Below are 56405 nucleotides of genomic sequence, written 5' to 3'. Positions count from 1 at the left end.
CCTACCTCAACCAAGATTTGCATAATGGATGGTGCAAACTGTAAACCGATATAACCGACTGCCGCCCACTTAATCATGGAAAGCCCTTTGCTTCGTTGCCCCATAATAATAAGTAGAAAGCCGCCGCCAATCATCAGGAACGTAACAGGATAGGCTACACCTTGCACCAGGCTAATGATGGGATCAAATGCGCTGATAATACGTGCTGTCGTGTCCATTGCTGATACGGGATGCAAACCACCGAACGTCAATGCTGTTCCCAAACCCACGGCATGTAATGCTGGACTTGGTTGTTTTTTCTTGTTCTTATACTCACCGCTCATAAACTCACCGAAGCTGTACGTCACAGTTTTTGCCATTCATTATCTCTCCCTTTTTGTAAATAATATAGGTACAACAAGAAAAGGGGGCTGCGTTTATGCCGTTCGTATTACTTGGGAAAATTCTCGTGGGCTCTGGAACAACATTGCTGGTATTAAAAATTATTGCGGATCTCATTACCCTCACACGTTAAATAAAAGATGACATAGATACTTTTTTCTCTTTTGGCTCTTCTCGTACGATTACGGGAGGAGTTTGTTTTTGTTCTACAGGAGGCGTAAAGGAAGGTTGCGGTGTTGGTTGTAAAGGCGCACACTGCGCTGAACTATGTGCCTGCTCCATATCGCGCTGGATAAGTCGTTTTACGTATTTTGCGAACATACCTTGTTGTTTCGCATGGTGATACAGTTGCATTTCAAAGGAATCCTTTCGGTTAAAAGAAACGTTTTTAAACAAGCGATTTTCATCCTTCATAACCGTACACCGCCTTGGCAATATGATACATACCAACAACTGTTGCGTATTTTGGATGAACAGACATGACTTTGGTACCGACTTTTACAAGAGGATGAATGACTTTACAATCTGGAAACTGCATTTGTAAATATGGTTTCACTTTCTCTGCAGCTCCCCCAACGATTCGATATGAGTCTTGACGATTAAAGCGGTTTAGGGCCGAAATAATACCATAACTCATAGCCTGCATATCCTTTGTCTTGGTGGATTCAGCACCAAACGGTAATGTAAAGCTTTCCTTATCGATGAATTGCCCTTCTCGAATCGTTGCAATATTCACTGTGCCACTGCCCACATCGACGATATGAACAACAGGTAACTCTTCTTGTAAGCTCCAGTACGCTGCAGCTCCTTCTGGTGCTACCTCGGTATTATGAATATAGAATTTCCTCTCTACACCATTTAACACAAGACGGTGTTCTTTCGCCAACATCGCTTTAATCCGTAGTTTCTCCTCTGATTTATGGCTTTCAATTGGTTGCCCTACCACAATATGATTATCGTAATGCTTGCTGTAACGATGTAAAGCGATGAGAATCCTTAACTTGGCATCTTCATGTGCTTTGGAAAGCCCCATAGAGTTGCGTGGGAATTCCGATTCGTACTGTGCCAGTTCACCTGCGAAGAATGGCATTCCATTGTACACACCAATCATTTCATCTTCATATTGAGACTCAAGACGACGATCTCGCGCTTCTCCTAAAAATGAATTGAACGAAAAGACACCCTCTGCCGTTGCTACCTTTACTTCGTTGTTGCCAGCATCAAGCGTAATGATGTTCATTCTATCCCATCCTTTTCACTATTGTGGCACATATGCTACACATCTGTGTGATGGTGTCAAATCCGTGTAGCAACTGTGTATTAAAATGTATGACACACGCTTACACATTTTGCATGTACCACTTAAAAAAGTACGTGCATATCGTCATTTTTTAACAGGATAAGCTATGAAGTTTACCGAAATATAGCTACGAGGTGAAGGAAATGAAGATTATATGTCGTTTGAAGGTTATTTTTGCAGAGAGGAATATTAAGCAGACTGTATTCGCAGAAAAGGTTCAACTCAGCAGAACAACATTAAGCTCTTTAGTGAATAATCAGGCATTACCTAGTCTGACAAATGCTTATATTATTGCAAAAGAGTTAGGGTTACCTGTTGAAGAAATATGGATACCTTTGGTGGAAAATAAAAAAGACCCCGTTACGGAGTCAATAAACGAATGATGTATTGGATATGGACTGCTTCGCGCTTCTTTGCATAGTAGCGCTCTTTTTTTCGGTCACTTTCTTTTTCTGCTTCTATCTTTTCCAGCAGCAGATTCTTCATGTGCGGAAAGAGCTGCGCATCACGAATTTTCTCTGTTTTCCCGTCAATCTTACCGCTTAGCAGCAATTGCGAGGTTTTCTCCTGGATCGTATACTCCACTTCTTTGATTTTATGAAGCGTATCATAATACGCCAATTCTGTTTTACTGATTTCCTGATTCAATTCTGTTAGTCGTTGGATAAGCTCCTGATTGTTCACACACCCACCTCCATCGGCTTTTCGGTGACTCGCTCACCAAAAGCATATGCGCTGTATGGGTTGTCAGTTGCTAGTATTAATAAAAAATATATTAATTCATATGAAAATTTTTCCTTATCATCTGCTATACTTATATCGTAATAAATTCATATCCAAGGGGGATTATCATGGAGGCAATTGGCGTTAATGGGCAGTTAGAGCTAGTAGGTAATAAGATTATCATCAAAAGAAAAGGTGTACTAGCGAAGATGACACAAGGTTTGAAGGGTGACAAGGAAATATTAGTTAAACAAATTTCTTCTATTCAGTTCAAACCAGCAAACCTTTTCACAAATGGGTATATTCAATTTGCTTTTTCTGGAGGTAAAGAAAATAAAGGCGGATTGATGGATGCAACCAAAGATGAGAATACCATTATGTTTAATAAAAAACAGCAACCCCTTTTTGAACAAATAAAAGTAGCCATTGAACAAAAAATAGATGAGTCCCATGCTCCAACAATTGTTCAAAATACGGTTGATGTAGCAGAGCAGATTAAAAAATTGGCTGACTTACGTGATAGCGGTATTTTAACTGATGAAGAGTTTAACAGTAAGAAAAAACAATTATTAGAAATTTGATATCTTTACCCGTATTTAGCTTTCCATACACTTACTATTCAATTACTAGCTATGCTATTGGTTATACATGGTAAATAAAGTAACCCGCTTTCATCAAAAGCGGGTCTTTTATTAGAAACCTGTTCCTGGGTCTTTCATAACATGTAGCCCTCCTGTCCCCGGGTCTGCTATACAGCCAATACCGCCACCTGGATCTATTCTATAGCCAACGCCTGGACCTGGATCATTTATGTATCCTACTCCGCCACCTGGATCTTTAAACATACCTCTCCACCCCTTGCCTAGATATTTGTTTTCAACAATTATGACACCTGCAAACCGCATTAGTTAATAGCCGCCACCTGGATCTTTTTTCATATAAACACCTCCTATATTCATATATTACCAAATAATGAAGTAAATAGGTTAGTTTATTTTTTTAAGAGAATAAGAAATATCCTTAAGGAGACGCTCCCCTTAAGGCTACAAAAAGAATGGATGATGCTAAACATTCAGTAAGTCTTCTACTAATTCTAAAATTTCATACTCACTAAGGTTAGTATAAAGCAGTATAGATCCGTCTACAGAAATCCTGAAAGTAACCGTTTTATCCGGCATATCATAGTTAAGCATTACACCTGTTAACTCTCCCGAAGCTAACATCTGAGTATAATATTGCGTATTATGTACTCTTGTGCCTTTCATGCTTACACCACGTACAGTCTCAATCTGAACATCAAAGCGTGCTCCTCTTACATCTGCAGAAGCTGCAATTATATCTAAAATATCAAAGCGATGCTTCTCATAACTGTAGTTAAAGCGTGTTTCAAAGATTTCTTTTACCTTGAATGAGTCATCTTTTCGACACAATGTTATCAAATTTCCTACGCCATTTGCACGTTGATTTCGCACTTTTATATAGGCTTGATGTAATTCTTGTTTAATAACTTGATCTACTACCTGCCCCCTTACTCTAACTGTCTGGTTATATACTTCATCAGTTATAACTCGAAAGTTCTGATAGCCTGTTGGAGACACTTCGTTTTGAATAATATACGTTTCTAATCTTTCTTCAAAGTTATTAATAAAACGACTTTCTTCAAAGTGCTCCGTACCTAGCTCACGTTCTTGTTCATTGGTAAAAATTTTATCGTATACATTGATGCTAATCAAACAATCACCCCAGTAATAAGACTTTTTTTGCAATTGTCTCTATTTTATCAAAATTCTTTTCATTTATCGATATATATTCCTTAAATACTCTTAATTGATATTTAGCAGCTTCAGGGTCATTCATATCTCTTCTAGTCAGTACAGACAAAGGAAAAACACACTCAAAATGATTGACATGTTCTTCTCCTAGTCTTTGTATCATCAATCCATAGAACGGGTTATTCATTTTTGTAAACTTAACATTCATATTGTATGTTACTTTATCAAACGCTATTTCTCTTTCCAGCCTATTAAAAAACGTACGTAACACCCTTAACTTATAGTTGGCTGTATCCATGGTCACATTAACATTTGCAAAAATTAATTCCACACTTACATAATCAGTTTGACTGAAGTCTAAATCATATTGTACTTGAACAGAAAAATCACCAAACCCATACAGTTTCTTGTTTTTCAAGTTAAACGGACGGTTTATTTCATTAAATTCTTCTTTTATAACACCCTCAAAATCCTTAAAAAATTCAACATCCTTTTTAACTGTATACATACACGTAATATTCCAATTGGTATCGCGCCATTTTGAAAACTTTTTAGCAATAAAAAAATAGTATTTAGGGAACTTAGTGTATAAATACTGATGTAGTCCCACCAAGCCTAGAACCCACGGAAGAGAAAATATCATAAATTTAAATACCTTACCAAGTAAACCGATTTGATGTAAATCCATTTTACCCCTCCTTTTTGATAAACCAATATATAATTACATTATGTAACAGTTTATTATATTTTCTACTGGATTGCATTAAAAAACTACAGCCCTTATAAATAAAAAAAGCCGGTACCAAAAGGCACCGGCTAAGTTGATTATACCAATTCTAGATATTCTCCTTTGTTACCGTACACCCATGCATCGCGGTGATCGTTATTAGCCAGGATGATTTTATGCCAGTCGTCAAGGTTTCCTGTTACATTATACAGCTCTCCTTTGTACGCCTTAGCGATGACTGGGTACTGTGTGCCGTTACCAGCTCTGATGTTGAGTACATCTACCTTCACTCGTACCGTAGCAATAATTCCACTTTCACATGTAGCTGTTGCGACCTCAAGCACTGTATCTGTGCCATAGCCTTTGTAATTAAACTGTAAGTGCGGATGATCAACAAAATCTTTCCAATCACCACCCCACTCAAAGCCAAGTTGTTTTGCGTACGCGATGGCAGATGCATATGGTTCTTGTAAGTATGCACTGCGACTCCATTCATCTTTTCCATTAATAATCGGAACAACATCCAATGCTTGACCTTTCAAGTGATACGACTTTAATGTTTTTGTTGCGCCACGAGCCAGGTAAATCTTTTGCGTTTCCAAAGTACGCAACGTTTCGTAAATTAGAATGTCTGCACGAAGTTCAATACATTTTTCATACCACTTGTATGCAGCTGCTCTTGTGTTAGGTGCCAACTTATCTAAATTGGAGCGGTTACGTTTATCGTATGTCATAACAAACGTCATGTTTTATTCCCCCTTATTTCTTAATAATTTTGGATTGGTCAAAAAGACCTGATGCTGACAAGCCGACCACAATGCCACCTAAAATATTCTCCTGTACACCTGCAGGCAAAAAGAAAACGCCTAGCAATACGCCAAGCGCTACATTTAGTAGTGGAATGTATTTAGCTTGTAACCCTAAACCTTTTACCACCTGAGACAAACCGATAATAACAGCGATGAGATATAAAACCATCTGTTCAAACATCCTTACATGCCCCCTTTTAACACAAATCCAAGACCAGCCATCACCAAACCGCCAATGATAAGACGCAGGATCCATGTTGTATTGTTCTTAATGCCTCGTAAATCTTCTTGGATGCCTTTAATGTCCCTTTCTGCTACCGTCGTCCGTGTGGATAGGTCATTTACACGGTGTTCTAAGCTTTTGATATCCTGTCTCAACACTTGTACTTCTTGCTGCAAACCAGTTGCTTCTGGCATGATTATCGCTCCCTTCTACAAAAAAAAGAGCTATATAAGCTCTGCAGATTGCAATGCCATTTGTTCTGCCTGCCATGCTGCGTACTCAGCTTCAAACGTATTACAACGTTTTTGTTCAATAATCTTCCTAAACGTCAACTTGACGCTGGTTAAAGGGAAGCCGTAGCCCACCATTTTGCACCAGTATTTTTGGTCACGCACATTCCAATATGGATCATAAAACATACTTACATCTAACATTAAACAGTTCCTCCTTCTAATTGTATAATGCGCTGCTCCAACTCTGTAAGTTTTGCTAGTATAAATTCGTCTACAACTTGCATGCCTGCGGTACGTTCGTCCGTTACAGTTAAGTTTTGTAACGTAAAGTCGTCCACGGCTTGTAGCCCGTTAATGGTTTCACTTAAAATGCTTTCTGTTGGCACCACTTTAAATAGTTCGTGCTCTAGCGCGAGGCTCCTTAATGTTTCTACGCTATCCTCTTCTATGCCAGCGATAGAGGGCAAAAGTAAAACCTCCTGTCCCTCGCCAATACCGCAAATACTGCCGTCATGCCAAGTAAACTCGTTTAAATCCGTAATTTGTACATTCAATGCATTTTTAATGTCTAATAAAATGGCACCGTCTTGTATTAAACAAATGCGCATGTTATCCCCCTTATCTATATGTGACTTGTAAACTAGCGCTAGTAGATAAACTCATATAATCAGTGCTACCACCGCTAGGGATATAAACGCCAAACCCTTGCTGCGTACCGTTTGCAATTTGTGTTTGTGTAGCGCTTGTAACGTCAATCACCAACGTTTGCCCCCAACCTAAAACACCACTTGCAACTTCGCCTGTTACCGCAAAGTCACCGTTAGGGTTTGCTGTTTGTGCGTGGCACACAATGTGTGCAGTACGTCCACCACTTGCACCACCACGGCTATCGCGTGTAATGGTAAGTTTAGCACTAACAATGGTTTTACCGGCCAATGTACCGCGAATATTGCCAAATACCCATAGACCTTTACGGTTTCCATAGCCGTAATCGCCTTGTTTGACCTCATTTGCGGTAAAGAATCCCTGGGAACTGTAGTTCCCGCCAAAGGTACTATTCCATACCGTTGTCTGCTCAGGCGGCACTGCAGGTGTAGCCTCCCCTAAGTTCACTGTCCAAACGTCCTGCTTCCAAGTGTTATCAGTGTAGGAATGATAACCTAGCATACCGCTATTTGTACGACTTAAGGTACCGCCCCAACGTGTGCCAAATCCGGATATATGCCCACCTGTGTCTGCTAAAAAAGCTACAGGTGCATTACCGTAGTTGTTATACACATCAACACGACCATAGGTAACGTATATTCCACGATCAGCAACGCCATATACATGCGTTTCACCAACTACGCCACTTGCGCGGTCGTAATAAATACCGTGTTGCGCCTTGTTAAATCCGTATAATTTACATGCGTACAACTCTACATTTGTACATAAAAACACGTCAACAAGCGCTTTACCTACCGTAGTGTTATCGCCCTCAAATATAATATCCTGAAACAGTACACGAGTAGTGCTGCCACTTATACGTGTGTATCCTACAATTGTACTTTTTTGTGCATTATATCCCGCAATCAGTAACTGCCCATTTTGAAAACCGTTTATGTGCATACCACCGTATAGTTTAATGTTACTAATCCAAATCGTAATATTACGCCCGTTTAGGTTTTTAGGTAAGCCGTTGATCACGTTAAATAAGTTCTTTTTAGCAAGCGCCATTGTACTACCATCATTAGCGTCATTACCATTTGTGCCGTCAACATATATCGCAGTGTGACCGCCTTGGTACACGTTAACGACGTTACCTCTAAAGTCATTGCTGGTGATGGTAGGTCCAGATATCCCTTTTTCGTTTACTTGTCCTACAAGCTCCTGTTGCCCGTCACCATCTGTATCTGCGTACACTTCCAACTCACCGTTACCATATGCTTGCCCGAGTTTTAGTTTCCCGCCTTCTGCTTGGTCGAATGATATCTTACCGCTATCCGCTACCGTTACAGAAGGAGAATACATGTAAAGGTCGCTGTTTACCGTGTTGGCATAGTTAAGAACACGTACTAAAATATAGCGCGTGTTAGGTGGTAGCTTCACATGTCTATCTACGTTTTTACCGTTAGGATAGTTGTCTACGTTCGCATCAGGTCCTAATGCATACCCTTCCATATAACGCCATACACCGTTAGTTTGGTCGGTATTCCCCGTGTTACTAAACCAAAAGTACGGGAAACTCGCGCTACCACTTAATGTACGGGTACTTACGTTAAAGTAGTCACATGTAAGCTGTACAAGGTCTTTATCATATGCCACAATACCAAAATAACTACGGCCGCCCTGTCCTGTAGGTTTGTAGAGTGCCACTTTAAACTTATACGCTTTGTTAGGATCTACTAAAAACAAATTTGAGTTAAAAGCTCCGTTGCCTGTGCTGCTCAACTTTGCTACTTTTACAGCAGATGAAACGCCACCGCCTGCCGTAGTTAATGGGTTATCCGCTAACGTAATGGTACCTGCACTCGCAACCCAATCAGTAACCGTTTCGGTCATAGTAGGGTTATTAATTAAATTAAACGCTGTAACCTTTAGTTTGTTAGCGTCAATAGAGCCTGTAGCTACTTTATTACCATCAATAACTGTAGCGCTATTTTCACTTGTAACTACGGCGTTAATTTTACCGCTTGTGTCCGTTAATTCCCCTACAATCTCTTCATTATTAGGTGTCCACGCTGTAGCCTTTGTACCTTGTTCTAACTTTATTTTTGCGACGTAAAATACCCCGAAGGCGTTAGTACCTGTAAAATCGCTACTTGTACGTGCACCAATTAACAAACGTACTGTCGGGCATGTCTCTGTGGCGGTAAAAGTAAGTTCATAACGGTATACAGGTAAAATATGAGGGCTGGTAATACCGCCGTACACCCTTTGTATGTTTACGCTTGTTGTCGGTATGCGTTGGTTAGTGCCTCCATCGTTAATAAGGTACGTATAATTTAGATCGTCAGTAGCATTAGGATGTCTCGCTACCAAAAAGGATAACGTGTACTTTTCGCCACCAATCACAGTAAATTTAAGCCCTGTCGCACTACTTTTAGTACCAAGCCCAAACGTACTATCTTTGGCTAATCCTGCGTTAGAAGCTACTTTTAAAAACGGTAATACCTCACCGCTATTTAATGTAATATTTAACACCGTAGGCGCTTGTGTGTTAGCATTCCACACCTGCCAATCGTTTACGTTAAAACGGCTAAAGTCCCACCCCTTTAACATATTTGCACTACCAATTACCATTTCTACAGGGTTGTAACCATTCTCAAACGTAGTCCCCGCACCAATGCGCACACGGTCTGCGCTTAACAAACCCGTATTAATGTTATCTGCGTTAATGTTAACAATATCAATTTCTACAGCATCAATAGTACCTGCGGTTAGTTTATCGGCACTAACGTTACCTATTTGTGCATTACCGATGGTAGCGTCTGCAATGTACGTACCGTTAATTTTAGTTGTACTAGCGGTAACTTGCGCCGTATAAGCGCTGTACTGCCCTGCTGTGTTAAAACTACGTAATCTAAAGTACCATGTTTCGTTAGGGTTTGCTTTGTGCGTAATACCGCCCGCCTTACCCTTCCAAATTAAGTTGCTAGCTTGCGGTGTAAAGTTGTTAACTTGGGAGCCGTAAACTTCATAACCTGCAAGTCCTAAACGGCTATCAAAATCCCATTTAAGCGCAATAAGCTCAAACAAGCCGTTAGCCGTAAAGTTAGTTGGTGTAGTAGCCGTTACAGGCGCTACGTCACCGTCATCAATTGGGTTAACAACACCGTCCCAAACACCACCCCTATCGTTAATCGTCTGTTCAATCCCTTCAATACGACTAGTAATATCCGTCAACATAGGGATAAAGTTACCTAAAACAAACTCTGTAGCTGCTGGGTCTGTTAGGCTACGGCGTACCTCTATCACGCGTGCTTGTACTCGTAATTCAGGCGTAAAATCCTTATCAATAACAAAAACGTTATCGCCTAACCGCGACTTTTCGTGACTTAACCCTGCCACACGCTCAAGATCAACTGCCTGCACTTCGTACGTTAACCTTGGCTTGTTTACAGTTTGTAAAAAATCCCACGTAGCCTGTAGTAATACGTTAGGATCTTCAATATCGTTAAACTCTACAACACCGTAACGGTGGCGCGTGCCATTCGCCCTGCCGTAAAGAGCAAGAGCATTGGTATCTCCTACCCATTCTTGTCCTGCGGGTTTGTTAGCAGGATTACCAACGGTAGTCCAAACAACGTCTCTAAACGTGGCTTTACGCGTATAGCCGCCTGTAGCCTCAATTGTGCTAGATTTACCCCGCCCATATAAAGCGGTTTTAACATCTGCAAAATCTTCTGTACGTTTAACACTTGTCAGGTCTTTCGTATATTCAAAACGTTTCCCTGTATCAACTCCGCGTCTAGTCAGTAAATCTACGTATCGCCCTGTAATGGATCCAGCCGTGTATGTCAATCTGAAGCGCAGCTCTCCACCATACACACGGACAATCTCACGCAGGTTATTTAAAGCGTTGTTGTAGTAAAAATTCACATTGTTTGTACCTAAACTGTCCACTGTACCAATTTGCCATCGACTCTTCGAAAGTGCATCCGTTACAGCCTGTAATGCTGTACCATTCACTGTTCGTTTATCCTCAACGATATCGTCAAGCAATTCATAGCTTACATGCTCACATGAAGCTGTTTTGGTAAAAGTGTCTCCATCATGAAACTCTTCCGTATTGTAAATCGTAAAAGCTTGCAAGTTACCATCCAAATCAAGAAATCCTGCAATGTTACCTCGTTTTACATAGATGGCATCAGCATGAGTAGCAGGCACAGAAAATGTGAACGTGAAGTCACGATTCAGCTGCTCCACATGTTTATCATCATAAAAAGGCATCATGTTCCCATCATTACTGCTAACAGCAACAAGCTTTTCAGTTAAACCGTCAAATAAAAATAGCTGGTTCACGCTTTTGCCCTCCTACAGCCATTTATCCTTGTATGTCAACGTCATTGTACCTAAAAATGTAGTACAGTTGATTGTGTTTGTTCCAGGATACAATGACCAAAAATCACTACTTAAATCTAATGCAGGCATAATGTTTGTACCGTTTAATGTAATAAATCCCTTTCTACAATCAATTATTAATGTATCTGAGCTTACAAATGCCTTAACTAGCTTAATAACTTCATTTTTTTCTACATGCTTAATACTCAAATTGGTAGTGGCGCCGGTAAAAGTAATTGTAATAACCGGCGAGACATCAGAAGTTCCCGTAACGTTTATAATTTTATTTCCATTACTCGTTAACGTGATGTTAGTAGCTGCACTACTTTCTGCACAAGGATCTGCACAAACAAACCGGATTGTACCATCACCAAAGCGAAATATCTCTTCCCAGTCTGTACCGTCTGTAATAGCGATATAGACTTTGTCTGGCTCATCATCAAATATCAGTGGAGCTTCTAATCTATTGTTGTGTAGCCACTTAGCGATGTTTCGAGCATTTGTACGAAGAGCTGCTTGTGATATAGCTTTTATTTTTATTTTGACTGCAATTTCACGTTTACTTAATGCAGACTTTGCAAAGTATGCACCGTTTCTTCCAGGCGGTTCTACAAAGGTATTTTTAATTGCAGGTAAAGGAGGGCGTGAGACGCTTATCACCTTAATTCCATACGTACTCGCATGTATGCCATTGAATGTAAACATTAACCGCGCCCTCCTGTTCTCTGTGATCTTTGCTGCAGCACATGTAACTTTTGTGCAATACGGTCTATATCCGCTTCTTCTCGTACAACAAGTTGACCAATTTCAAATATATTACGAGTTAAATTTTTTTGTATGGTGCTTGTTTGTGGTCCGGCTGGACTGATAGCTGGTAATGCGAGCATATCCCCTAATAGTCCTTGTACTAAAGGAAGACCTTTTGTAATGCTATCGGAAATTGGGCCGCCGAAATCCAGTTTATCTAAGTCAGAAAGTGGACCGACCTTGGCAGGAGAAAACGGTAAGAAGTTACGAATCTTCCCCGCTACTTTGGAAATCGTGGAGGTGACTTTTCCAATCATGCCTTCAATGCCTTGAATCATCATGTCAATGAAGCCGCGGCCTGCATTATAGAAGCTGTTACCAATACTTGAAAATACACCGCCAAGCGCGTTCCCTAAGCCACGAACTATCCCAAGGAATGCATTCACTCCCATAGTGGCTACATTTTTCATCAAGTCCCAAGCATTCTGCAAAATGCTTTTTACGTTTTCCCAAGCTCCACGCCAATTCCCCGTTAATAAATTAGCGAATAAACCAATGATGCCTAATATGATGCCAATGGCAGCTTGAATGATACCTTTGATATTTCCCCAGACTGCTTGTACCACGCTTTTTAATACTTCAAAAATAAATTTAGCGGTTGCGACCATTCGTTGGATATGAGTAATGACGTAAGATACCACGAATGCCCAAATCGTTTGTGCAATTTGCTTAATTTGCTTGCCGTTTTGATCCCAAAACTCTTTTAGTTTCCCGAATAATTGCTTCCCAAAACTTACAATGGCATTCCAAACAGGCAGAAGTACGTTATTTAAGATGAAATTCCATGTGGCCATCGCCGCAGCTTTAATAACCTCCCAAGCGGTAATAACTGCATTACGGAACCCTTCACTGGTGTTCCATAGATACATGATCGCTGCAACTGCTACGACGATGGTTGCTGCTAAAATCCATATTGTAGCACTTATAGAAGCTAACCCTGTCGTAAGTGCTCCAATTATTGTCCACAGAAAGCCCCATGCAGCTTGAAACCCTGCAACTAATCCAATTCCAATGGCTAGCGGTGATAACAACAGTGTAAGTACAGGAACAAGCATCATAATTGCTTGGATGATTTTTGCCAGTACTGGATGTGCTTCATTGAATTTAATGACTAAATTTGCCACGACAGTAATGAATTCATATACTTTCATCATCACCATCCCAAACACATCAACCATAGGCTGGAATGCTTCGCGTACTGTAGCTTTCATCTCTTCAAATGCTTCTTTATAACCTTTAACAGAGTCCATTGCTGCTTTGTGCAACCCGCCATATACTAAAACACTTGTTGCTAAAGCTGCTAATGCAACCATTTGAAAACGCACAAGACCTTGATTAATCATTCCTTGCATATCACGAAGTTGCTTCATATTAGCGGTAGGACCTAACAATCGTAAGGCTAATACAGAAGCATTACCGTTTAATGCAATTTTATTTAAGGTGTTTGCGACTGCTAAACCCGCTTGATTCACCTTGTAAATCGGGTTGCCCATCCGATCATAATTTTCGGAAATCTTTTGAGCTTGCGTGCTCATGTTCATCATTTGTCCAGCTGTCTGAATCATAGAGGCTTTCGCTAAATTATTATTGGCAATCATCGCATCAGACGCTTTTTTATACTCGGCCCCAAGCTGTTTTACCTGGTCCATAAACTGTGCATTGGTTCCTTGGAATGTGTCCATGGATTGCGCTAATTCCAGCATCTTCACTTCCGTTTGTAAAAGTTGTGTTTTAAATGGCAATAGTGCTTTTTCTGCTTCTTGGAACTTCTGTTTCACTTCATTCAATTTCGTTTGAATTTGTTGTAAGCCTTGTTCAGCACCAGTCCCATCTATTTTGGAATCAATAATGACTCTGCCATCTGACATCGTTTCACCCCCTTGTTTTCAAGAATGCTGCCACGTTATCAAATTTTTTGTCCAATTGTTCTAAGGCTTGCTGTTCATTTATCTCTTGTTCCAGACGATACATACGCTTCATGCGCATGACATGATCGCGGTATTCCTGGTTATGCTTATCTGGTGCTGGCACCTTCATTTGACGATAACTAATTACCTCTTTAAATTTGGACTTTTCATCTAAATGCGTAAGGAGTTGCAGGAATTTTCGCCAATGCAATTTCCCATGTTGCTCAAACAAATCCATTTGATATGCACGTAAAAAGGACGCATAAATAATGCCTGCGTCTTGTTCAAAATCATATACTTTTTGGCTGTCCGCTTCTTCTTGCTGAGTCAAATCCATATCCAGAAATTCTTTAAAAATATATAAAAAAAGAGTGTACAAATCCTTTGTAGAAAGATGTTGTATACTCGAATATTCTATAAGTAACATTTCTAATGCAATCTCAATCTTTTCCCCATCAGAGAACACAGGATCTTTGAATAGTTCAAATACACGTAATACATTATCGAATGATAAATCTACATGCAGTACTTGCCCTTTGTATAAAAAAGAATCATCAAAATCAGATGTAAGAAGAAAAGAGCTCATGCCCTTCCCTTCTTCACATACTTGCTCTTTTTCTCAATGCGGGATTGCTCTGTTTTTTCTTTCATGATATCAGCGATATAGGCTAACAAATCAAACATATTGAGCATAGACCGTCCTGCTTTTTCATACAGTTCTTCAAATGCGTCTTCACCTAATAATTGATTGGCAAAACGTTTTACCAAATCTTTTTGATTGTCTATCACATGTTTTTGTTCTTCATCTGTCAGATGTTCCAAATCTAAAGTTTCTAACTTTTGTGCTTCTGCATAAAACTCTTTAAACCCCTTTTGATACTGTTCGACTTTGTCATCAGAAAAATCAATTCGATACGTTTTACCTGCAATCTCTACCTCTTCATAAGCCTTAGCAAATTCAAATTTACGCATGTTCTCCACCCTTTCTCAATTAAAAAGGAAGTATCCTTTCAGACACTTCCTGCTTCTTATACAGTTCTAAAGTTGGTAATGCTGTTGGCCGCGAGTGCATTACCCGCAACATCCTTAACATTCCTCGTCGCAACAGCAATGTAATCTGTGGCTGCGGTTAAGTTGGCTGTCGGGTCAAAGGTAACTACTGTGTTGCCTGCACTAAGCGCAAGCGTCCCCGCTACAGGCGTGCCATCCGCTTTGGTAACGAAGAAGTTTGCATCTGTTACTAAGCTGCTTTGAATGGCTTCAGAGAATGTCCAAACAATGTTAGAACCTACAGCAAATCCGGTTGCACCATCAATCGGGTTGGTTGTGACTGTAGGAGGTGTACCATCCGCTGCAGCCGGTGTAAATGTCGGTTCACCATTAAAGTGGATCTCAAAGGAGATTTCACCTTTTGCGTTTGCATCCCCGCTTGGTCCTTCAATGTTCGCAATTGTGCAGGCTCCTTCGAATTTACTTCCATCCGGTAATGTCCAGCGAAAATCTGTTTCACGCTCCGAACCTAACTTCGTTAATTTGCTAAAGATATAGTCCTGCGCTGGATTCCCGAATTTACGGTGACCAGTGAACGTTAGAATTAATTGAGCTCCCGTCACTGTAGAAGATGCAAACCCTTTGCCGTCTAAATACGTATCCTGCGCAACTTCTTCATTTGTGTTGGGCTCGAAATTATTTAGTCCTTCCGCAAGACGTGCAAACGTACCAGGCGCTACACCTGGTGTTGTATTCAATTCAAACAAATGAGTAGACTGCAATAACAACCCTTGTGGTGGCATTAAACACCTCTCCTTTCAATTTCCGCTTGGAATAAAGCAGTGTAGACATATTCATCATGTTCCGTTTTCTGCACGAAATTTGGCATGGTATACACGTTACACGATACAAATGAAAAGCTGCCATTCCCACTTACGATAGCCCCATTTCCCAGATTATCTAAGAAAAAGGTGATATCTTGCAGTGTGAAGACAGCCTGCTGTTGATTGTGATCTTTGATAAGGATTTGAAAAGCAAACTGATACGTATTTCCCTTATCCAAATACTTTGTTGAAGGATAAGAAGGTGTTTGCCGGATACAGATAGCAGGAGACTGTGTACTCAATACTCCAACTTGTATAGGAGCGGGTAATGCTATATTTGTTGTGATTTTGTCAATTAACCGCTGAAGTAGATCCACCCAAACACCTCCTATCCCATATTCTGATTCACAGTATGTTGTGCAATCTTTTCCCAATCTGATCCGTGACGCGCTTTGGCTTCTTCAAACCATAACCCTTGTGCATTTGGGTTTTTATCCTGTGAAAAGTTATATTGTGGGTTGTAATAGAGACGTCTGGCATATGGTGTATTCCATTCGATATGCCCTTCTCCCGGCCGACTAAAACGCAAGGAGCTCTGTTCAAGCGCGCCTGTATCTTTTGGGATAAAGTTGTTGCTGTCCTTTAATATTTGCTCATCTAATGCCAATTGAGCTTTATTCAAGGCCTGTTGCGCTTTATCCATCGTTTTTTGGGCATCATACGTAATCTTTACATCGAATTTAATCATACCAATGTAACCTCCCAGTGGTGGGGAGTGGTGCCAAATCCATAGAATTCATCCACATTGGCTACATAGTAAGTTGTACCGTTCAGTACAATCTTGGATTTTTCTTGCCAATTCACTTTTGGATAAGAATGCACGGCATCAAAGAACAAAATAGAAGAATTATTCTCCTGTTCCCGCTCGCTTGTCCCAATCTTACGCCGATAAGAAGGAATGGACTGCACTAAAACGTTATAAAGCATAACAGGAGCCTTATAGGCTTCTCCCCAGGTGCTGTTCCCGTTATATTGATGGTATTCCACAGTGTGAATCAATAATTGTAAGGGAATGGGCCGTGTCATAGCGTATCCACTCCTGTATACAACAATCCCGTTGGTTTCAAGTATTCAATAACCGCTGGATTGGTTCTGCCTGCATTGCCACTTGCTCCTGATCCGCTATACCGAAACTTTCCGATACTCACACTGTTTAATGCATCTCCATTGAATGCTTGTTGACCGTTTAACACGAAATGCTCTGTTTGAACAGCTGTTGCCTTTTTCACTTGTTCCTGTACAAAAGCAGGAAAATCACTCAGTTTATTCGGGCTCATTGCAATTTTATAACCGGTTATTTGGTCTATGACGTCACTAGCTCGCTTTATCAAAACAGCAAGGAGGGTGCTGTCCCCTCCCGCAATACCGCCATATTCATTTTGATAGTAATTGGTATCAATGTATGCCAATTACGCTCACTCCTTAGATTTTGAAGTCTTTGCTGGCGCTTTCTCTTCTACTTCGTAGCCCTCTACAACTTCATAGCCGTTTAGCTCCAATTCTTTTGCAAGAGTATCATCTGCCTCGATATACGCGTTATCTTTCTTCAACAACTTCATATGTCATCCTCCCTTTACGGCTTCGCTACTGTGCCATGAGACACGTATAAACCATCCGCTTTATTTTTCATCACAAACAGGTCGTGGTACATGCGGTTTTGATACAAGTAACCATCCCCTTGTGTATGCTGACCTGGTTGGAACAGATAAATGCTGCTTAGCTTCGCTTTCGCTACGATAGATGGCTTAGCTACCACCAAGAAATTAATAGCAAATGACCCTGTCGCAGAGACAAAGCCTGATGTAAAGTTGAAAGACGTATGGAATCGCCCTGCATCCCAAACCTCTTTAAGCTTCACCCCATCAATGGATGTTACACGTGTGCTAATCGCACCACTATTAGACATAACATCAATTTTGCGTTGGAAGTCTGTAGATTGCTCCAATGCATCCATAGCCGCAGAAGACATATATACGATAATATTAGATGGACCATATTTACGAATTGGTAAGATAGCTGCTTTTAGCTTCCCGTAAATATTTGTTTTATCTACTGCTTCAGCAGCAAAGCGAGTGTCCGCTTTCGCACGAGTTGCCATTTTAGAGAAGCGGTATGCATCCACTTCAGGAATCGCGTTTTCTGTCATGAACACCTTTGTGATGTTTGCGGCAGAAGCGGCTTGATTGGATTCATCTACATCTGCTTGATCCACGAAGAATTCAATGTCACGATCAAAGCCGAGTGTATACGGCTCATTCGTAGTTGTTACATCTCCACGGTTGTAGCCACCGTTACGAGAGTGCGTTTTATAACCAGAAACAGCAACAGTTGGAACTTGGAACGTTTTCGCGTTCAACCAGTTCACGTTGGGTGTTTCAAGCTCCGCTGTTAAAGACTCTTGTTTCAGGACTTGATCAAGCTCCTGACCATACTTTTGTGCATAGTTAATTGCGTTTGGCATAGGTTAGTGCCTCCTTTTATTTTCCTAGTAATGCGCGGACAAACGCATCAGATGTATCTGTTTTCCTCTGGTGCTGTCCACTTGTGAAATGAGGGTTCTGTTCTTCTTGTTGCTGAGTTGTTTTGAAATGTGGGAATTCCTCGACAACCAACGTGATAGCCTGCGCAATGTCTACCTCATCCGTTATCTTGGTTTTCGCCAATGTGATGACTGCATTTAGATTCTTTTCATCCGTAATACCGGCTTTAATAGCTGCATTTTCTGCTTTTAAAGAGAAAATGATATCTTGGCTTTCTTTGACTTGATTTTCGTAGGATGTCAGCTTTTCATTTGCCTTTTCTTGTTCCGTTTTTTGTGACTCTTGCCATTCCCGAAACTTTGTAAGACCGTCTTTTGCGCTTTCAAAGTCTTGAATGCCTAGCTGTTTCAAAAGCTTCTCTTGTGCTTTCTTTGCTTCTTTGGCAGCAATCCCATTTACATCTTCTTGTGTAAAGGTTTTTACCGATTGCGTAGCAGTAGTTTGTTCTCCTCCAACTTGTTGACCTTCAGCTTGTTGGTCAGCTGTTTGTTGTTGCGTTTGTTCCTCCATCGTTTCTACCTCCCAAAAGGGTTTTTGTCCTTTCGTTTTGTTTAACGTCCACTACGAATAACGGACAAAAGAAAAAGAACGCTATACAATGCGTTCTCGATCATATCTACGTGTTCTCTTCGTCTGTTCAATAAATTCCCTCATTGCAGCTTGACGCTGAGCCACTTTCATTTTTGCTTCTTTTACACCTTCTAGATCACCAAGTGCTTGCATGACATTTGCTTCTTTTTTCGCTTTCCGGATTTGTCTCTCTAGGTGCCGTTGTTGTTGACTTTCTTGATACGCTTGCTTATTTTCAGCAGCATCATAGGGTTGATATCGCTTTGTAGATTTCCCTTGAATGTACGGATACACCACATGATGACAGTTAATACCTAAGAGCCCCGCAGCTTCTCCATACGATGTACTAGAGAATGCTGGGTATCGTTTACTCTGACCACTTTTAGAAAAAATACGACCTTGAAACGGTGCGCATCGTGGCCGGGCGCCCATGTGTGAACTAACTTCTACTAAATCCACACCATATTCATCCATACGAGTAAGCTGCATATCGTTTGCAACTTGCTGGCTAAGCGTACGCGTAACCATGTTGACATAAGCTTCCGTGCTCCAGCGCCTACCTGCTTTATCAATCAATGCCGGAATGCCACGCTGAGACCATTCAGAAACCGTCTGTTTTAACGCCTGCTGTGGTGTAATAACGCCACTTAATACCTTACCTACTGTTTTATTCAGAACGTCTATATAGACCTGCTGAGACTGCTGTAGCATAGTTGTATTGATAAGATTAAAAGTGTCTTTCGCTCGCTGTTCATAGGCATTCAGTACACTAATGAGCGCCATGCTGGTGTGTGGCGGTGGAGCTGTCAGTAATGAACTTCCTCCTTGTAACGCCTCTTGGAAAATCGATTCGTGCTGTTCCACCGCGGTAAAGCCTGCTGTTTCCAGCATCTTCTTTAATTCCTCAGCTGTTTTTCCCGAATGTTTGGCAATGATCCTCATTTGTTGTTGCGTTAACGTGTTTAGTTTTTGAAGCTGCACGATACGCCAATGTTGGTATTCTGCGCCATTCTCAGCAAGCAGTAATAAATCTCTATCTTGTTTTAGGATTCGGGCTATGTTGACCAGCAATTCTTCTTCAATCGCATTATAAATATCGACCATAAACATAGAGAGCTGTTGCAATTGGTTAGGAGTAAGAGCCATTATTCGTCCTCTTCTTTCGGCTTGGATGTACCGAATAAATCTACTGCTTCTGGAAGCATGGTTTTGTTCTCTTCTTGAATCTCTTGTAGCATTTTCTGTGCTTGCTCTTCTGTAAGACCATGGATTTTCATGATCGCTAATTTTTTACTCGATAACCCATTGATAACAAGACCAGTCCAATAAGTCGCATTCGTTGTTTTATCTTCTGTGATGGAGTCGTCAAAGGTAACAGTGACTTCATATTCTTTGCTAGGTCTTGGAAAGATGTTATATAAAGCCGCTACTTCAATAACGACATTGATTAACTCTTGAATTCCCGCTTCAATTGTGGTTTCATGGCTAGTTTTGGTACGGAATGTCTTCGAGTTTTCACTGATGACTTCTGTAGCCGTTTTTAATCCTGCGCTATCGAAGGTGAATGTTCCAGCACTAAAGCCGACTTGCATAGCTAAATGCGTCAATAAGGCATTAATAGCAGCAATATGCTCTTCCACCCGCAGCTCCACTTTAATATCCTGGATTTGCTTCATTTCTTCACTGAAGTTAAAAGCTTCGTATACTTCATCATTTGCATCAAAGTACCGCTGCATAGTCCCAGTCTGCGGATCCACTACCGTTTTAATGGCATTAGTCGGAACTAAAATCCGTTTCTTACCCAAACGGAACTCACGCTCAAAGCTATCGAACGCTGTATCAAGTGCTTTTAGCGTATCCAGTGCATTCGCATACAACGAAACACCTAACGGACTGTTTAAGTCGACGTTATTTGCCGTATTTGGCTTGATATAGACGAATAAAGAACGTTTTAGACCGTTTATAGCTACCTCTTCTTGTAACTCTGGAAAATGGCTATGAAGCGATATTTTCACACCTAAACTTTCTTTATTTTGACTCTCATACAATTCATTGCGAATGACGTAGGTTTGCCCTTCCCACACATGCCACTCCAAGTGGGTATATTTCTTATCACTTTTAAAAAACTCATTTACAAAAATACCTTCTGTAACTTCTTTATTGCTCCAAGAGAGGGGGATAAAACAATCAGCTGTGACGTATGACAATTTAATGTCTTTGCCATGAACGAATCCTTTGATAGCTATACCGCCTAAAGCAAACTTATACTCTAGGTACCTTTGAAACTCTCTTTGGAAATTGTTTACCTTAAACACCGTTTCGATATTAGCAGCCAACGTTTCATCAGAAATATTAATGCTACATTTTTCATTGAAAACTAAAGAAGCCATCTCCTGTGAGATGACTTTTGGCATATTTAAGCTGTTCATACGGCGTTCTTTTTTACCATTTACAGTTTGGTATTGGATATCATGAAACTCGCTGTAATAGCCTTGATAAAGTTGTTTCCAGACTTCGATTTGGCGATACTGTTCATCACTTACAGCAATGTCTCGGACCTGCGATACACTCTTAATACCTTTAATCAAATTCATTTTATATAACACCTGCCTTATCTTGGCGATTAGGCTTTTAAGCACCCGCTCACCTCCTTAAATGACATATCGTTTATAGAAATAGTTCACGCCATAGCGAAATTCATCCATTGCATGGTTCCATTCGTCTATTGGCTTCCCACTATCATCGCGGCAGTACATCCCGACCTCTTTCAAGAAATGATAATGGCCATACTGTTCTGTCTCCACTAAGTAAAACTGACCATTAGACAGTGCATTTTGCCCGCGCTCAATACCGACTTCAATGCCTTTTGCATTGCCCTTCACATCATGTGCATTGTTATCTGCTTTACGCGTATCAATCAACAGCAAGTGTAATTCCTCACGTAAGGATTTACACGCGGGATCTACGAATACTTCGGTATATCGCATCTGGAAAGTGGCTACGCACCATTGAACGAACTCTTTGATTTCCTTAGCATAAATGCTCATTGCCTTAGTTTGACCTGTTTCTTTTCCAGAATGATAGTAATGAGCGACACGATTCAGCTTATATTTTAGTTGATCATCTACCTTTTGCCGGGTGACAATATAACACGCGCAGCTGGTCGCGTCGCTTTGCCCGCCATCCGCTGTAAAGTACATTTCCAAGGGTTCTCCCTGCAAAGTAGACACAATGTGCTTGTCCATATCAAACATGGCGTATATAACGCCTTCCGGCATCACTCGTTTGCCATACCAGTCACGCTGCAGTAAATACGGGTTCTTAGCAAGTGTGTCGTAGATCTCTTGCTTTCGTTCAGGTGTGATAATCGGATTATCTTGAATGGTCCAGTGCTTCCATCGCGTCTTTTGCACATTAAACACATTCTCAATAACAGGATGATTTGGAGCCGGCGGATTGAGATCTGCAAGATGATACCGCATCCGCGCCGCAAAGGTGCGACGGAAACACTCCTGAATCATATCCATATGCAATAGATTAATTTCACAAAAGACCACAGAGCCAAGCGACATACCTGTTATTGCTTTTACACTGTCAACCTTACCTCCACCCTTGTAATACACCTTTTTAATACCCTTCGACGTGTGTACTTCTAAATGGTCACCAAGCCTGTCACTTTTCGGTTTAGCTAAGTCACCAAATATGTGCAGCAAGCCTGTTCCATCACCATCAATGAATAAACGATAAGCTTGTTCTTGGTTATAGGCTACAATCAAATGGTTTTCATCTGGTGTGACAGATAAGTAATAAGCATATCGGAAATGTCCAGCTGTTGTTTTTCCCGACCGGGGTGTCCCTTCATTGGCTTCAAGTGTCACATCAAACGGAGCGCGGATAATCTCAAGTTGCTTAGGTGAAAATGTAATGTTAGTCATCGCCTTTCACCGCATTAATTAAAGCATCTAGTAAAGACGTATCTTTTGTTGCACCTTTCAACAACTTAATGCGCTCTTGCACCAATTGTGTATCAGCTTCTAGTTTACGAAGTTCCGAAACTCGTTTTGCACGATCACCGCCCCAATCTGACATACGATTCTTTAGCCAGAAGATAAGAGCGGTTGTATCTGGTGTTACCTCTTTGCATACTCGTTTGACCTCAACACCCATCTCATACGTAACTTCCTCGTATTGATACCCAAGTGCACGTTTGAGCAAAGCATTCTCGACTTCACGGTCTACCACTTCTTTTCCCTTTTTTAAGGCTTGTAAAATCGGCATATGGCTGTTTTTCCAGTTGTATAAGGTTTTAACTGCAATTCCCATATTCTTTGCTATCTGCTCATCCGTAAGTCCGTCACGTGCCCATCCTTCTATGAGTAGCAGACCTTCCTTCGTGAGCCATTCTTGATATTTCCCTTTTGCCATAACACCACCTCACGCTAATTGCTTCATATCATCATCTCGCGCTCCCACCCCTGCGCATCATATGAGATGTGTTTTCCCTTTTAGCCATAAGAAAAAGCACTCCCGAAGGAATGCTCTAATATTACTTAAATAAGTGGAATACCTGTTTAATTTTTGAGTTATACTTAAATACCCAATGCACGTTACAGTCTTGATTGCTATCTAATATAATTTCTGACCCGTTAGATAATTCAATTATTAAAACCGCTGGATCCTGTTCGTATCTATTCGCTTTATAATTCACTTTCCTTATTTCTTGATACTTAATTATCGTTACATCGTATTCTTTATTATCAGCTGTCACGATACAAAGTTTGTCATCTAAGAATACTAATATCTCTGACTTTTTTTGATATTCTTCTCGCGGAAAAATATGCCTTGGATAAACAACTTTTATTTCTTCCTCAGAATATAAATCCTCAATTAACGTAGCTGCAATATAATGACCATTCCCATTCCCTTCAATGGCTATATTCTGAGCAAAACTCAAAATATCTTTCAATTCCAAATATTGCATGGTTTCCCTCCTTATTTTTGTTCTTTTTTACATTTCGACAAAAAGAAGCAACATCCTTCAATCAAAATATAAAAAAGTAGCTACTCAAAATGAGTAGCCAAAAAGGGATACATAGATGAAAAGAATTGCCGAATCATGAAAGCAATTGTTTTCCGTCACCTGCCTGTACCAATTATAGCAAATAGTGTTTATTGACATCAAAAAGTGTAATATGTGTCTATTTTGTCAAAAAGGTAAAGCAATATAAAAATCCGACTCGGTGAGCCGGACCTTCAAATATGCCTTATTTTAATACTCCAATCAATTGTTCGATTCGTGAATCAATGATTTCGTAATAAATCTCTAAGCCCTTACGATTACCGCGTAAAATTCTTGCATGTCTAAGCTTACCTAAGTGCTGACTGATTGTGCTTTGCGGCATATCAAACTCTCCTTGCAGCTGCGTTACATTTGACGGGCCTGATTTAAGTAAGAAGTTTATAAGACCCAGGCGTACTGGATGCGCCAATACCTTTAATAACTCTGCGTTTTGTTCGTACTTTTCTTGCATGTCAATCTCTCCCTTTTTCTTTTTATTTTAATATCCATATAAATCCAATAAATTAAGAAACTGTTAAAATTTTATTATTTGTTATGCTTTTTCCAGTTCCTCTCTGTAAATATCAGTCGCTAAGCTCGTGATAATCTCGCGGCGTATCTCGTTTAACGTTTGGCGGGACACTCCCACATGCTTAGCAATCATGTTCATCTTCACACCATCAAGCATGCATTCCAGCACAGTGAGCTTACGTTCCTCTGTAATTTTCTCTGCTGCTTTATTGATTCGCCCCACCTTTTCTTGAAGCCTCTCTAGGCGCTCCATTTGCCGTTTGTAGCGTTTTTCGTTAACGGATGACCTTTGCCCTTTCCCGTTCGGCATAACAGCCTCTATGCCCCATTTAGCGGTCAATTTATTATGTATCTCAGGGTTGTTGAGGTCCGCTTCTAATTTATCAATCTCTTTTGTCATCCAGCGGTAGTCACGGACGTCTTCTTCAGTACGTTGAATGATGTCCATAATTTGTTCTGGATCGTGCATAGAGAGCTGGCCGTCTTTCTCTTTAAACAGTTTCTCTTCCCACTGCGGACAAGATTGCACTTGCTGAATCTTTTCCTGGTGAACAGAGCAGAAGCTGCTGTCACCCCATTGACTGCCGGGACATTCAATGCAAATATCAGTCTTCAATATTTGAATATCCTTCACAGCTTCTTCACCCCTTTTCATTAGTAAATTTAAAAGCACGGCCTTTTATCATTTATGTTCTAAAGAGCCAAACAAAGCTATATCTATTATCGAGGTGATTAATATGGAAAAGAATTGTTTATTGAAGACGAATGAAAAATATAGCTTTTTTGATCTCTGTCATACAAATGATATGGTTATTTCGGTTACATATCGAGTTGGTAACGACTATAAAAAGTTACAAGGTATTGTATCTGGATACTTTCCCGAAGTTGAACTGGTAGCTATAAAATCTGGCCAGAGTGGGACTGATTATTGCTTTCCAGTAAGAAGTATTGAAGAAATAGTGTTAGAAGGTCCCGGTCATTTAGTCCACAGGTAATGTGGGCTTTTTATCTGTAATTCCACATTTTAAAACATAATATCTAGCAAATCTTGCTGAGCCGCGATGACCGCTAATGCTTTCCGGAACCGAATACTTTCGTTAACTTCCGCTTGCTGCAGATCGAATTGCTGACTTGTCGCGTCTTGCAGCTCTGCTGTTAGGCGATTTATTTCTCCTTGCAGCCTAGCAAGCTCTTTTTCTTTTATACTTAAAGTCTCTGCCAAATCACGCATTTCAATTTCCAGTCGTGTGTTGTCTCTTTGAATCGTGTCGTAATTCGCTCTCCATTGGTCATACTCTTTCCGCAGATTATCAAGAGTTTGTTGCAACTCGCTATTTACTGCTTCGTTTCTAGGTGCTTTCCAACTAACTACATGTTGTTTAATTACATGTTTTGCATCATTTGAATTGATACTAATCTGCATTGTTGCATCTTCAACACTGTTATCAGGCTCCAGTTTCGCCTCTGTCGCATTTTTTTCCTTTTCCGGTATATCTGTTACCTTGCGCGCCCATTTCGCCGTAGTGGGCAATTTACGCTTTTTCAGATGCCCGTGTAAACTTGGTGTCTTGACCTCGAGTATTTTCGCAATGCTCCCTAATTGTTTGCCGGTCTTTAATTCTTCCACCGCTTTTGCACAAATATCATCCCATTCTGCCTCGGTTTTAAAGCTCCCACCTTGTCTAACCATAGCTAACTCCTCCTCTGTCATTTGATACGTTGTAACTTTGCTGTAATCAAACGTATCTCGATTGTCTTTGCCTACCCCAAATCGTGGCAGTCCTCTCCGACGATCTGAGCCACTATAACCACTTGTTCCTGTGCTCATCTCTCTGCTCCCCCTTTAAAGAACAGGCGGCCTTAGCCGCCATACTATTTACTTGTCAGCGTCTTCGTCTTGCTGTTCCTTCCACTCGTTCCATTTCACAGCAAGCGGTGCAACACGCTGGCGGTATTCGCCTACGAAAGTCACAATTTCACTAGAGGATATGCCTAATTCATTTGCAAGCTTGTTGTACGACTCCCCTTCAAGTTTTCGCTTCACGATGTTCGCAAAGTCGTTAGGCAGGTCATCGTAGCTTGGGGCCATACCACTGATAATAAAAGCATCAATGATTTCACGATCCGCTTCTTGTTTTTCTTCTTTTGTTGGTACCTTTGCTTCTGCAACGTCCAATTCCGCTTCTAATTGTTCATGCGAAGGCTTTAACTCCTGCACAACACCTTTATCATCTACTGTGTACTCACGCATTGGCTTGTTTGTTCGGGCGTTAATTGTGATGCTGTAGTTCACTTCAAGTGATTCCAAAGAAACTTCTACCTTGCAGTCAATCATTTCAGACAATGCATCTAACTTGCCATTCAGTGTACCGTTTGTTACTTCCAAAACGATTTCTTGCTTGCCATCCGGCTTTAGGTTCACTTTCTTTAAAACAGGTTTAAATTCAATGTAGCTCATTTCCCCATCCCCCTATAAAATTGTTAGTTGTTTTTCTTCATCAAGCAGCTGGACAGCCACCTCAATACGAGGCTTCTCGCTATACCATTTACTGACACGTAGTTCCACTACTTGACTATCATCTTTCCAAAGAACCTTATTACAGGCGTCTTTAATCCCTTTTACATAGTTATCTACATCTGGCTTAGAAGTCGGCCGTAAGATACCCTGCTCAGCCTGCAGCTTCTTTTTGTTTGAGAAACTTTTTAGCGATGATTTAAACACCTTAACTTCTAATAACAAAGGACCTTCAAGTAACTGCGTTGGCGCATAGTCCTGCGCCACTAATTTCACAATTTGCTTAAAATCCTTGGACTTCTTTGGATCGTACATGCGCACCATGCCATTGATGGTGCTTGCTCTCGGTCTACCCTGTGCAACAGGTTCCCCATACACCGTAAATGCGATCATTGAAATTTCACCTCTTCCCCTTTACGAAGCACTTTCTCCGTGTCTGTATCCTCGATTTGCTTGCATTGTTTACAACATCGGAGTAAATGCCCTTTTAAACTCCCTTTACCTAAGCCGGGTTTAAATGAACCACAACCACAATTCCCGCACCTACCTGTTAGTATCACGGCTGAATCCAACCTAAGCGAATCAACATGTTGCGCCAATCATGTTTTAAACCTGCTTTCTGGCGAAGCTTAATCGCACGTCTCAAGCGTTTTCTCTGCTTTTGTTTATTCATCTCCGTTCCCCCTTATATCCCTAACCCCATCGAGCGGGGCTTAATTTCCCCTAAATCTGCCTGGTCCAAAATTAGGATAATTACGTCATAAGGATTCTTTTTAAGCTCTGTGGCCATCTCTTCAACCGTAGCTCCTCTGTTCCAAAGCCACCGAAACTTGTCCAGGTCATCCTCATACCAGTACCAATGGAGATTTCTATGTTCTAACGGTAGATGTAACTTTCTCCTCTGCTCTTTACTCACAATTGACCACCATATTTCATAAGGCGCTGCTTTGCAATCTCTCGACGATAGCTACTGGCCTTGTTTTCTACGGTCAAACTCGTTTCTACCATGCGGTCATAAGAGCGCTTCCCAACTTGGTCTTGTAAATGCTTAGGCTGTAGGTTACTAGTGAAGAAAGTTGGTTTCTCCTTTCGATACCGCCCATCAATAATGTTGAATAACTTTTCTTCTACCCATTCTGTTGCTTTTTCTGCTCCAATATCGTCCAAGATAAGCAGATCACATTCCAACAATGCCCGCATGATTTGTGCTTCATTTTCTTTGTTGTCGCTGTTGAAAGTACTTCTAATTCGTTGTAAAAGCTCCGGCACACTTTGAAAAACAACGATGTAGCCTTTTGCTGTGAGCGTGTTAGCTACGGCCGCAGCAAGATGGGTTTTTCCATTCCCTGGGTCACCCCAAATCATAAGTGATTCACCTTTCCAAGATTCAAACTCTTGCACATACTGTTTAGCTGCAGATACTGCCTTTGTGCTCCCCTCACGTTCTAAGAAGGCTTCAAATGTTGATCTTTGAAACCGTTCGCCAAGGTTACTAATGCTGAACAGCTTTTCAATCTCTTTTCGCTTTGTATAGTTGTTCGCTTCTCTAAGAAAAGCTTCTTCACGTTCTACTACACAGTGACAAGTCGGTTGTACCTTTCGCTTAATCTTCAACTCTTTCACCTCAACTAAAAACGCTGGTACAAACGTTCCACAGTGCTGACAAGTAGCTCCTTCCGTACCTTCATCACAACCCGATGTATTCAAAATCCGACTCATCACCTGATTGAGAGCCTCCACTATGAACCCCTCCTTTTCGTTTTGATTTTGGTAAATTCTTAGCCATATAGCGATTTAAAATATATTGCGCACAGTAAGCAAATGAATTAATTCGATCCATGCTGTGTTTAGGTGTATAGTGCCGGAAACACTCCTCCAAGTAATAGAGAATGTCTTTTGTCGGTACACCATCATCTATTACTTGCTTAATGACGTTGTAATCATTTGTGGATGGAAATCCTTTTCCTCGTAACTGCATAAATTTATTGGCTATAATCTCGACGGCACCATCGACAGGTTCTTCTTGTTGTTGTTCTTTTTCTTTTTCTTGTTGTTGTTCTTTTTCTTGTTGTTGTTCTTGGGGGGAAGTCGTACCCCGTATCGTTGGCGAATCGTAATACGTATCGTCGGACGTGTCGTTACCCGATACGTCAACGAGATGTTGCAAGTAAATAGAGTGAATTTTCTCGTTGGAAATCCGTTCTGCTACTAATGCAATCAGTGACTTGTCTTTAATCTCATTCAGCTCTTTCCTAACACAATCTTCAATTGGCTTTCCGCCCTTATTAAAGTTGTATTTACCCCAGTTCAACAACGCAATCTCACGCGTTTGAGGATTATATTTGATGACCTTGTGATGACTTTCAAATCTTTCAATTAAGCTATCTATCGCTTGGGGAGAATAGCCAATTTCATATGCCATTGTTTTTTTAGTTAATGGATATACACCTATCTGCTTTGTTTGTGGGTTTGTCATCAAGTAAACGTAAAACAGTTTATCTTCGGGAGTCATTTCTTCCAGCACCTTTGGATCTTGCCAGAAAGAAGTGTAAATTTGTCTGAACGTGGCCATGCTGCTTCCTCCTTGCATAAAATGTTTATATTTGGAATAACCTGTATTATCTAATATTTTTTAAGTGCTCCTCCCTGGGCCGGGAGGAGTCTTTTTATTTAAACTAGTGAATCAGGAATATCTCCATTAGATTCTTCAGGCTCCGTTTCAATCACGTTTCCCATATTAATCTCAACTGCATCTGCCTCAATGTACTCCGGATCTGCTGTGATATCTTTGCGAACAACCTCATCTTGCTGCGCTTGTGCTTGTACCTCGATAGAAATCGGTAAGTATTTAAACATGGCGCGTACAACAGTTTTCTTAGCCATCTCTTCATAATCTGTCTTCCATGGTCCAAAATCTTTTGACTTAGAGCGACCACGACGCTTTTCAATCTCCGACTTTGGCATGAATTCCATTTGGTAACCACCGTCCTTAAAATGAGCAACAGCGTAGGCTCCAATAAATTCACCACGTTCTCCGAAGGATGGCTTATGTGTTAGTTGTGGGTGTAGTCCCAATTCATATTCAAAATCATCATTTTGATAAACAGCATGAGCATAAATACTTTGGATGTGACCAGATCGACGTGCAAGGTCAATCATCCCTTTATAGCCAATGATGAACTGTACATCTGTTGTGCCTGCTTTATTGTTTTTGAATGGTAACAAGTAGCAATGACCTAGCAGACCTGGCTCTAACCCTAATTGCACTGCTTGCATAACTGCTCCCATCAAAGACGGTACCGTCGCTTCAAGAAGCTTTGGGTTTGTACGAATGGTTGTTAACGCGATACGACTCATGCGTTCCATATCCATGTGCTTTGGTAGAACTTCTGCGAAACGCGGTGCCATCTTCTTCATATACGCCTCGATGGTGTCTGCTACTGGTGCTGGTTTATTACTTGTGCGGCTTGCTAATTGGTTCTTCAACTTGTCGTTAGTTGCCATTGGTTGAATCCTCCCTTTATTTAATTGCGAAGCGGCGAGAAGAACTTTCCTTCACATACTTTGCATAGATTTCTGGCATTTCTTGTTGAAGCTTCTTACTGTCGATACGCTTAGATGTAACGGACTTCCATGTAATGGTGTACTTCTCAGTACCACCAGCTTCATTTTCACCAAGCATCGCTTTCAGTTTGTTCTCATACTCTGCTTTCTGTTTTTCTAAGGCTTTAAGTTCTGCCTCCACCTGGTTCCGGGCCTCAATCAACAACTCAGCTTGTTGACCAAGACTTACAAAACTGTCTTTCAAGGCATCTGGATACATTTGTTTAAGCAATTCACCTGATGCTTCTGTACCATCAAACATTGGAGGCTCTTGTTTCTCCACGTGCTCTTGCCAAAAGTCTTTTTCAATAGTGGTGATGTAATGAATGATATCCTCGTCACGCTCCACTTTTTTGTACACGAACTTGTTCCCACCAATCAGGACAGCAATCCACCATGCTTCATAGCCAGTCACCGCCATATAGTGCTGACACTGCAAAAGATAAGCTGCAGGGATTTCATCGCCCTCCCATTCCTTCTTGTTGTATTCAGAGGTGGTTTTGCACTCGAGACCAACTCTTTCCCCTACAATGAGCCTGTCCACGTTAGCGAGCATCCAAGGATACTCAGGATGTTGCAGAATAGCATTACGGCGTTGGACTTTTAAACCAGTTCGTAAGCTGAATTCCTTTGCCACTATGTCTTCCAAGATGTTGCCAAAATACGCAGCATCACTTTGTACATCTTCTTTTTGTAACAAGCCTGTTTTTTCAAGATACACTTGCACTGGTGATTTCCATTTACTTAATCCTGCAAGAGCAGCTACATCTGAGCCCCCAATCCCTTTGGACCGCATTGCTAACCACGTTTCACGATCCATATTAAGCGTGTTTACCAAAACTTTTGCTTGCATGGTTTTTCCTCTCTTTCTGTGGTAAACTGATTCCGAAATCTTTTTCACTAGAACCCACCCCAATGGGTTCTTTTTTATTCTCCTGCCACTCTCACAAGGGCAATTTCTAAAACCCGATGTGTGCATTCTTCGCAAATCAAGATAGTCCCCATCTGGTAATACTTCATGCCGTGATAAATCTCACCATCGCAGATTGTGCAGTAATCATTGAAGTCTTTCTTACAGCTGTCATACTCGTTATGAAGTGTCATGCCGTTCTCAATCATTTGTATCACTCTCCTTAGCCTTACTAGATCCTCGTTTAAACATGGATTCCAACAAATTCACAAACACCTCTAGTTCTTCATCTGTTTTTTTCGAGATGTGTCGACCATGACCAGGCACAGTCCGAAAACGACTTAATCGTTTTAGCAATTCTTTTCGTTTAGGTGTCTCTTGCACTTATCTCACCTCCCTTCAAGTGCTATGAGCTGCAGATACTCTTGCTCACCGCGCATCTGCGCTTCTCTGATGACATGCGCTACGCTATGTAAACCCCGGTTTGCTAAATCTTGTAGCAAAGCTGATACCTTTTGTTGCTCAGCTTGTTTCTGAACAAACTTTTCTTTTAGCTCAAACAATTCAATTTCAGCCCTTAGCTGTTCAAGTTTCCAAAACCTAAATTGTTCGTCAGCTTCCTGTGGGTTGGCTAGGTTCATCGTGCTCAGCAACCAGTTGTTGCAATGTGCGATATAGCTTTGTAGTGATAGTGCGCACTCAAGGTCAGTAGACGCTACTTGCTGACTGAGCGTATAACGTTTGATTGTGCTAATCATGCACTTTCCTCCTTTATACGGCTGTAATCAATACCGTACCGAATCGCCATTTCTTTCACGACCGCTAAGTAAATCTCAAGCAGGCGTTTGTCATCATCAATGACATCCAATTTGGAAACCTTATCGACTTTTGATTTGGCCACACCTTCCAGCGCCATTTTCTTTTTCTTGTTTGTGACGCGGATGCCAAGATTTGCATTGGCTCGTTGTTCCAGTAGTTCATAGCTTTCGTTTCGAATATTGCCGTATTGGTCAAATCCACCTGTTTTAAATGCGATTTTATTCAGGATTGCTGTGGTATCTTTCCTCCAATCTGTGGAGTTAAGGGCGACGATTTCGCTTATACCTTCGACCTTGCGTTCAGTCTCTTCTACTTTTTGTGTGAGTTGTTGTACTTTACGTTCTTGCTCAACCATTTGTTGTGCATATAACAGAAGCATCTCCGCCTGTGTTTGTGGTTGCTGTTTAGCTTGCTTTTCAATTTTGATAAAGTACTTCCGAACCACGCGGCCAGTTTCATTGTTTTGGACCATAGCAATTTCTTTTGCAGTATCCATCGTGAGTAGATATTCTGTTGATGGTCTGCCAGTGGTTTTACTCAAAAATGAGTAAAAGTCTTCACCCTCTGTAAACCCATAATTACTAATCATCCGAGTAATCCAATCGTTAAAACGAGTGCTGACCATTAGTTGCTCATGCAATTCCCGAGCATCCACGAGCTTTTCTCCATTCTCATTTTCATAAACCGGAAGCATTTCATTTGCTACTACCTTGAGTGAATTCATCATTCGTTTCCCTCCTCGTTTTCAGCGATTAATTTAGCGGAGCAAACTTTGCAATAGATGGATGTAGAAGCAAGGCACCCTTCTCTTAGTACATTGATTAATGTCTCTGTATCCACCTGGTGTTCAACTCTGCAATCCGCACACCGTGTGAAAATTTCATCCTCATACAGATCAATCGTGATTTCGACTTGCGTATTGATTTGCGCTTTTACATAAAACATTGGTTTATCACCCCCTTTCTATCTCTTCCTCAACTTCAACTTCCTGTTTTCTTCTTCTAAGCGATCGTGATCGTCAATTAACACCTTGATTGCTTCCATAACAAATGCCATAATCCCAACCCCCATCACTAACAGCACCATAAGTATCAATAGGTTAGTGGTACTCTCTATCACCATGTCCTTCACCCTTTCTGGCACGTTGCCGCATCCATTGGTGTAGTTCTTGATGTAACACCATCCATTTGTTACCTACTTTTAAACACGGAAAGTCTGGTGTCCGAACTAATTCATACATGGTGTTCATGCCAGCTCCAAGTATCGAACCTGCTTCTTCTAATGTCAGCGTTGGCTTTTGATTGGACATACTAGCTTGTTCAAGCAGCTGGACAAGAGGCTGGATAGCTTCACTTACTGCGTTTCGTACTTTTTCTTCAATAATTTGGTCAATGTTCACACTATCACCCCAACTTTTTGTTGTGTTAATCCCCAAAAAAAATATATTCAGGGCTTTTGTCGAATACTTTTGATATAGCCAGTGCAATTTCTAAGCTCGGAGTACGAACTCCTTGTTCAATCATGCCATAATAGCTTTCTGTTATAGAGATCCCATATTGAGATTCAAGACGATATACTACGTCTTTTTGAAACAAATTTGCATCTTTTCTAAGTTGGATTAACTTGAAGCGCTTTTTAATCATTCTCCTTTCAACACCTCCCAACTTTTTGTTGTCTTAATATTACCCAACTTTTTGTTGTTTGTAAATACATTTTAACAACTTTTTATTGTTTTTATTCGTTTTATTTTCAGATACCCAACTGGAAGTTGTATAATAGTTGGAAGAACAGTATTGCACGGAAAGGAGTTATTATGGAACTTAAAGATCGTTTAAGGGAATTGAGAAAGAAACACAAACTCACGCAAAAAGATGTTGCTGACTTCTTAGGGATTTCAGAAAGTGGCTACGGTTACTACGAACAAGGACGTAATGAGCCTCCTCTTGAAAGTATCAAGAGGTTGGCAAAAAAATATGACGTACCTGTTAACTATATAATTGCAGGAGACGACGAGAATAAACCTTACGACTCCCTAGCCGAAATCACAGCCTACATAGAAAAACTAGGAATCACCAGCATGAGCTTCTTTGACATAGATAAATGGAAAAACCTATCACCTGAGGACGTGGAGGAATTGAAGAAGCACTTTGATTATGTGCTGCATAAGGCGATGGAGAGGAAAAGAAAACAGGAAAAATAAAGGGGGAATGATTGATGTGTAATTTTGAAACTGACAAAAATGGACATTTAATTAAATGCCTGCATTGTAGGGAAACAAATCGTTTTATAGATGATGTGGATATGACACATTGCATACACTGTGGTTATCCTTTAGTTAACAATTGCACTAACTATGGACATTGTGGAAGAAAAATTCCACCTGAAGCAGCTTATTGCCCCTATTGTGGAAGTGAATCACACTTTTTAAAAGCAGATTTGGTAAGTTCTAAAAGAAGAACCCCCGGCATGATTGATATATCTGATGATGATTTACCTTTTTAATATATGTACCTACTATATATTGATGATGCTGGAACTAACACTTTAAAAAAAGATAAAGAACCAAGTACTGACGGGGGAAATACTCTTTATTTTGTTCTAGGTGGTGTATTATTAAAGCCTACAAGCCTAGAGTCTTTAGAAAATAAGTTCCATGATATTAAAGCCAAATACTTCAAAGATGTTTTTATGGAAATAAAGTATAGTTTAAAAAAACAATCATTCAAACCTGAACATAAAGAAAACATTTCTTTATACCGTAATGAAATATATAATTGTCTCGCCGAAAGTGATTGTATACTATTTGCTTGCGGGCAAAACAAATATGTTACTTATACTAATAATGTAGCTAAGGACAAACATTCCATTTACAAGCTAAACTTCCAACACTTGCTGTATCTTATTAATTCTTTTCTCTTTGTAAATAAAATTCATGAGCCAATCATTGTGTTCATAGATACAAAAGATAAACATCAAGATGAAGTAATTTTCAAAGCTTATAAAGAGGCTCTTTCGGATAATACTGTGTTCCGCAACTTTGATACAACTGTTTTTTCTCCAACCATAAACGTTGTAGTATCTAGATATACAATAGGGGCTCAACTTGCAGATATAGTAGCTGGAGCAATGTGGAGATCACTGGAAAGTAAAGACAGAACTTTCTCTAAGATTTTACAGAAGCGTTTTTATGCTACGGAAACAGGAGACATTATAGGATATGGCTATTCAAATTGTAATGAATGGAAAAAATAAAAAAGGGCCTCAGGCGACATTTATGTCTATCTGCACCCCAGAGGGGAGCACCCGGCCCAGTAATACTATTTCTATTCTCAGTATATGTTATGCACATAAAATTATCAATGTCATTCTATAATTCTTTATAAGCTCAATCAATTCTTTTTAGCCAAACATCAATATTTTCCAAAAGCCCCTTTTCGGGGTTTTATTTTTATATTAAAATAAGAACATACGTTCTAATTTATATAAAAGGAGTGATGTTCTTGCACTTATACTTCCCTACTACTCCACTGGAGGACTGGATAACAGCCTTCTATAAACGTATTGGAGTAAAACAACCTAAAGACTTAAATATTGATTACATCGCAGATCAGTGTAATGTCCTATTGCTTCGCGAACGGACAGAGTCCTATCGCATTGATAACGACTTTATCCAAATCATTGTACTTGATGAGCGACTTTCTCCACAAAAGCAGCGTGAAGTGTTCTTTCATGAGTTATGCCACATGCTACGGCATTATGGCAACCAAGGTATTATGCCAGAATCCTTCCGCCAGCTACAAGAATGGGATGCGGTACGTTTTACCAAGTGCGCAGCTATTCCAATACATATGCTACAATATATTCGTCTTGAAAATAATCGAGACATCATTGCTGATATGTCCGAAATGTTTAAAGTAACTCCAAGGCTGTGTAAAGAGCGACTAAATCAAATTCGCAATAGAATGGCAATAAAGGAGTATACAGCATGAAAGGACATTTATATAAACGAGGAAAAACATGGACGTATGTCGTTGATATTGGATATGACGAAGTGACTGGTAAACGTAAACAAAAAAACAAAGGTGGTTTTAAGCGCCAGAAAGATGCGCAGGCTGCTTTGAACAAAGTCTTAACAGAAATAGAAGAAGGCTCCTATTTGGAGCCTTCAAAAGAAAAACTGAGTGCTTTCATCGACTTATGGTTAGAAGGTAAGAAGATGAATTTAAAAGAGAGCTCCTACGAACTCTATAGACGTTATGCACAAACCTATATTACACCAAAAATAGGCGCAGTGACATTAGAAAAATTAAAGCCATCTCACATCCAAAAACTTTATAACGAGATGGCGCAAACTCATTCTCCTGCAACCGTGAACAAAGTACACAAGATACTAAAAGGCGTGCTAGACCAAGCGGTTAATTTTAAATATCTCAGAGATAATCCAGCTTTACGTGTAGAAAAACCAAAAGAGGAAAAGCGTTCCGTAACAGTATGGGACGAAAAACAGGTACAACACTTTTTAGATATAGTTAAGAAGAGTAGATACTATATCGTATTTTTATTAGCTGTAACAACTGGCATGCGTCGCAGTGAAATATTAGGACTTCGTTGGCAGGATATCGACTTTGATCAAGGGACAATATCAATTCGCCAAACACTGTCAGCACAAAATAAGCTGCTGGCTACTGCAAAAACAGCATCCTCTCAGCGATCTATTGATTTGGACGCCAATACTCTTATTGCCTTGAAAGAGCATCGTGTTCGAGTCTTGAAAGAGAAAATGCGTCAAGGGTCTGCATATTACGATTTAGATTTAGTTTGTTGCACAACAACTGGTAAAATACTGCATAATGAAAGCCTTTGGAGTTTATGGTCTGCATATGTGAAGGAGTCCAAGTTACCTCGCATTCGCTTTCATGATTTAAGGCACACACATGCTACTCTTATGCTGAGAGCTGGTGTACACCCAAAAGTAGTAGCCGAACGGCTAGGACATACAAATGTGAGCATTACACTTAACACTTATTCACATGTGGTGAAAGGGATGCAAAAAGAAGCAGCTCAAAAAGTAAGTGATTTATTGTTCAGAAACATCCCATAAATTTTATGTGGTCACTATGTTAGCATTTCGTTAGCAAACATAAAAAAGACGGCTTCTCTTTAACAAAGAAACCGCATGATATCAAGGTTTTTTACCTTCTAGCTTTAGATATTAATGAACCAGAGTGGTTTATGAAGCATGTTCATATGACACCTGAGGAGTCTGTACGTGCTTACAAAGACCTTGGGGCAACTTACTTTATTCCCATGCATTATGGTGCATTTGCGCTTGCTGACGAAACACCGCAAGAGGCTTTAGAACGACTAACTACTGCTTGGGAAAGCCACCAGTTACCCCCTAAATATTTGCACGTCTTGTTACACGGTCAAACACTGTGCTATAACGAGATTAAAGATCACACAAAATTTGCTTTACACGTATAACAATACGCCCCTCCTGAACATTCTATATAGAAAAAGCTTCTGGAGGGATTTTATGTCGTATCTACAAAAACGTTTTATGTACAGCACAGCCGCTTTTCTTACACTCGTTATTTATTATCTTATTAGTTAAGAACACCTGATCTTGCGATCGTTAGCTTGAGTTTAATATTAAATTTTGCTTTTGGATATAAATCGCTGTACCATTGCTTCTCACCTAAAGTCAAGTGCCGTACGGAAGCATCATAAACAGCTCCAAACCCTATTGGATCTACTTTCATTTTTTGCACCTTTTCAATTTCCTTTAAAAAATGTTGCTTCATTTTTTTGCTAAGCTCTTTTTCAAATACTTTATATACACCGGGCTTACCAAGGTCAATAGGCTGACTTAAAGCAGCTATATTTGCAGTCATTTTGACATCCACATCAAAAATCGGATTGTTTTGTTGTACTAATTTCAATTTTGGCTTTACTTTTATCTGTTGCAAGTTAACCAGTAAAGGAAAGTCGTCTCCTTTCTCACCATAAAATTTTTGAAATGGCTCAGCGGGCAATTTCACATCAATAGAACCAAATCCTTTGTATCCTTCTCTTAACGCTTTTATATAAAATGTTTCTGCTGCTGTAATAGATCCCATTAATTTCCCTCGATACATCAATGCCGAACCGTCAATTAACACAAAATCCTTTCTTTTTTCTAAAAGTGGCAAAACGGGATCTCTCCCCACCTGATAATAATCCCGCAAAAATTCTTGCACTGTACAAGAAATAACACCGTCATCTTCAATGTTTTGTTGAATCATTTTGTATAAATACGTACCCATATTTTTAGAATGCTCTTGATCTTGTGGCTGATATAAAATATCTTTAGCTGTTGTTTTGCTGATTGCAAGATACATGTTAGTTTGCGTAGCTGCATCACGTTTTAAAGTTTCTACTTGCCGTACAATCTCCCTCTTCTCTGCATATTCCTTTCCATATATAGCCACACGAAGCTGCCCGGTCACAAGCCGATCACTAGTCTCTAAATTCATATATTTAAATAAACCTTTGCTTGTATCAGCCATACTTGTTAACTGCTGCGCTACATCTTCTGGTTTAGAGCCAAAATGATGTAAAACAATCGTTCCGCGCACTTTGTCATTCTCTTCCCTATCAAGGCCAATTGCAGTAGCCAATCCTAAGGTTTCTAACGCTCGTTTTTTGATTACACACCCCGAAAGAAAGATCGTGCAGCAAGCTAAAACAATAATCAATCTTTTCAAATTGCCTTCCTCCTTCTAATGGTCTGTATAAGCAATGTTGCAATGAATAATACAACTGGATATATAAACGAAGCAATAAAGGTTACCGTATTAAAAAATTCTGTATAATCTCCAATTTGAGCTCGTGATTTAAAGAAAAGCGTAATGAAAAACATAATAATGCTGAGTGTATATAAAGCTGTTGTTTGCTTTATCCTAAAAGTTTCTTTAAGTCCTTTTGTTACTACCCATGCTAAAGTACTCATATTCGGCAATAACACGAGCATCATCATACAAATAAGGACTACTTCAAATTGCTCTAAAAAGGGAAAATTAACAGATTTAAAAAGATTTAATGTTGGCCAAATTGTTTTTAGTAAACTCTCATCTGAATAGAAGCCAATAGTAACTATAATAGTGTACAAATAAACCATATTTGTGAAAAGGATAGCGAACTGCGCATATCGATGAACAGTTTGCTTTGTTCCTACATACGGATAGAGAAAATACAACAGTTCAAATCCTGTGAGGGAAAATGACATTTCATACGCACCCTGTAATAGATTGTTCGGACTAGCTTCAAAAACCGGTAGAAAATGCAACCAATCAAAATACTGTAACGTTTGTAAAGCTACTAAGAAAAGCCAAAACGTAAGTAAAAAGGTGGTGAGACTAATACCGATGACAACTCGTATACCGCCCTTGACTGTATAAATAGTTAAAATAAGCATAACCACTGAAATAAACCATATCGGCATATCCTGCATTAAATATTCGCCCACAAAAGCGTAATAATTGATAATGTATGTAATGCCGTAGCCAAATAAATAAAGAATATACAAGAAATTAAGTGCATTTCCTAGCCACTTTCCAAATAAATCAACGTGAATTTCGAACAACCCCTTGCCTTGAAAGCGCTTTAGGGTTTGTACAATAACAAACACGACTACATGTGCCACTAAGCCAGCTACTATAACGGCTATCCATGCATCTTGCTTCGCATATTGAAAGATAAGACGTGAAAACCCTGTAATGCCAACACCAATCTGCAAGGTATGAATCACGATAACCAAAAGACCACTCGGAAACATTAAATGTTTTGGAATTGTTTTTTCCATGTTATTCCCTACTCATCAATATCTTTTTTCTGTTTCTTTCGATTTTCTTTCAATTGTACTTTGTCTTGGGGATTATTATAACTGGACCGCTCTGTGCTGTATAAATGCGGAATTCGAATAATGCTCTTTGTCATATCTCGAAAGCGCCATGGATAAATCGGCGCGAGGTACGGCCGATTTAAACTGGTCACCTTTAATAAGTGAATAAGCAAAAAGGTAAGACCAAACGTAAGGCCTATTCCCCCTGCAATCCCAGCTAAAATAATAAGCGGAAATCGGATTACTCGAATTACTGTACCCATCACATAATTTGGTGATGTAAATGAAGCCAGTGCACTAAGAGCTACCGCAATAATGAGAATATTACTTGTCAGCCCCGCTTGCACTGCCGCTTGTCCAATCACTATACCACCTACGATACCAATGGTTTGACCTACTTTTGTTGGCAAGCGTGCACCCGCCTCCCTAAGGAGTTCAATGGCACCCTCTAATATAAGTGCCTCCATCACAGGCGGAAAAGGAACGTTAGCACGTGATTGCCCTAGTGAAACTAACAATGCAGAAGGAATAACTTCATAGTGATAGGTTAAGGCTGCGACATATACAGGTGTAAATGCCATGGAAATGAATACTGCAACGAAGCGCAGTAGCCGGAAAAACGTGCTTACGTTCCAGCGAAAATATAGGTCTTCTGTCGATTCAAAAAAACTAAAGAATGTTACTGGTCCCAATACAGCCATCGGGCTTCCGTTCACTAGCACGCCAATCCGCCCTCCCAAAACAGAATACGCAAAGCGCTGTGGTTGTTCTGTCATAATAAACTGCGGAAACAATGAGTATACATTTTCTTCAATCAGCTGAATCAGGACTGAGCTGTCTAATATATCATCAATGTCGATCCTTTGAATTCGTTCCCGAAACGTTTTTACATTTTCTTCATCTGCAATGCCTTTCATATATATAATCCGAATCTCTTTTGGAGCGCGCCTCCCCAGCGTGTAAGATTCCATTACCAGATTTTCATCTTTAATTAATTGTCTTAGCACTTGTGTATTCGTTTCCAATGATTCTGTAAACTCAAGCTTCGGCCCTAAAACATTTGCTTCGTTCATAGATTGAAATAACGGTCGATATTGCGGTTGCGACAAATTAAACAGCAAACCATCTTGTTCGTCTTGAATATGAATAAAAATCCAACCATCCATTAAATTACTACAAATTTCTGTAATTTGATGACTTTCTTGTATACGACTGATTGGAATGTTACTCTTTAACTCTTCATTTGTAAGATGTTGTACCGACAACTTCATAATATTAGCTAGTACATCTTCATGAAGTGCCTGTTCGTTAATTGCACCCTTCATGAAAAATATGGTAACAAGACGACTCTCTTTGTAAAGGCTGCGAGTTTGCAGATCTGGATTTTCATTCATTGCCTTTTTAATTTGCTTGCTCAACTCTCCATTGTCTATTTCTACCTGCTCTTCATTGCTATTTCTATTTATAGAGTGTTTCGCCCGTTCTGTTTTCCCATGATCTATCACATAACCTTGCGTAGATTTTACTTCAAACATTTCTACCTGATTATGCTTTTGTGATGGTTTTTGCTTTTTGCGTCGCTTTCGAAAAAACATAATCAATCCCTCTTTTGTTTTTTCTTATATTTCCCACACTTTGCCTTGTTAACCATTTTTGGCAAAAAAAAAGAGAGGTTTCCCTCCCTTACTCAGCAAAATAGGTAAAGCCGATTGCTCCTACACCTGTATGTGTACTAATAACCGGTGTTGTATAAAAGATTTGTGTATTCTGAAATCCTGTTACTTTCTCAATTGCCTCTTTTAAGCTTTGTGCAAGTGGTAAAGCTTCCGCATGTGGAATACTTACCGCCTTAATCGTTTTACCAGCTGTATCTTCTGCTAATATTTTCACCAACGTTTTTACCACTTGTCCATGACTACGTACTTTTGTAACAGGCGTGTACACACCATCCGCTAAATTTGCAATTGGTTTAATATTTAACAATGAACCAAGAAAAGCCTTCCCTCTTCCGATACGCCCGCCTTTAACTAGATTCTCAAGTGTATCAACTACAACATATAAATGTGAATTCTGGCGTACTTCTTCCACACGCTCTAAAATTTCTTCAAGTGTTTTACCTTGTTGAATCATTTTAGCTGCTTCAATCACCTGATACCCCATCGCATGCGTCATAAATGTGGAGTCAATCACGGTAACTTTTGTATCTGTCATCGCAGCTGCGCTTGTCGCTGTATTAAAAGTTCCACTCATACCACTCGTCATATGGATTGCCAATACTTCACTACCATCCTCACCCAAACGATCGTACAATTCTACAAATGCGCCGACAGCAGGCTGGGAACTTTTTGGCAACTCCTTTGATACTTGCATCTTTTCAATGAATTGCTGCGGTGTCAAGTCAACACGGTCTAAGTATGTCTCATTATCTATAGTAATGGATAAAGGAATCACATGGATATCATATTGTTTAATTACATCATCAGATAAATCTACTGTAGAATCTGTCACAAGCTTAATTTTTGTCATTATTCTTCGTTCCTTTCCGGTACACTCTTCTTGTTATTATACTAGTATTTGCACCGCTTTCAACAATTACTTACCAAATTCCTCAAAATATACTTATCCATTTATGAACTAAATTACCTTTTATAAAATAGACGAAAAAGAAACAGAATTGTACAATTCTGTTTCTTTTTCGTCTATGCATTTTTCTCTAGAGTATTCACATCATATACATGTGAATATTCCGACCATTTCATCGAATTACGCAAGTACTCGCGAAACGAATAACTAAAATTTGGATTTTTTTGTTTTTGAATTTTAGAGATAAATAATTGAAGACGCGCATTGATCTGAAATGCAAAAGGATGTTGTGATTCTAAGACGGGGATTTCTACAATTTTAACACACATGCCTGTCAGGTGAGTGAAATAGAAACTTTTCATAATCACGATATCAATCCTCTTTTTTGTGGAGTTATATTTAGTATAAACAAAGACAAGTAAAAAGTTTGTCTAAATTTAGCAGTACATTATTTTTTCTATCCACTATATTGTATGCGTTTTCATAGATAGTATAACAAAAAAAGTGGGAAATGCCTACTACTTAGGCATTTCCCACTATATCTTGTGCTTCTCTTCTCACTTTCCGTCTATATACATACGCTGACAACGCTATACTTAACTCGTAGATAAGCAATAAAGGTATTGAAACAAGAAAATCCGATAAAAAATCAGGTGGCGTAATGCATACCGCGATGACAATTAAAACAAAGTATGCATACTTTCTAATTTTCTGTAATGCAATTGGATTTAATAAACCAATGCTTGTCAAAAACATTGCTACCGCTGGTAACTCAAATAACACTGCAAACGGCATAGTCATATTCATGACAAATTCAAAATACTTTTCAGTTGTAAACATCTCTTGAAACATATCGGTTCCTAAGCTAAGTAAAAAAGAAAATACAGTTGGCATAATAATGAAGTAGCCAAAACAAAGGCCTCCCACAAAAAGAATAAATAACGCAGGTATGTAAAGAAGCGTCATTTTTTGCTCATGTGGCAATAATGCCGGTTTTACAAATAACCATACTTGTACTGCGGCAATCGGAATAGTACATATAACAGCAAATACAGCAGAAATTATAAAATAAATCCATAAAATATCACCTGGTCCCAGCACAACGAGCTGAACCTCCAAATCTTTCACCAAAAATTTATATATATCTTTTGTATATATAAATCCAACTGTCATAAATACTATAAAAGTTAGCGCTGTAATAATTAAACGCTTTCTTAATTCACTTAAGTGTTCTACAACACTCATTTCTTCCTGCATCTGTCTCACCTGCTCATTTCTGAAAAAAGGATGCAAGAGAACGTCTCCCACATCCCTTTACCGCATCATTGTTTTTCTTTTGCTTCTATTGCGTCTTCTCGTAAGTCTTTTGTTGAACGCTTAAACTCCTTCAAAGTTTCACCGAAAGCCCTTCCAATCTCCGGCAGCTTTTTCGGCCCAAATACAATTAATGCAATTAGCAAGATTAAGATCAGGCCTGGAAATCCGATATTTGGCATAATTATCCCCCTTAAATTGGCTGCCTTCTCAGACAAACCCCTTCTTACTCTTTTATTTTGGCAAAAAAGCATGCACTCGTCAATGAATTGTAATGTTTTCTCACAAAAATTTGAAAATTATTGTTCAAACGTTCCTCTCACGATGGCTTGACCATCAGATACCATCATATTTCCTTTAGCAAACACAGTGTGTATCCTTAGCGTATTCTTCTCTAAAAGTACAAGGTCTGCATCCTTTCCTTTTGCAATTGTACCTTTTTGCGATAACTTTAATACAGTTGCCGGTGTGGATGTAATCGTCTGTAGCGCTACTTCAAGAGGAAGCTTCTCCTCTAATACAGCCTCTCTAACCGCTTCAAATAATGAGGCTACGCGTCCAACCTGCAATCCTAAAAATTCACCATCACTGTTAAAAGAGGGCAAACTCGCTTGTGCATCTGAAGAAAAGGTAATCGCTCCAATTGGTACACCCGCTTCTAGCATCAACTTAAGGCCTCGAGAACACTTTACTTCCCCCTCCTCTAGAAACTGCGGAATTGTACTTGTTGTGAAGTCTACATACCCACCGCGCAGTGCATAGTGAATGCCGGCTTGAAATAACTCTTCATTCCTATTAATATGTGTAGGATGAAATTGCCTTATGGGAATGGATGTTTGCTCTACAATCGTTTCTAGCAATTGGAGCTTGTCTTTCCCATCACCAACATGTATCTCAAGTATGCCAGCTTTTCCAGACAAAATACCGCCATTACGAGCAGCAACAGCCACCTTAATTAACTCTTCGACAGTCGGCTGGGAAGAACGGTGATCTGCAATTGCAATTTCACCAACCCCAATAATCTTATCAATTAGGATAATATCGTTTTGGATTTTATCAGTTAATGTTTGCACAGGAATATGATAGGAGCCGGTGTGAATATAACATGTAACACCTTCTTCTTCTAAAGCTCTAGCTTTGGCTAATAAACTTTCCATAGAACGTGTTGTTCCGTCTGTTCCTAAAACTCCGACCAAGGTAGTGACTCCTGCGGTTGTCACATCGGTTAGCATGATTTCCGGAGTTCTTGTTTTAAAACCGCCCTCACCGCCTCCGCCAATAATGTGCACATGAGAATCAATAAATCCTGGTACAATTAACTTGTTTGTTGCATCAATGACGCGCATAGGCGCAAAGTTATCCGGTATGGATATTTTGTCCGCAATATAGCAGATTTGATCTCCCGCCAACAATACATCTTTTTTTCCTATGTAATGAGGCGCATACACTTCTCCATTTTGTAAGAGCGTCAACATGTTCTCAACCTCTTTCCAGTCAATGATATATGATACTCATATTAGGTCACAACACCTTGTGTTTCAAGAATATTTTCCATTCGTTTATATATGAATACAGAAAACAACCAATATTTTTAGAAAAGACGACGTACGACTACGGTGAGTACCTAAAAGAAGGGTGCATTGAGTTAGAACCATACACATTCGTCCTTGTGTGTTCGTGTACGGTTGCTTTTATGCTAGGTGTACGGTTTTCTACATATAATAAGGCTCTTTTCTAAAAGATTGTTGTTTTTAGATAGGTTTCTTTGTTTCAGGTTGTTTGGAGCGGAAGGTGCGAGACTCCTGCGAGAGCAGCGGGTCAGGTGAGACCCCACAGGCTGTAAGCCGAGGAGGCTCACCTGACCCGCGGAAAGCGAGCAACCCCGAGCCACTATTTGTTATATAGTAACAAAGTTTGCGAAAACAGCCTATAATAAAAAAGCCGACAATGTCGACTTTTTTATAGTTTAGACGCAATAACATGTTGTGTATATGCTGCTAGCTCTTTTAAATCCATATCTTTATACTGTTCTTCATAAATCGGTTCTGAAATAGTCAAAGTAACGTGAGCAGGTTTAATCTTATTATGATTTGCTTCCAATATGTTATATGTTCCATTCACCGTTACAGGTAAAATAGGTACACCTGACTTCACAGCCAAATGAAAACTTCCTGTTTTAAATTCTCCCATTTCCTTTCCTTTACTTCTTGTCCCTTCAGGAAAGATAACCAGCGAATGGCCATTTTTTAATAACTCAATACCATCTTTAATTGCCTGCAATGACTGACGTCGATCACTTCGATCCATAAATACAGAATTCATTAGTTCCATCCAAGTAGACACAATTGGCAATTTCTTAATTTCCACTTTAGAAATGAATCCAATTGGTTTGTTTAGATACCCCATTAATACTGGAATATCAAAGTTGCTTTGATGATTACATACAACAAGAACTGCGCGGTCAGGCACGTGTTCCAGTCCTTTTACCTCTACAGTAGAACCGGAGGCCTTTATCATTCCTTTACCAAACGAATCCGGTGTTTTATGTACAAGACGATCTTTCTCTTCCGGTGATAATGTTGGGGCTAGCTTTTTCATGCGAGATAAGCGTGGCAGCGTTCCCAATACTAATAATACGATATAAATTACAGCAAACACAGTTCTTACCATTCATAAGTCCTCCTCATATCCATTCGTCTTCATTATACAAGACAATAGAAGGAAAAAGAAGAATAAGAAAAAAGAAACATGTCCTTTTAGATTATAAAAGCGGCTCTTAGCATACAACAGCAATTCAAATGAGGTAATAACCTGACTCAAAAAACAAGTTGTTTAAGTATGCTTTGCACGCTTAACCTGTACAGCATCTCTATAGCAAAGAGGAGGTGCCTATGATCATAGGCACCTCCTCTTTTTTCATTAGCTCTGTGAAAGTTATTTGTTGATTTCAACTGCAGGGTCTCTCTTCTTACCTACAATCAGAGATTCACTCCGATCGACAAGTTCCCATTATCAACTTTAAGCTGTAACATCGCCTTTCATTAAAATTTCGTTGCAGCTTCTTTTGCTGCTGCAATTGCAGCTTCTTTAATTTCCACAGCTTTATCTGGTGCTGCTCCCATTCCTTCTACAGGTAGATATGCTGTATCTGTTACCCCAAAGAATGCAAGTGCAGCTTGTAAGTGGTTACGTCCAAAGTCCATGCTTGCTGCTGGTCCTTCAGAGTAAATACCGCCTGTTGCTTGAATGTGCAACGCTTTTTTACCTTCTAATAGACCCACTGGGCCATTTTCTGTGTATTTGAATGTTTTACCTGCAACAGCCAAGTTATCAATATAAGCTTTTACAACTGGCGGATAGCTAAAGTTCCACATTGGTGTTGCAAAAACATAACGATCTGCAGACATAAATTGTTCTAGGTTCGCATTCATTGCCGCAATTTTTTGTTGTTGTGATTCTGTTAAATCTGTAAATGCTACACCTGCAGCTAATTTACCCCAAGCGTCCATTACTTCACCATCAATCATTGGTACATTTGTCTGGAACAAATCTACTGCAATCACTTCATCTTGTGGATTTTTTGCTTGATACGCTTCAATAAACGCATCTCCTACTGCTTTGCTGAATGATACCTCTGCTGTATTTGGATTAGCTGTAATGTACAATACTTTTTTCATGATTCTTTCTCTCCTTTATGGCTTGATTTAAATTATTTTTAATTAAAGATAGTTTATAAAAAAATTACTTACTTACATTACATAAGTAAGTATATAAAAGTTGAATCAACCTGTCAACAATCTTCTTTTAATTTTTATTACACATATATGACAAATTGTTTTTGCGACACTATTTTCCGACAATTTACATCTTTCTTCACACTCAGAATCTTTTGTTGTATTACAGTTATGTATCTTTACTAACAACAACATAACAGTTTGGTGACTTCACTTGTTCCTTTATGTTACAACGCATATCATTAGAATACGTTAAAGCCCGTAAATTTAAATAAAAGGTGATGCTAATTGCGTATTGTAAAACGATTTATGTCGATTCAGATGATTCCGCCGCTTCTAGTGGCAGCGGGGTTCGGAGGAACAACAGTAAGCGTTCATAATCAATATCAGAAAGCAAAGCAGCAGCACCAAGAAGTGCAAACAGACATGCAAACAAAGAACGAAGCACTCCAAATGAAAGTGAAAGAATTGGAGCAACAAACGCAACAAATGCAAGGGACAGTGCAGCAGAAGGATGCACAGTTGCAGCAAATGCAACAAAAATTGCAGGAAACTGAACAAAAGATGACCGAAGCTGGTGCTGCAGTTCCTTCACGAAGCAATGACGAGGTTGCAGCAGCTCGCACAATTCAAGTAAGAGCAACTGCCTATTCAGCAGATCCTGCTGAAAACGGCGGTACTTACAACGGAAAAGTCTTAACCAAAACGGGATTCAGTTTAACAGACAATCCCACCGCAAAAGTAATCGCGGTAGACCCAAGGGTTATTCCACTTGGAAGCACCGTTTGGGTTGAGGGCTATGGATATGCAAAAGCACTGGATACGGGCAGTGCAATTAAGGGAAATAAAATCGATGTATTCATACATGATAAAAATAAGGGGCGTCAATGGGGCGTACGAACAGTCGAAGTACGTATTATAAAAGAAGGGCCTTAAACGTTCTACTTGCAGTCTATACTTTGCTTATGAAAAGATTTGCTAATCTTTTCGAACAAAAAAACACACGCAGCATCATGCTGCGTGTGTTTTTTTATTTTTCATTATCGAACACGCGTTTCACTTTTGCAACTACATAGTTACTACCACCACGCGTTTTTACGTCTTCAATCATAACAACGACAACTTTTTTCTCATCATACGCAACAAACCAGCCATTCTCTTGTCCTTCCGTTCTCTTTGCCTTCTTTAATTCAGCTGTACCTGTTTTACCCGCAAGCCGTGCCCCATCTATTTTAGCAGCTCGGCCTATCCCCTCAGGGTCGTCAATCACTCGGATTAAGCTGTTGTGAACAAGCATAGCGGTTGCTTCACTCATGATCTTATCTTTCCAAACCATTCCCTCGTTTTCTCCTTTTTGTAAAGAGGGGGCTGGAATAGATCCTCTCGTTATGAACGGTGCATATGATAGTGCAACATGCAGCGGTGTCATTAAAACCTCCCCTTGGCCGTAAGCTGTATCAGCAAGTTGGATATCATTTTTAATATCTGTCACTGCCAACTTTGATTCCTGGAACGGATAAGCAAGTGGTAATTTTTCTCCAAATCCAAATTTCTTTGCTTCTTCACTGAACGTTTCTGTTCCAACCTTCAGTGCCTCTTGTGCAAAATAAATGTTATCAGAGTATACCAAAGCGGTTTCTAAATCAATGGGACTTGCTTCCTTTACCCTTGTGACAAAATAATTACCCCAAGATCCATCCTTCGCCCACTGTAAACCAGTAATTTGCTTTTCTTCCTTCGGATTTAACGTACCCGTGTTCATACCAATAACAGCCGTAATTGGTTTGAATACTGAACCTGGTGTGTATGCTTGCGTAAATCGGTTTAAGAGTGGTTGTTTTAAATTATCGTTAAGTACATTCCAATCCGCCGCTTTCATTCCTTGCACAAAATCGTTCGGATTAAAAGCAGGCGTGCTGACAAGCGCAAGTATTTCGCCTGTCTGAGGATTAATGGCACTTGCCGTTCCTGCATTATCTTTCAGCTCTGTATATAGCGCTTGCTGCATAGCTGTATCAATGGTTACAGTAACGGTTTCTCCATCTTTCGCAGGTTTATCTGCTAGCACCTCTTTTTCTTTTTTATTACGATCTACAATGTAAATGCGAGCACCCTTCTGCCCCTTTAATTTGTCTTCATATACCTGTTCAAGACCTCTTTTGCCTATCTTATCGCCAGGTTGATATCCTTTTGTTTTTTGCAACTCTTCCGCTGTAATTTCTCCGATGTAACCTGTTACGTGTGCGGCAGCTTCTTTTAATGGATACACTCGCATTTTTTTGTCCGTTATCTTTACACCAGGTAAACGCAGAAGTTCTGCGTGACTGGCTTCATCAGATAAGATTGTAAGCGGAACAAGCAAATGTGGTTTTACCCATTTTTCGCTCAGCTTTTTATCAATTTCATCGACACTCATCTCTAGCAATTGAGAGAGTCGTTGCTTTGTGGCACTATGATTTTCACCCATTTTCTCCAGCACAAGACCAATTTCGTATACAGTTCCTTCGCCGGCAAGTATGTTACCTTTTGGATCTACAATGTCACCACGCTTTGGTATATACGGTTTAACCTGCACCCTATCATCTTCTTTCATAGCAGGAAAAATCAGTGCAGGCGTCCACGCTATTCGCCAGACTTCTGTCTTGTCCTCCTTCTCTTTCACTAGCTCCACATTACTTTTGAATGAAATTTCTCCCGCTAGCGTTTTTAATTGTGCTTTATAAGGTAAAGCGGTTTTTTCTTTGTTTTTTTTGTCTTCTTTTGTAGATACAGCTTTCACTTGTACTTCACTTACTTCCATATCTTTATAAATATCATTATAATGAGAAGTGAATTCTTCTTTTGTTATTTGACTTTTTGCATCCTCAGAAAGCTGTTCGTACATCTCACTGAAATTTTGCTTATTCCACGCCTTTATGTACTTATCCATCACTTCTTCCGGCTGCGGTTCTTTATTGCATGCAACCATAAGTAAACACAATAAGATCAGACTACCTATTTTTTTCATACATATCCCCCCTATATCTTCCATTATAATACAGGATTGTTGCACGCATAAAAAAAGAACCAAATTATTGGTTCTTTTTTTCATAAATCGAAAAATAATATGCATATGGATTTTTTTCGTCACATATTCCGGGCTCTCGAGATATTTCTTGCCATTCATCAATACAAGGGAACCAAGCGTCTCCTGAGAATTCATCTTCAATATGTGTAATATATAGACGGTTTCCTACAGCCAATGCCTCTTTATACAGTTCGGCTCCGCCGATAACAAAGGCCTCTTTATCAGAAGAAGCAAACCGCGTCAGCAATTCGTCTAAAGAATGCACAACAACACATCCTTCAGCTTTGTATGCAGGATTACGAGTTACAATTATATTTTCCCGCCCTGGTAATGGTCTACCTATTGATTCATATGTTTTACGTCCCATAATAACGGGATGTCCCATTGTAACACTTTTAAAATAAGCCAAATCCGCAGGCAATCGCCATGGCAGTTCATTATTTGTTCCAATTAAGCGATTGCGATCCATCGCTGCAATGAGTGAAATCATATACAACCCCCCTTTTCTACATTGTAGCATAAGAGGGCCTTCGTTTACCTCTCTACCTTATAATGTAACTCCACAATTTCCTTATACGTCGTCACATTTTGAAGTTGTAAATTTGTTTTTTCATAGCCGCCATGAAATAAAGGAATACCTTTTCCAAGTAAAATGGGAATATACGTAATACGTAATTCATCTACCGTGTTTGATTTCATAAAAGCGTTTAACACACCTGCACCTCCGACCAACCAAATACGCCGATCTCCCTGTAAGCGATCTAAGAACGTTTTAGGGTCACTGTTAATAAATTCGACATGTTCATCTTTTCCTGTTTTCGTACGTGAAAATACATAGGAAGGTTTACCTTCATACGGAAACGGAATATCAAATCCTAGGATTTGTTCATATGTCGCATTTCCCATTACAATCGTATCAACTGTCTCGTAAAAAACACTGTATCCGTTGTCGCCTTCGCCTTTTTGTCCTGCCTCTTCTAACCATTCGATACCACCAAACTCATCAGCGATATATCCATCCACACTAACTGCAATATATAATACGACTTTTTTCTCTTCCATTACAATTCCTCCTTGTGCTTGTGGTAAGATAATCTTACTATCTAATTACGACAAAACATGTCATATTTATGACATAAAATATAGACAATCATAAAAACATTTTTTGAAGGGGGAGAACGTACCATATGTAGCGGTTCTCAAAACTTAAGAAGTGTAAAACCATAGGTACTAACAGAACTGTATTACTTGTATGTATATAAAGGAGCTAGCGTATATGTCTAAAGTAAAGCGACTGCTTGATATGATGACCTATATTAATCTAAAACGAACGTTTACAGCTCGCGAGATTGCGGATGAGTTTGGGGTGTCTGTCCGTACCGTACAACGTGATTTATTAGAGCTTAGCCATTGGGGTGTTCCATTGTACGCGGAGCAAGGACCACACGGTGGTTATACCGTACTAAAAAATAGCTTGCTTCCTCCTATTCTTTTTACTGAAGAAGAAGCGATTTCTATGTATTTTGCTTATGAATCTTTGCTTCACTATAATTCTTTACCATTTAATACAGAAATAAAAGCAGCTCTTCACAAATTTTATATGCATTTGCCACCCGATGCGAAAGAGAAATTAAAAATGCTACGTGATTATATTTCGTTCTGGACACCCCTGCGCCATATACATGCGCCGTTACTCAAAGATTTGCTTGACTCAGCTATAGCTGGGGCTAAGTTGCGTATACGCTATAATGCCAAACGCGGTATGTCTTCACGACTTATTAGGCCAATCGGCGTATATGCCAACAATGGTTTATGGTACTGTCCTGCCTATCTATACGAAAAAGACAGTATTTCGTTGTTTCGTATAGATCGAATTTTTGATATAGAAATCATAGAGGAAGACCCAGGAACTTATATGACACTCAGAGAATGGCTATCGAATGAAGAAACAAAAGAACCGATAAAACTTAAAGTGCGCCTTACAAGAGAAGGTGTTCGGCAATGTCTAACAAATCCCTGGCTTGAGCAATATGTAGCATCAGATAACGAAGCAGGGTATATTGAGATGATGATTGAAACAAGTGAAATCCATTTTACAGGGGACTTCTTTTTTTCACTAGGTAGCGATGCTATAGTGGAAGAGCCTGCTGAAATGGTATCTTATATATGTGAAAAGGCACAAAGTATATTGAAGCTGTACCAAAATGAAAACAAATAAAACGCACGGATAAAATCTGTGCGTTTTATTTAAAAGTCAGTACTTGGCGCGTTTCAGCCTATTTGCTGACATTATTGACTCGCTTTTCTTAGACTATCTAAATGATAGTGGCTTTTACGCCAAATATACCTACCGAATTATAGAACAAGTTCATAGCCAAGAAGGATTGTAGAGCTTCATAAACCTTTATACTGCAACCGGTGCTTTGATAGACGGATGCGATTCATACCCTTCCACTACAATATCATCCATCTCAAAGTCAAATACAGAGCGTTTATCCGGATTTAATTTTAACGTTGGTAAGGGTTTAGGTTCGCGCTGCAGCTGCGTCTCTATCTGTTCAATGTGATTGGTATAAATATGCGCGTCACCAAGAGTATGAATAAATTCCCCTACCTCAAGTCCGCATTCATGTGCAATCAGATGGGTAAGCAAAGCATAGCTAGCAATGTTAAACGGAATGCCAAGAAAAATGTCTGCACTTCTTTGATAGAGCTGACAAGATAACTTGCCCTCTAATACGTAAAATTGAAACAATGTATGACAAGGTGGAAGTGCCATGGTTGGCACATCTTCCGGATTCCAAGCAGACACAATAAGTCTTCTCGAGTCAGGATTGACTTTAATTGTTGCAATGACATCTTTTAGCTGATCAATGGTGTCACCGGTGGACGTTGTCCAAGCGCGCCATTGCTTGCCATATACATCTCCGAGCTCCCCATACTTTTTAGCAAAAGCATCATCTGTTAAAATGCTCTCTTTAAAAAACACCATTTGCTTTTCATATTGTGCAGCAAAAACTTCATCTGTCTGTGCACGAAGTCCAAAATTTGTCATATCAGGACCTGTATAATCAGAGCTTTCCACCCATCTCTTAAAAGCCCACTCATTCCATATATTATTGTTGTGCTGCAGTAAATAGCGGATATTTGTATCACCCTTTATAAACCAAAGCAGTTCACTTGCAATCAATCGAAATGGAATACGTTTCGTTGTTAATAAAGGAAAGCCCTCGTTCAAATCAAAGCGCATTTGATATCCGAATAAAGAGCGAGTTCCCGTTCCCGTACGATCTTCTTTATTCGTTCCATGCTTTAAAACATACTCACATAAATCTAAATATGTACGTTCGTTTTTACTCATGTTTCTTTCCTCCTCTTCTCAAGATGAAGTGCCATCCAAATATCGTCGGCATATGTACCGTCTTCAAAACGCACTTGTTTACGTTGGCGACCTTCTTCCTGAAAACCAAGCTTGTGATATACGTGCAGTGCCCGTTCATTGTTAGATAGTACGCCTAGGCATATTTTTTCTAATCCTTCTTGTACCAATGCCCACGCAATAAGATGACCAAGCATACTTGTTCCTATGCCAACGCCGCGATGCTCCTTCTGAATCGCCATACCGAATGACCCCGTATGATTGAGGCGTTGCATCGGATTTCGTTTGAATTCCAAAAATCCTACCACTTCTTCATTTACTTCGGCAACTAATATCAAATTCCCCTTTGTTTTTGATTCCTCAATTTTTTGTTTCTCTCGTTGTACATCTTTTGGTATTTCTTCCGGCGCGGATACAAAAAAGAAGGTTGTTGTAATAATTTCTTGTTTAATTGCTACAATTTGCATAGCATCATGTATAAGTGCTTCTCGAATTATCATATCCGCCCCCTAGTTCAATGATTTCTCCCTATTTTATCATCTTAGCTTCTGTTTGTTTATTACATCTTTAAGAAATTTTCGCTTTGATACAAACCTGAAATGTCATAAAATTTAGAAAAATGGGTATTCTAATAGTAAAAGGAGTGATTATAATGAGTATTGATACACTATTTTTTATTACTAGCTTTGCGGTGTTAGCTTTTTTCGTATATGAAAGCATTACTGATTAAAAGGGAGTTGCTGTCAATTCCCTTTTTGTTTACTTGCAAAAAATACATATGGAATACATAAGACTACGAGAAGAATAACTAACGCAAGAGCTACCCATATATATGCAACAGCAACAATCGCAATCATGTATAACATAAGTGCTGGCACTAATACAAGCAGACGTGGTTCACCCATTAGTAGAACTTCTCCTTCAGCGCAATATAAACGAATTATTGGCTTATCCTTAAATACTTTCCATTGTTCTCCTGATTGCTTAAATAACGCAAAAGACGCAAACGCTATTATAATAGAAGCAATCCACCAAGGCGTTATCCATAGAGATAATGCACTATATGACATGGTCATGAAATAAAATTGGCGATTTGTATCTGTACGCACATACTCTTTACAAAATAACTCAGCAATCACCCACTCTTTTTTGCGGGTTTTTAATAGCCTCTTAGACTGCGGAAAAATACGCGGCTTCTTAGTTTCAACTGGTTTTGGAACATGTCCACCACCAATCATCACAGTAGACGTCCATTTCATCGCTTCTTTTTGCTCCCGCTCTACCTCTCTTAAAAAAGCAAAGCGATAACGCAGTTTTAATTGTAAACATCTCCAGATGATAATGAGTAGTATGCTATAAAACAAAAGAAACACAGGTTTATGTAATAGAAGCCATACGCCACCACTTGTTAACAAAATGATGACCACTCGTGTTACAAATCCGTAAAGCAAGCGTTCCCACCATAGATCCGAGTAGATAAGATCTTGTAGACAACGCTGTACTATTACCATATACACCATAAAAAACCACACCCCCACCACCTGCTGTACACTAAGTTCATAGCCATTTTGCAGTAATGGCAGTCCATACAACGTTAAAACGGTCATCCAAATACCCACTGTTAAAAATGTGTACCCTATCCCCTTTTTGACTACTGATTGCAAATGAGGCGACTGTATTAAAAATAGACTGTCCGCCGCTTCTAAAAAGGAGCGAACACCGCCGAGAGATAACAGTGATAATACTGGCACACATAGAATTGGAAGTGGAATTGTGTGAACCCATGTTGGTGTTTGATCCCATAATGATGCATGATAAATACCAACAAACACTAACACCGGAACTACAAAATACAAAGCAATCGTCCAGTCCACCACTGAACGAAGTACCCTCCACTTTTGCCTCCACTCGTATAACAATCGCTGATAAAAAAGATTACGCATAGTTCCTCCTCACAATGCTATCAAAGCATTCTAATAAGGATTCTCCCGGTTGATCTGCTGCCTGTTGAATTGCGGTTATGTCACCGCTTGCAAGCAATGTACCTTTGGAAACCAATAAAAAGCGTTCGCAGATTCGTTCTGCTGTATCAAGTACATG

The 56405-nt window shown here is 39.7% G+C and carries 72 protein-coding genes (2 of these 72 cut by a window edge); 10 read left to right on the top strand and 62 right to left on the bottom strand.

From position 1 onward, the window contains the following. From MUG87_RS01870 to MUG87_RS01860, 3 genes are all read right to left on the bottom strand, one after another. Positions 1-359, bottom strand: partial view of a hypothetical protein gene (locus MUG87_RS01870; protein WP_247085017.1) — the 5' portion only. It extends 22 nt beyond the left edge of the window; 359 of the gene's 381 nt are visible here — the first part of the coding sequence; its start codon is at positions 357-359; the stop codon falls past the left edge of the window. 151 nt (positions 360-510) lie between these two features. Further along, complete coding sequence (locus tag MUG87_RS01865; protein WP_247085015.1) at positions 511-795, bottom strand: hypothetical protein; 285 nt, start codon at positions 793-795, stop codon at positions 511-513. Continuing rightward, complete coding sequence (locus tag MUG87_RS01860; protein ID WP_247085013.1) at positions 785-1621, bottom strand: ParM/StbA family protein; 837 nt, start codon at positions 1619-1621, stop codon at positions 785-787. Before MUG87_RS01860 ends, MUG87_RS01865 begins: the two co-directional genes overlap by 11 nt. A gap of 203 nt (positions 1622-1824) precedes the next feature. Here MUG87_RS01860 and MUG87_RS01855 point away from each other — a divergent pair, with 203 nt between their 5' ends. After that, positions 1825-2064, top strand: coding sequence for a helix-turn-helix transcriptional regulator (locus MUG87_RS01855; RefSeq protein WP_247085011.1), 240 nt, complete (start codon positions 1825-1827; stop codon positions 2062-2064). Here the strand turns inward: MUG87_RS01855 and MUG87_RS01850 are convergent. Beyond that, positions 2042-2365: a hypothetical protein gene (locus MUG87_RS01850; protein ID WP_247085009.1), complete on the bottom strand. Its 324-nt coding sequence runs from the start codon at positions 2363-2365 to the stop codon at positions 2042-2044. The two genes, MUG87_RS01855 and MUG87_RS01850, sit on opposite strands and share 23 nt — an antisense overlap. A 167-nt stretch (positions 2366-2532) precedes the next feature. Between MUG87_RS01850 and MUG87_RS01845 the strand changes: the two genes are divergently transcribed. After that, positions 2533-2985, top strand: coding sequence for a DUF4429 domain-containing protein (locus tag MUG87_RS01845; protein ID WP_247085007.1), 453 nt, complete (start codon positions 2533-2535; stop codon positions 2983-2985). A 111-nt stretch (positions 2986-3096) separates the two neighbouring features. Here the strand turns inward: MUG87_RS01845 and MUG87_RS01840 are convergent, their stop codons facing one another. The 41 genes from MUG87_RS01840 to MUG87_RS01640 form a co-directional block, all read right to left on the bottom strand. Beyond that, positions 3097-3249, bottom strand: coding sequence for a hypothetical protein (locus MUG87_RS01840; RefSeq protein WP_247085005.1), 153 nt, complete (start codon positions 3247-3249; stop codon positions 3097-3099). 219 nt (positions 3250-3468) lie between these two features. After that, a complete protein-coding gene (locus MUG87_RS01835) occupies positions 3469-4137 on the bottom strand; it encodes a hypothetical protein (RefSeq protein ID WP_247085003.1) in 669 nt (222 codons plus the stop codon). Between the two features lie 4 nt (positions 4138-4141). Further along, positions 4142-4864 (bottom strand): hypothetical protein, encoded by a 723-nt coding sequence (locus tag MUG87_RS01830; protein WP_247085001.1) that lies wholly within the window; start codon positions 4862-4864, stop codon positions 4142-4144. Positions 4865-5001: 137 nt separating this feature from the next. Then, positions 5002-5649, bottom strand: a complete 648-nt coding sequence (locus tag MUG87_RS01825; RefSeq protein WP_247084999.1) for a M15 family metallopeptidase — start codon at positions 5647-5649, stop codon at positions 5002-5004. Between the two features lie 13 nt (positions 5650-5662). Beyond that, a complete protein-coding gene (locus MUG87_RS01820) occupies positions 5663-5893 on the bottom strand; it encodes a holin (RefSeq protein WP_247084997.1) in 231 nt (76 codons plus the stop codon). Between the two features lie 2 nt (positions 5894-5895). Beyond that, complete coding sequence (locus MUG87_RS01815; RefSeq protein WP_247084995.1) at positions 5896-6129, bottom strand: hemolysin XhlA family protein; 234 nt, start codon at positions 6127-6129, stop codon at positions 5896-5898. Positions 6130-6159: 30 nt separating this feature from the next. Further along, entirely contained in the window at positions 6160-6369 is a 210-nt protein-coding gene (locus tag MUG87_RS01810; protein ID WP_247084993.1) for a hypothetical protein, read from the bottom strand. Continuing rightward, positions 6369-6776 carry a hypothetical protein gene (locus tag MUG87_RS01805; RefSeq protein WP_247084991.1) on the bottom strand — a complete coding sequence of 136 codons (408 nt, stop codon included), beginning with the start codon at positions 6774-6776 and terminating at the stop codon, positions 6369-6371. Before MUG87_RS01805 ends, MUG87_RS01810 begins: the two co-directional genes overlap by 1 nt. Before the next feature lie 10 nt (positions 6777-6786). Beyond that, positions 6787-11172: a phage tail protein gene (locus MUG87_RS01800; protein ID WP_247084989.1), complete on the bottom strand. Its 4386-nt coding sequence runs from the start codon at positions 11170-11172 to the stop codon at positions 6787-6789. Positions 11173-11184: 12 nt separating this feature from the next. After that, complete coding sequence (locus tag MUG87_RS01795) at positions 11185-11916, bottom strand: distal tail protein Dit (RefSeq protein WP_247084988.1); 732 nt, start codon at positions 11914-11916, stop codon at positions 11185-11187. Then, complete coding sequence (locus tag MUG87_RS01790) at positions 11916-13886, bottom strand: phage tail protein (protein WP_247084987.1); 1971 nt, start codon at positions 13884-13886, stop codon at positions 11916-11918. Before MUG87_RS01790 ends, MUG87_RS01795 begins: the two co-directional genes overlap by 1 nt. Positions 13887-13890: 4 nt before the next feature. After that, positions 13891-14511 (bottom strand): Gp15 family bacteriophage protein, encoded by a 621-nt coding sequence (locus MUG87_RS01785; protein ID WP_247084986.1) that lies wholly within the window; start codon positions 14509-14511, stop codon positions 13891-13893. Further along, complete coding sequence (locus MUG87_RS01780; RefSeq protein ID WP_247084985.1) at positions 14508-14897, bottom strand: hypothetical protein; 390 nt, start codon at positions 14895-14897, stop codon at positions 14508-14510. The genes MUG87_RS01785 and MUG87_RS01780 overlap by 4 nt, the downstream gene beginning before the upstream one ends. Positions 14898-14953: 56 nt before the next feature. Next, on the bottom strand, positions 14954-15718 hold the full coding sequence (locus MUG87_RS01775; RefSeq protein ID WP_164464206.1) for a phage tail tube protein: 765 nt from the start codon (positions 15716-15718) through the stop codon (positions 14954-14956). Continuing rightward, positions 15718-16116, bottom strand: coding sequence for a minor capsid protein (locus tag MUG87_RS01770; RefSeq protein ID WP_247084983.1), 399 nt, complete (start codon positions 16114-16116; stop codon positions 15718-15720). The genes MUG87_RS01775 and MUG87_RS01770 overlap by 1 nt, the downstream gene beginning before the upstream one ends. An 11-nt stretch (positions 16117-16127) precedes the next feature. Next, on the bottom strand, positions 16128-16487 hold the full coding sequence (locus tag MUG87_RS01765; RefSeq protein WP_247084981.1) for a minor capsid protein: 360 nt from the start codon (positions 16485-16487) through the stop codon (positions 16128-16130). Next, positions 16484-16825 (bottom strand): putative minor capsid protein, encoded by a 342-nt coding sequence (locus MUG87_RS01760; RefSeq protein ID WP_247084979.1) that lies wholly within the window; start codon positions 16823-16825, stop codon positions 16484-16486. The genes MUG87_RS01765 and MUG87_RS01760 overlap by 4 nt, the downstream gene beginning before the upstream one ends. Next, positions 16822-17208 (bottom strand): head-tail connector protein, encoded by a 387-nt coding sequence (locus MUG87_RS01755; RefSeq protein ID WP_124563754.1) that lies wholly within the window; start codon positions 17206-17208, stop codon positions 16822-16824. Before MUG87_RS01755 ends, MUG87_RS01760 begins: the two co-directional genes overlap by 4 nt. Before the next feature lie 6 nt (positions 17209-17214). Beyond that, complete coding sequence (locus MUG87_RS01750) at positions 17215-17358, bottom strand: hypothetical protein (protein WP_247084977.1); 144 nt, start codon at positions 17356-17358, stop codon at positions 17215-17217. A 14-nt stretch (positions 17359-17372) separates the two neighbouring features. Further along, positions 17373-18260 (bottom strand): hypothetical protein, encoded by an 888-nt coding sequence (locus MUG87_RS01745; RefSeq protein WP_247084975.1) that lies wholly within the window; start codon positions 18258-18260, stop codon positions 17373-17375. Between the two features lie 16 nt (positions 18261-18276). Next, positions 18277-18849 (bottom strand): hypothetical protein, encoded by a 573-nt coding sequence (locus MUG87_RS01740; protein ID WP_247084973.1) that lies wholly within the window; start codon positions 18847-18849, stop codon positions 18277-18279. A gap of 81 nt (positions 18850-18930) precedes the next feature. Beyond that, a complete protein-coding gene (locus MUG87_RS01735) occupies positions 18931-20055 on the bottom strand; it encodes a phage minor capsid protein (RefSeq protein ID WP_247084971.1) in 1125 nt (374 codons plus the stop codon). After that, the gene (locus MUG87_RS01730) at positions 20055-21548 is read right to left on the bottom strand and encodes a phage portal protein (protein WP_247084969.1); all 1494 of its coding nucleotides are present in this window, start codon (positions 21546-21548) and stop codon (positions 20055-20057) included. Before MUG87_RS01730 ends, MUG87_RS01735 begins: the two co-directional genes overlap by 1 nt. A gap of 12 nt (positions 21549-21560) precedes the next feature. After that, on the bottom strand, positions 21561-22844 hold the full coding sequence (locus MUG87_RS01725; RefSeq protein WP_247084967.1) for a PBSX family phage terminase large subunit: 1284 nt from the start codon (positions 22842-22844) through the stop codon (positions 21561-21563). Continuing rightward, positions 22837-23334 carry a hypothetical protein gene (locus MUG87_RS01720; protein WP_245999825.1) on the bottom strand — a complete coding sequence of 166 codons (498 nt, stop codon included), beginning with the start codon at positions 23332-23334 and terminating at the stop codon, positions 22837-22839. The genes MUG87_RS01725 and MUG87_RS01720 overlap by 8 nt, the downstream gene beginning before the upstream one ends. A gap of 121 nt (positions 23335-23455) precedes the next feature. Continuing rightward, complete coding sequence (locus MUG87_RS01715; protein ID WP_247084965.1) at positions 23456-23890, bottom strand: DUF3908 family protein; 435 nt, start codon at positions 23888-23890, stop codon at positions 23456-23458. Positions 23891-24173: 283 nt separating this feature from the next. Next, the gene (locus tag MUG87_RS01710) at positions 24174-24440 is read right to left on the bottom strand and encodes an ArsR/SmtB family transcription factor (RefSeq protein ID WP_247084963.1); all 267 of its coding nucleotides are present in this window, start codon (positions 24438-24440) and stop codon (positions 24174-24176) included. Positions 24441-24521: 81 nt separating this feature from the next. Continuing rightward, positions 24522-25115 carry a hypothetical protein gene (locus tag MUG87_RS01705; protein ID WP_247084961.1) on the bottom strand — a complete coding sequence of 198 codons (594 nt, stop codon included), beginning with the start codon at positions 25113-25115 and terminating at the stop codon, positions 24522-24524. A gap of 408 nt (positions 25116-25523) precedes the next feature. Beyond that, positions 25524-26327, bottom strand: a complete 804-nt coding sequence (locus tag MUG87_RS01700) for a coiled-coil domain-containing protein (RefSeq protein WP_247084959.1) — start codon at positions 26325-26327, stop codon at positions 25524-25526. Between the two features lie 48 nt (positions 26328-26375). Then, positions 26376-26957: a 2-methylcitrate dehydratase gene (locus MUG87_RS01695; protein WP_247084957.1), complete on the bottom strand. Its 582-nt coding sequence runs from the start codon at positions 26955-26957 to the stop codon at positions 26376-26378. Positions 26958-26969: 12 nt separating this feature from the next. After that, positions 26970-27407, bottom strand: coding sequence for a RusA family crossover junction endodeoxyribonuclease (locus MUG87_RS01690; RefSeq protein ID WP_124563743.1), 438 nt, complete (start codon positions 27405-27407; stop codon positions 26970-26972). 519 nt (positions 27408-27926) lie between these two features. Then, the gene (locus MUG87_RS01685) at positions 27927-28733 is read right to left on the bottom strand and encodes an ATP-binding protein (RefSeq protein ID WP_247084955.1); all 807 of its coding nucleotides are present in this window, start codon (positions 28731-28733) and stop codon (positions 27927-27929) included. Continuing rightward, positions 28702-29586, bottom strand: coding sequence for a hypothetical protein (locus MUG87_RS01680; RefSeq protein WP_247084953.1), 885 nt, complete (start codon positions 29584-29586; stop codon positions 28702-28704). Before MUG87_RS01680 ends, MUG87_RS01685 begins: the two co-directional genes overlap by 32 nt. 98 nt (positions 29587-29684) lie before the next feature. Continuing rightward, complete coding sequence (gene recT / locus MUG87_RS01675) at positions 29685-30518, bottom strand: recombination protein RecT (RefSeq protein ID WP_247084951.1); 834 nt, start codon at positions 30516-30518, stop codon at positions 29685-29687. Positions 30519-30534: 16 nt separating this feature from the next. Continuing rightward, the gene (locus MUG87_RS01670; protein ID WP_247084949.1) at positions 30535-31470 is read right to left on the bottom strand and encodes a YqaJ viral recombinase family nuclease; all 936 of its coding nucleotides are present in this window, start codon (positions 31468-31470) and stop codon (positions 30535-30537) included. Positions 31471-31544: 74 nt separating this feature from the next. Then, positions 31545-31736 (bottom strand): hypothetical protein, encoded by a 192-nt coding sequence (locus MUG87_RS01665; protein WP_247084947.1) that lies wholly within the window; start codon positions 31734-31736, stop codon positions 31545-31547. After that, positions 31729-31911 (bottom strand): hypothetical protein, encoded by a 183-nt coding sequence (locus MUG87_RS01660; protein ID WP_247084945.1) that lies wholly within the window; start codon positions 31909-31911, stop codon positions 31729-31731. Before MUG87_RS01660 ends, MUG87_RS01665 begins: the two co-directional genes overlap by 8 nt. Positions 31912-31916: 5 nt before the next feature. After that, a complete protein-coding gene (locus MUG87_RS01655; protein ID WP_247084943.1) occupies positions 31917-32285 on the bottom strand; it encodes a hypothetical protein in 369 nt (122 codons plus the stop codon). Further along, complete coding sequence (locus MUG87_RS01650; protein ID WP_247087430.1) at positions 32282-33070, bottom strand: antA/AntB antirepressor family protein; 789 nt, start codon at positions 33068-33070, stop codon at positions 32282-32284. Before MUG87_RS01650 ends, MUG87_RS01655 begins: the two co-directional genes overlap by 4 nt. Positions 33071-33445: 375 nt before the next feature. Next, positions 33446-33745, bottom strand: coding sequence for a helix-turn-helix domain-containing protein (locus MUG87_RS01645; RefSeq protein WP_247084941.1), 300 nt, complete (start codon positions 33743-33745; stop codon positions 33446-33448). Between the two features lie 25 nt (positions 33746-33770). Continuing rightward, positions 33771-33989, bottom strand: a complete 219-nt coding sequence (locus MUG87_RS01640; RefSeq protein WP_247084939.1) for a helix-turn-helix transcriptional regulator — start codon at positions 33987-33989, stop codon at positions 33771-33773. Between the two features lie 170 nt (positions 33990-34159). Here MUG87_RS01640 and MUG87_RS01635 point away from each other — a divergent pair, with 170 nt between their 5' ends. The 6 genes from MUG87_RS01635 (at position 34160) to MUG87_RS01610 (ending at position 37830) form a co-directional block, all read left to right on the top strand. After that, the gene (locus MUG87_RS01635) at positions 34160-34546 is read left to right on the top strand and encodes a helix-turn-helix domain-containing protein (protein WP_247084937.1); all 387 of its coding nucleotides are present in this window, start codon (positions 34160-34162) and stop codon (positions 34544-34546) included. A gap of 14 nt (positions 34547-34560) precedes the next feature. Then, the gene (locus MUG87_RS01630) at positions 34561-34848 is read left to right on the top strand and encodes a zinc-ribbon domain-containing protein (RefSeq protein WP_247084935.1); all 288 of its coding nucleotides are present in this window, start codon (positions 34561-34563) and stop codon (positions 34846-34848) included. Between the two features lie 3 nt (positions 34849-34851). After that, complete coding sequence (locus MUG87_RS01625) at positions 34852-35598, top strand: DUF3800 domain-containing protein (protein ID WP_247084933.1); 747 nt, start codon at positions 34852-34854, stop codon at positions 35596-35598. A 242-nt stretch (positions 35599-35840) separates the two neighbouring features. Further along, entirely contained in the window at positions 35841-36335 is a 495-nt protein-coding gene (locus tag MUG87_RS01620) for an ImmA/IrrE family metallo-endopeptidase (RefSeq protein WP_247084931.1), read from the top strand. Then, positions 36332-37447, top strand: a complete 1116-nt coding sequence (locus MUG87_RS01615; protein WP_247084929.1) for a site-specific integrase — start codon at positions 36332-36334, stop codon at positions 37445-37447. The genes MUG87_RS01620 and MUG87_RS01615 overlap by 4 nt, the downstream gene beginning before the upstream one ends. Before the next feature lie 80 nt (positions 37448-37527). Continuing rightward, positions 37528-37830, top strand: coding sequence for an MBL fold metallo-hydrolase (locus MUG87_RS01610; protein WP_281503690.1), 303 nt, complete (start codon positions 37528-37530; stop codon positions 37828-37830). A gap of 122 nt (positions 37831-37952) precedes the next feature. Here MUG87_RS01610 and MUG87_RS01605 read toward each other — a convergent pair whose 3' ends face one another. The 10 genes from MUG87_RS01605 to MUG87_RS01560 all read right to left on the bottom strand — a co-directional run bounded on the left by MUG87_RS01605 (position 37953) and on the right by MUG87_RS01560 (position 47802). After that, the gene (locus MUG87_RS01605; RefSeq protein WP_247084927.1) at positions 37953-39092 is read right to left on the bottom strand and encodes a Ger(x)C family spore germination protein; all 1140 of its coding nucleotides are present in this window, start codon (positions 39090-39092) and stop codon (positions 37953-37955) included. Beyond that, on the bottom strand, positions 39089-40189 hold the full coding sequence (locus MUG87_RS01600) for a GerAB/ArcD/ProY family transporter (protein WP_247084925.1): 1101 nt from the start codon (positions 40187-40189) through the stop codon (positions 39089-39091). The genes MUG87_RS01605 and MUG87_RS01600 overlap by 4 nt, the downstream gene beginning before the upstream one ends. A gap of 8 nt (positions 40190-40197) precedes the next feature. Further along, complete coding sequence (locus tag MUG87_RS01595; RefSeq protein WP_247084923.1) at positions 40198-41823, bottom strand: spore germination protein; 1626 nt, start codon at positions 41821-41823, stop codon at positions 40198-40200. An 88-nt stretch (positions 41824-41911) separates the two neighbouring features. Next, complete coding sequence (locus tag MUG87_RS01590; RefSeq protein ID WP_247084921.1) at positions 41912-42754, bottom strand: DegV family protein; 843 nt, start codon at positions 42752-42754, stop codon at positions 41912-41914. Positions 42755-42927: 173 nt separating this feature from the next. After that, entirely contained in the window at positions 42928-43179 is a 252-nt protein-coding gene (locus MUG87_RS01585; protein WP_247084919.1) for a DUF2535 family protein, read from the bottom strand. Positions 43180-43333: 154 nt separating this feature from the next. Further along, the gene (gene tatC / locus MUG87_RS01580) at positions 43334-44068 is read right to left on the bottom strand and encodes a twin-arginine translocase subunit TatC (protein WP_247084917.1); all 735 of its coding nucleotides are present in this window, start codon (positions 44066-44068) and stop codon (positions 43334-43336) included. A 65-nt stretch (positions 44069-44133) separates the two neighbouring features. Beyond that, positions 44134-44310 (bottom strand): twin-arginine translocase TatA/TatE family subunit, encoded by a 177-nt coding sequence (locus MUG87_RS01575; protein ID WP_247087428.1) that lies wholly within the window; start codon positions 44308-44310, stop codon positions 44134-44136. A gap of 114 nt (positions 44311-44424) precedes the next feature. Further along, complete coding sequence (iadA, locus tag MUG87_RS01570) at positions 44425-45600, bottom strand: beta-aspartyl-peptidase (protein ID WP_247084915.1); 1176 nt, start codon at positions 45598-45600, stop codon at positions 44425-44427. A gap of 484 nt (positions 45601-46084) precedes the next feature. Beyond that, the gene (locus MUG87_RS01565) at positions 46085-46795 is read right to left on the bottom strand and encodes a lysophospholipid acyltransferase family protein (RefSeq protein ID WP_247084913.1); all 711 of its coding nucleotides are present in this window, start codon (positions 46793-46795) and stop codon (positions 46085-46087) included. A gap of 371 nt (positions 46796-47166) precedes the next feature. After that, positions 47167-47802 carry an FMN-dependent NADH-azoreductase gene (locus tag MUG87_RS01560; RefSeq protein WP_247084911.1) on the bottom strand — a complete coding sequence of 212 codons (636 nt, stop codon included), beginning with the start codon at positions 47800-47802 and terminating at the stop codon, positions 47167-47169. A gap of 345 nt (positions 47803-48147) precedes the next feature. Between MUG87_RS01560 and MUG87_RS01555 the strand changes: the two genes are divergently transcribed. Further along, on the top strand, positions 48148-48795 hold the full coding sequence (locus MUG87_RS01555) for a 3D domain-containing protein (RefSeq protein ID WP_247084909.1): 648 nt from the start codon (positions 48148-48150) through the stop codon (positions 48793-48795). A 94-nt stretch (positions 48796-48889) separates the two neighbouring features. Here the strand turns inward: MUG87_RS01555 and MUG87_RS01550 are convergent, their stop codons facing one another. The 3 genes from MUG87_RS01550 to MUG87_RS01540 all read right to left on the bottom strand — a co-directional run bounded on the left by MUG87_RS01550 (position 48890) and on the right by MUG87_RS01540 (position 51988). Further along, positions 48890-50866, bottom strand: coding sequence for a penicillin-binding transpeptidase domain-containing protein (locus MUG87_RS01550; protein ID WP_247084907.1), 1977 nt, complete (start codon positions 50864-50866; stop codon positions 48890-48892). A 64-nt stretch (positions 50867-50930) separates the two neighbouring features. Next, positions 50931-51416 carry a dihydrofolate reductase gene (locus MUG87_RS01545; RefSeq protein WP_247084905.1) on the bottom strand — a complete coding sequence of 162 codons (486 nt, stop codon included), beginning with the start codon at positions 51414-51416 and terminating at the stop codon, positions 50931-50933. A gap of 44 nt (positions 51417-51460) precedes the next feature. Continuing rightward, complete coding sequence (locus MUG87_RS01540) at positions 51461-51988, bottom strand: dihydrofolate reductase family protein (protein ID WP_247084903.1); 528 nt, start codon at positions 51986-51988, stop codon at positions 51461-51463. A gap of 214 nt (positions 51989-52202) precedes the next feature. Between MUG87_RS01540 and MUG87_RS01535 the strand changes: the two genes are divergently transcribed. Continuing rightward, positions 52203-53144: a helix-turn-helix transcriptional regulator gene (locus MUG87_RS01535; RefSeq protein ID WP_247084901.1), complete on the top strand. Its 942-nt coding sequence runs from the start codon at positions 52203-52205 to the stop codon at positions 53142-53144. 186 nt (positions 53145-53330) lie between these two features. Here the strand turns inward: MUG87_RS01535 and MUG87_RS01530 are convergent, their stop codons facing one another. The 4 genes from MUG87_RS01530 to MUG87_RS01515 form a co-directional block, all read right to left on the bottom strand. Beyond that, positions 53331-54287, bottom strand: coding sequence for a thymidylate synthase (locus tag MUG87_RS01530; protein WP_247084899.1), 957 nt, complete (start codon positions 54285-54287; stop codon positions 53331-53333). Next, positions 54284-54802, bottom strand: coding sequence for a GNAT family N-acetyltransferase (locus MUG87_RS01525; RefSeq protein WP_247087426.1), 519 nt, complete (start codon positions 54800-54802; stop codon positions 54284-54286). The genes MUG87_RS01530 and MUG87_RS01525 overlap by 4 nt, the downstream gene beginning before the upstream one ends. A gap of 246 nt (positions 54803-55048) precedes the next feature. Beyond that, positions 55049-56248: an ABC transporter permease gene (locus MUG87_RS01520; protein WP_247084897.1), complete on the bottom strand. Its 1200-nt coding sequence runs from the start codon at positions 56246-56248 to the stop codon at positions 55049-55051. Beyond that, positions 56241-56405 carry the final stretch of an ABC transporter ATP-binding protein gene (locus MUG87_RS01515; protein WP_247084895.1) on the bottom strand. Its footprint extends 528 nt past the window's final position, so 165 of the gene's 693 nt are visible here — the last part of the coding sequence; the start codon falls outside the window, past its right edge; the stop codon is at positions 56241-56243. Before MUG87_RS01515 ends, MUG87_RS01520 begins: the two co-directional genes overlap by 8 nt.

It is taken from the genome of Ectobacillus sp. JY-23 (assembly GCF_023022965.1).
Classification (GTDB): Bacteria; Bacillota; Bacilli; order Bacillales; family Bacillaceae_G; genus Ectobacillus.
The sequence above is the reverse complement of the archived record's forward strand: the minus strand, read 5'-3'. Positions and strand labels throughout refer to the sequence as shown.

Excerpts from the sequence above, each read along its gene's own strand:
- MUG87_RS01540 (WP_247084903.1), bottom strand. The coding sequence starts at position 51,988 with ATGGAAGAGAAAAAAGTCGTATTATATATTGCAGTTAGTGTGGATGGA.
- MUG87_RS01790 (WP_247084987.1), bottom strand. The coding sequence starts at position 13,886 with ATGTCAGATGGCAGAGTCATTATTGATTCCAAAATAGATGGGACTGGT.
- MUG87_RS01815 (WP_247084995.1), bottom strand. The coding sequence starts at position 6,129 with ATGCCAGAAGCAACTGGTTTGCAGCAAGAAGTACAAGTGTTGAGACAG.
- MUG87_RS01595 (WP_247084923.1), bottom strand. The coding sequence starts at position 41,823 with ATGTTTTTTCGAAAGCGACGCAAAAAGCAAAAACCATCACAAAAGCAT.
- MUG87_RS01780 (WP_247084985.1), bottom strand. The coding sequence starts at position 14,897 with ATGCGTAAATTTGAATTTGCTAAGGCTTATGAAGAGGTAGAGATTGCA.
- MUG87_RS01600 (WP_247084925.1), bottom strand. The coding sequence starts at position 40,189 with ATGGAAAAAACAATTCCAAAACATTTAATGTTTCCGAGTGGTCTTTTG.
- tatC (WP_247084917.1), bottom strand. The coding sequence starts at position 44,068 with ATGCAGGAAGAAATGAGTGTTGTAGAACACTTAAGTGAATTAAGAAAG.
- MUG87_RS01765 (WP_247084981.1), bottom strand. The coding sequence starts at position 16,487 with ATGATTAAATTCGATGTAAAGATTACGTATGATGCCCAAAAAACGATG.
- MUG87_RS01715 (WP_247084965.1), bottom strand. The coding sequence starts at position 23,890 with ATGCAATATTTGGAATTGAAAGATATTTTGAGTTTTGCTCAGAATATA.
- recT (WP_247084951.1), bottom strand. The coding sequence starts at position 30,518 with ATGGCAACTAACGACAAGTTGAAGAACCAATTAGCAAGCCGCACAAGT.
- MUG87_RS01690 (WP_124563743.1), bottom strand. The coding sequence starts at position 27,407 with ATGATCGCATTTACGGTGTATGGGGAACCTGTTGCACAGGGTAGACCG.
- MUG87_RS01845 (WP_247085007.1), top strand. The coding sequence starts at position 2,533 with ATGGAGGCAATTGGCGTTAATGGGCAGTTAGAGCTAGTAGGTAATAAG.
- MUG87_RS01535 (WP_247084901.1), top strand. The coding sequence starts at position 52,203 with ATGTCTAAAGTAAAGCGACTGCTTGATATGATGACCTATATTAATCTA.
- MUG87_RS01720 (WP_245999825.1), bottom strand. The coding sequence starts at position 23,334 with ATGGCAAAAGGGAAATATCAAGAATGGCTCACGAAGGAAGGTCTGCTA.
- MUG87_RS01520 (WP_247084897.1), bottom strand. The coding sequence starts at position 56,248 with ATGCGTAATCTTTTTTATCAGCGATTGTTATACGAGTGGAGGCAAAAG.
- MUG87_RS01825 (WP_247084999.1), bottom strand. The coding sequence starts at position 5,649 with ATGACGTTTGTTATGACATACGATAAACGTAACCGCTCCAATTTAGAT.
- MUG87_RS01665 (WP_247084947.1), bottom strand. The coding sequence starts at position 31,736 with ATGATTGAGAACGGCATGACACTTCATAACGAGTATGACAGCTGTAAG.
- MUG87_RS01830 (WP_247085001.1), bottom strand. The coding sequence starts at position 4,864 with ATGGATTTACATCAAATCGGTTTACTTGGTAAGGTATTTAAATTTATG.
- MUG87_RS01655 (WP_247084943.1), bottom strand. The coding sequence starts at position 32,285 with ATGATTAGCACAATCAAACGTTATACGCTCAGTCAGCAAGTAGCGTCT.
- MUG87_RS01625 (WP_247084933.1), top strand. The coding sequence starts at position 34,852 with ATGTACCTACTATATATTGATGATGCTGGAACTAACACTTTAAAAAAA.
- MUG87_RS01840 (WP_247085005.1), bottom strand. The coding sequence starts at position 3,249 with ATGTTTAAAGATCCAGGTGGCGGAGTAGGATACATAAATGATCCAGGT.
- MUG87_RS01695 (WP_247084957.1), bottom strand. The coding sequence starts at position 26,957 with ATGAGCTACATTGAATTTAAACCTGTTTTAAAGAAAGTGAACCTAAAG.
- MUG87_RS01630 (WP_247084935.1), top strand. The coding sequence starts at position 34,561 with ATGTGTAATTTTGAAACTGACAAAAATGGACATTTAATTAAATGCCTG.
- MUG87_RS01775 (WP_164464206.1), bottom strand. The coding sequence starts at position 15,718 with ATGCCACCACAAGGGTTGTTATTGCAGTCTACTCATTTGTTTGAATTG.
- MUG87_RS01740 (WP_247084973.1), bottom strand. The coding sequence starts at position 18,849 with ATGGAGGAACAAACGCAACAACAAACAGCTGACCAACAAGCTGAAGGT.
- MUG87_RS01700 (WP_247084959.1), bottom strand. The coding sequence starts at position 26,327 with ATGAGCACAGGAACAAGTGGTTATAGTGGCTCAGATCGTCGGAGAGGA.
- MUG87_RS01725 (WP_247084967.1), bottom strand. The coding sequence starts at position 22,844 with ATGACTAACATTACATTTTCACCTAAGCAACTTGAGATTATCCGCGCT.
- MUG87_RS01650 (WP_247087430.1), bottom strand. The coding sequence starts at position 33,070 with ATGAATTCACTCAAGGTAGTAGCAAATGAAATGCTTCCGGTTTATGAA.
- MUG87_RS01680 (WP_247084953.1), bottom strand. The coding sequence starts at position 29,586 with ATGGCCACGTTCAGACAAATTTACACTTCTTTCTGGCAAGATCCAAAG.
- MUG87_RS01760 (WP_247084979.1), bottom strand. The coding sequence starts at position 16,825 with ATGACACGGCCCATTCCCTTACAATTATTGATTCACACTGTGGAATAC.
- MUG87_RS01640 (WP_247084939.1), bottom strand. The coding sequence starts at position 33,989 with ATGATTAAAAAGCGCTTCAAGTTAATCCAACTTAGAAAAGATGCAAAT.
- MUG87_RS01560 (WP_247084911.1), bottom strand. The coding sequence starts at position 47,802 with ATGAAAAAAGTATTGTACATTACAGCTAATCCAAATACAGCAGAGGTA.
- MUG87_RS01710 (WP_247084963.1), bottom strand. The coding sequence starts at position 24,440 with ATGCAAGAAAAGTACGAACAAAACGCAGAGTTATTAAAGGTATTGGCG.
- MUG87_RS01865 (WP_247085015.1), bottom strand. The coding sequence starts at position 795 with ATGAAGGATGAAAATCGCTTGTTTAAAAACGTTTCTTTTAACCGAAAG.
- MUG87_RS01620 (WP_247084931.1), top strand. The coding sequence starts at position 35,841 with ATGTTCTTGCACTTATACTTCCCTACTACTCCACTGGAGGACTGGATA.
- MUG87_RS01615 (WP_247084929.1), top strand. The coding sequence starts at position 36,332 with ATGAAAGGACATTTATATAAACGAGGAAAAACATGGACGTATGTCGTT.
- iadA (WP_247084915.1), bottom strand. The coding sequence starts at position 45,600 with ATGTTGACGCTCTTACAAAATGGAGAAGTGTATGCGCCTCATTACATA.
- MUG87_RS01785 (WP_247084986.1), bottom strand. The coding sequence starts at position 14,511 with ATGAGCTCTTTTCTTCTTACATCTGATTTTGATGATTCTTTTTTATAC.
- MUG87_RS01820 (WP_247084997.1), bottom strand. The coding sequence starts at position 5,893 with ATGTTTGAACAGATGGTTTTATATCTCATCGCTGTTATTATCGGTTTG.
- MUG87_RS01745 (WP_247084975.1), bottom strand. The coding sequence starts at position 18,260 with ATGCCAAACGCAATTAACTATGCACAAAAGTATGGTCAGGAGCTTGAT.
- MUG87_RS01750 (WP_247084977.1), bottom strand. The coding sequence starts at position 17,358 with ATGAAGTTGTTGAAGAAAGATAACGCGTATATCGAGGCAGATGATACT.
- MUG87_RS01805 (WP_247084991.1), bottom strand. The coding sequence starts at position 6,776 with ATGCGCATTTGTTTAATACAAGACGGTGCCATTTTATTAGACATTAAA.
- MUG87_RS01545 (WP_247084905.1), bottom strand. The coding sequence starts at position 51,416 with ATGATTTCACTCATTGCAGCGATGGATCGCAATCGCTTAATTGGAACA.
- MUG87_RS01860 (WP_247085013.1), bottom strand. The coding sequence starts at position 1,621 with ATGAACATCATTACGCTTGATGCTGGCAACAACGAAGTAAAGGTAGCA.
- MUG87_RS01685 (WP_247084955.1), bottom strand. The coding sequence starts at position 28,733 with ATGAGTCGGATTTTGAATACATCGGGTTGTGATGAAGGTACGGAAGGA.
- MUG87_RS01795 (WP_247084988.1), bottom strand. The coding sequence starts at position 11,916 with ATGTTTACATTCAATGGCATACATGCGAGTACGTATGGAATTAAGGTG.
- MUG87_RS01735 (WP_247084971.1), bottom strand. The coding sequence starts at position 20,055 with ATGGCTCTTACTCCTAACCAATTGCAACAGCTCTCTATGTTTATGGTC.
- MUG87_RS01855 (WP_247085011.1), top strand. The coding sequence starts at position 1,825 with ATGAAGATTATATGTCGTTTGAAGGTTATTTTTGCAGAGAGGAATATT.
- MUG87_RS01550 (WP_247084907.1), bottom strand. The coding sequence starts at position 50,866 with ATGAAAAAAATAGGTAGTCTGATCTTATTGTGTTTACTTATGGTTGCA.
- MUG87_RS01810 (WP_247084993.1), bottom strand. The coding sequence starts at position 6,369 with ATGTTAGATGTAAGTATGTTTTATGATCCATATTGGAATGTGCGTGAC.
- MUG87_RS01635 (WP_247084937.1), top strand. The coding sequence starts at position 34,160 with ATGGAACTTAAAGATCGTTTAAGGGAATTGAGAAAGAAACACAAACTC.
- MUG87_RS01670 (WP_247084949.1), bottom strand. The coding sequence starts at position 31,470 with ATGCAAGCAAAAGTTTTGGTAAACACGCTTAATATGGATCGTGAAACG.
- MUG87_RS01530 (WP_247084899.1), bottom strand. The coding sequence starts at position 54,287 with ATGAGTAAAAACGAACGTACATATTTAGATTTATGTGAGTATGTTTTA.
- MUG87_RS01565 (WP_247084913.1), bottom strand. The coding sequence starts at position 46,795 with ATGGTAAGAACTGTGTTTGCTGTAATTTATATCGTATTATTAGTATTG.
- MUG87_RS01590 (WP_247084921.1), bottom strand. The coding sequence starts at position 42,754 with ATGACAAAAATTAAGCTTGTGACAGATTCTACAGTAGATTTATCTGAT.